Here is a 57,671-nt window from a genome sequence, read left to right as displayed (position 1 = left end):
GACCGAAGAGGCTCAGTTCCACTGAGCCGATCCGGCCCACAGACTCGGCGCGGATCGACGGTGTTTTCACGGGGTTTGCACCGCCGATCCGCGCCGGCACCTCCTACTTCCCCAGCCCCGCACCATCACCATCTCATCAGTCCCGCACAGCACTCACGACGAGTGAGGAGAAGTCCCATGTCACGCATCACGATCAACGCCCCTCTCGACTCCGGTTCCGACGCGATCCTCACCGCAGACGCGCTCGACTTCGTCGCCGACCTGCACGAGAAGTTCGGTGACCGCCTCGGCGCTCTGCTCGCCAAGCGCGACAACCGTGCGGCCGTGATGAACGACGGCACGCTGCCCCGGTTCACCCCCGACTACGCAGCCGTCCGCGCCGACCGCACCTGGCAGGTCGCCGGGTCGACGAGCGCCCCGGGACTCGAGGACCGCCGCGTCGAACTCGTCGGCCCGGTGACCGAACCCGAGGTCGTCGCAGCGCTCAACTCCCAGGCCAAGGTGTGGCTCGCGGACTTCGAGGACTCGACGTCCCCGACGTGGGCGAACATGATCGGCGGTCAGCACGCCCTGTACCTCGCGATCCGCGATCGGCTGCCCGGGGTGAGCAACCGCAACCAGCCGACGATCGGCATGCGCCCCCGCGGCTGGCACCTGCCGGAGAAGCACCTCATCGTCACCGCTGAGAGCGGCGAGCAGTCGCCGGCGATCGGGGCGCTCGTCGACTTCGGCCTCTACTTCTTCCACAATGCGAAGCAGCTCATCGACTCCGGATCGGGACCGTACTTCAACCTCCCGAAGCTCGAGTCCTCGCTCGAGGCCCGCCTGTGGAATCAGATCTTCGTCTTCGCCCAGGAGGCACTCGGCATCGACCAGGGCACGATCCGCGCGACCGTGCACATCGAGACGATCGACGCCGCGTTCCACATGGAGGAGATCCTCTGGGAGCTGCGCGACCACTGCGCCGGCCTCCAGGCCGCCGGCTGGGACTACCTCTTCTCCGTCGTCAAGAACCTCCGCCACTCCCCGGAGTTCGTCCTCCCCGACCGGGAGCGCCTGACGAACGCGCTGCCGCTGATGAAGGCGTTCACCGACCGCCTCGTGTGGACGTGCCACCGCCGCGGAGCCCACGCGATCGGCACGATGAGCAACCTCATGACCGACCACCCGGACGAGGCCTTCGTCGCCTCCGAGTTCGCGCGGATGCGCGAGGACAAGGCCCGGGAGGCCTGGCAGGGATTCGACGGCACGTGGGTGGCCGATCCCGGCCTCGTGCCCGCCGCGCTCGCCGTCTACGATGCCGCCCTCGGTGAGCGTCCGCACCAGTTGGACAACCTGCGACCCGACGTCCGCGCGTGCGCCGAGCATCTCCTCGACATCACCGGTCTCGAGCCGATCGTCACCGAGGAGGGGGTGCGGGTCAACATCCGCGTCGCCATCGGCTACCTCAACGAGTGGCTCGGCGGCAACGGCAACGTCGCGCTCGAGAACCTCCTCGAGGACGTCTCGACCGCGGAGATCTCCCGTTCGCAGATCTGGCAGTGGATCCACCACGAGGTGACCCTCGACAACGGACAGCAGGTGACCCGTGAGCTCGTCGAGCGCTACCTCGGTGAGGAGCTCGCCGTCCTCGAGCAGCAGCCCGCTGACCACCTCGCCGAGGCGGTCGAGATCTTCCGTGCCAGTGCCCTGACCGACGAGTTCCCCGAGTACCTCACGGTCCCGGCCTACACCGAGCACCTCGTCGACCGGGTGGCCAAGGGCGCCGTCCACGCCGCCTGAGCCCTTCGGCTCGACCGGCCCCGTTCAACCGGCCCGGTTCGACCGGCCCGCACAACTGAAGAGCTCAGCCCCGATCCGCATCGGCACCCTGAACCCGTCCGACTCGTCCTGCACAGCGAGTCGTCACGGGGCGCGGGTGCCGATGTGCGTCGGGGCTCAGCTCTCGTCTCCGCCCCAGCCCTCCGGCGGCCACGGCTGGCCCTCGGCCTGGGCGTTGAGCTGGTAGGAGATCGCACCGTCGAGGGATTCGCGGATGATGTCGGCATGACCGGCGTGCCGGGCGATCTCCGTCGTCAGGTGGTTGAGGATCCAGCGCAGACTCATGTCGAAGTCCGGCGGCATCCACGGATTGGCCACGGTCACCCGTGTGTCGAGGTCGATGCCGGAGTCCGCGACGTCGCGGCGGGCGGCGGCGATCTCGGTGACGGCGCGGTCGAAGGCGGCGAGCACCTCGGCGAGTGTCTGGTCCGGCAGGGTCCCGCCGTCGAATGAGCCGGAGAGCCCGAGCTCCGCATTGAACGCGGCGTAGTCGGCCTCGGTGGGGACGAAGTCCGGACGGCGGACCTGCTGCAGCCAGCTGTAGACGACCTGGGCGCTGTGGGCGAGCAGCCCCATGATCGACAGGGCGCTGACCGTGGGCGTGCTGCGCGCCTGCTCCTCGGTGAGGTCGAGGGCGGTGAGCCGCAGCTGCCCGCACTGCTGCTCGAGGAACGAGAAGAGGGCGTCGGCTTCGGTGGTCACGGACGGGGCGAAGAACGGCATGGCTGACTCCTTGGCGGTTGAGCGGTCGGACAGTTGGCACTGATCGAACACCACAAGCGTCTGCGGTTTTGCGGACATATGATGTCCGCATGCGAACCGAGGTCAGACTGCTGCGCATGCTCGCGCTGCTGAGCTCCGGGCGCGGTCTCACCGCGGCCGAGCTCGCCGCCGAATTCGGCGTCACCACACGCACGGTGCGCCGGGACATCACGGCGCTGCGTGATCTCGGGTATGCCATCGACGCGGCGCCCGGCGTCGCCGGCGGCTACCGTGCGCACAGCCGGACCCTGCTCCCGCCGCTGCAGCTGGCGGCCGGGGAGGCGATGGCCACCGGCCTCGGACTCGCCCTCCTGCGCGGGGCCGGACTGAGCACGGCGACCGCCGAGTCGGCCGGGCGGAAGCTGACAACGATGCTGCCGCCGACGATGGCCGCGACGGTCCGTGCCGTCGAGACCGCGGTCACCGTCGCCCCCGGCCACGCACCCGACGTCGACCACGAGACCGTCGTGACGATCGCCTCGGCGATCTCCTCCCGCCACCGCGTGACGTTCGCGTATGCGAAGCCGTGGACCGACGCCGAGGCGGAGCAACGTCGCGTCGAACCCGCCCAGCTCGTCGTGCTCGGGGCCCACTGGTACCTCTTCGGCTGGGACCTCGACCGCGAGGACTGGCGCGTCTTCCGCCTCGACCGGATGAGCGCGGTCCGGGCGACGACGTTTCCGATCCCGGCCCGCACGGTCCCCGACGCCGAGGCGGCCGTCCGGCGCGCCGTCACCGCCGCCGCGTACGAGCACACGGTCATCCTCGACGTCGATGCTGTCAAGAGCGAGGCCGAGTCCTGGTTCCCGACCCGGGCCGCGACGATCACCGAGGTGCCCGGCGGTGTGCGCATCGAGTTCGGGGTCACCGACCTGCGATGGGCGGCCGCGCTGACCGGGAGCATCCCCGCCGCCTGCCGGATCATCGCGCCCGGTGAGCTCATCGCCGAACTGCGCGCGCTGCGAACCCGGGTCGACGCGATGTGCAACGCCGAGGTGTCCGGGAAGTGACCGCGCGGTGAACCGCCCGTGCGGTCATCCATATACTTGAACCCATGACGATACTCATCGGCTATCTTCCTGCCCCGGAGGGCGAAGCGGCACTGCGTGCGGGATTCGCGGAGGCGGCACTGCGCTCCTCGAGCGCGGTCGTCGTCAACTCCCAGCGACGCGGAGCCAGCGGCGCTCCCACCGAGATCGACCAGGACGACATCGATCGCATCGTCGCCCTCGGCGAGGAGTCTGGTGTCGCCGTCAGCGTCCTCCAGCCCGACCACGAGGACGACGTGCCGGGCACCCTCAACGACCTCGCCGCCGAGCATGACGCCCAGCTCATCGTCATCGGGCTGCGGAAGCGCTCGGCGATCGGGAAGTTCATCCTCGGCTCACAGGCTCAGCGCATCCTCCTCGAAGCCGAAGTCCCCGTCCTCACCGCGAAGGCCTGAGTCTCACCGCAAAGGCCTGAGTCTCACCGCGAAGGCCTGAGCCCGACTGTCCCCGGAGGCACAGCTCACGGGCGGGGTGTGTCGAGGCCGTGACCCCACGCGAGGAGTTCGGCGAGTGAGACGCCCTGAGCGTCGCTGAGATCGGCGATCTGCGTGCGGCACGAATAGCCGTCGGCGAGGACGACGCCCAGCTCGCCGGAGGACCCGCGTCGGTCGCCTCCGCCTTCTGCTCCGCCGTCGCCTGCGTCGCGCAGCGCCGGGAGGAGGGCCACCTCGGCGACGGCGACCGAGGTCTCGTAATGGCCCTCCTCGACCCCGAAGTTCCCGGCCAGCCCGCAGCACCCGCCGAGGAACGTCGCGTCGGCTCCCGCGCGGGAGAGCAGCTCGCGATCGGCGGCGGTGCCGAGCACCGCGGACTGGTGGCAGTGCGGCTGCACGGTCGCACTCACCCCGCGCAGATCCGGCAGTTCGGCTCCGACGGAGAGGAGGAACTGCGCGAGCGTCTGCACGCGCGATCCGACCCGGGCGGCGGCCTCCCCGCCGAGGAGTTTCTGCGCATCGTCTTTCAGCGTGGCCAGACACGAGGGCTCGACCCCGACGATGGGAACGTCGCCCGTCGCATCGAGGGCCGCGATGGTCTCACCGAGGTTCGTCCGCGCGACATCGAGCTGACCGGTGGAGATGAGCGGCAGACCGCAGCACACCGTCTGCTCGACGACCCGGACCGTGACGCCGGCGTGCTCGAGGACCGCGACGGCCGCACCGAGGATCCGCGGGGAGAAGTGATTCGACCATGTGTCCGCGAAGAGGACGACCTCGCCGAGGCGGTCCGCACGGGCCGCGGCGCCCGCACGGGATCTGCCCGCCCCCGCCTCGGCGAGGGAGGACCACCACGACCGGAATGTCGTCGACGCGAACACGGGAATCGTCCGGCGGGCGTCGATCCCGGCCAGCCGCTTGCCCACCGTGCCGATCCCGGGCAGCCGCGCCACCCGGTTGACCAGGGACGCGAGCGGGGTCACGGCCCGCGCCAGCTGCGGGAGGAACCCGAGCGAGTAATGCGAGCGCGGCCGCAGCCGTCCCCGGTAGGACTGGTGGAGGACCTCGGCCTTGTACGTCGCCATGTCCGTGCCGGTCGGGCATTCGCTGCCGCACGCCTTGCACGACAGGCACAGGTCGAGCGCCTCGGCGACGGCGGGGGAGTCCCACGCGGTGGCGAGCAGATCGCCGGAGACCATCTCCTGGAGCACCCGTGCCCGGCCCCGCGTCGAATGCTTCTCATCCCGTGTGGCCTGGAACGACGGGCACATGGTCCCACCGGTCGCGGCGGAATCCGCGCGGCATTTGCCCACCCCGGTGCACCGGTGGACGGCTGAGGCGAAGCCGTCGGCGTCCCCGGGATAGGCGAACGCGAGCTCACCGGGGAGCCGCTCGCGCTCGGGCAGCCGGGTCAGCCGGATCGCTGCGTCGAGCGGATCGGGATCGACGATGACGCCGGGGCCGAGGAGATGCCGCGGGTCGAAGAGCTCCTTGACCGCGCGGAAGAGGTCGATGACCTCGGGCGGGTAGAGGAGCGGCAGCAGCTCCGACCGGGCCCGTCCGTCGCCGTGCTCGCCGGAGACCGACCCGCCGTAGCGGGCGACGAGCCGCGTCGCGGCGACGAGGAAGTCCCGCATCACCGTCGTCCCGCCGGCCGCCTCGAGCGGGAAGTCGACGCGCATGTGCAGGCACCCGTCCCCGAAGTGCCCGTAGGGGATGCCCCACAGACCGTGCTCGTCGAGCAGATCCATGAGATCCCGGAGATAGTCGCCGAGGTGCTCGACCGGGACCGCGGAATCCTCCCACCCCGCATGGGCGTCCCGTCCGTCGGGGGTGCGGGAGACGAGTCCGGCCCCGTCGGCGCGGATCGCCCACACCTCGGCAGCGGCCTCGGCATCGAGGACTGCGGCATCGCCGGCACGCGCCTCGGCGATGAGCCGCTGCGTCTGACCGGCGAGCACGGCCTCGTCGTCGCCGGTGAGTTCGACGACGAGCCAGCCCGCGCCGTCCGGCAGCGCGGGAACCGCCTCGGCGCCCTTGGCCGCGACGACGCGATCGAGCATCCGCGAATCGAGCCCTTCGCACGCGGTGACGGGGAAGTCGCTCAGCAGCGGCGCGTCATGGGCGGCGGCGACCATGTCCGGGTACCCGAGGACGACCGCTGCGGTGTGGGCCGGTTCCCTGACGAGCTGCATCTTCGCCGCGAGCACGATGCCCCACGTGCCCTCGGAGCCGGCGAAGGCGCGACGGACGTCGAAGCCGTTCTCCGGCAGCAGGGCCTCGAGTCCGTAGCCGGAGACCTGCCGGGAGAACGTGCCGAGATGGGTGCGGATGACGCCGAGGCGGTCGGCGACGAGCGCGTGGAGGCGCGGGAAGAGCGCTTCCGGGTTCGTCTCGTCGAGGTCGACGATCGTGCCGTCGACGAGCATGACGGTGAGCGCCAGGAGGTTCGCGCCGGTCCGGCCGTAGCCGAGCGCGCGCGGGCCACACGCGTTGTTGCCGATCATGCCGCCGATCGTGCAGCGCGTGTGCGTCGAGGGGTCGGGTCCGAAGCGCAGACCGTGGACCCGGGCTGCCGCCTGCAGGGTGGCGTGGACGCAGCCGGGCTCGACCCAGGCCGTCTGCGCGGCCGGATCGAGGTCGAGGACCGCGGTCATATAGCGGGAGAAGTCGAGGACGATCCCGGTGCCGATCGCATTGCCGGCGATCGACGTGCCCGCACCCCGACTCGTCACGGGCACGCCGAGGCGGCGGGACACCGCGAGGACCGCCGCGACGTCGTCGGCACCCCGCGGGAAGACGATGGCCGCCGGCACGAGACGGAAGAGCGAGGCGTCGGAGGAGTAGGCGGCCCGGTCGGCGGGATCCGCCGTGACCTCGAGACCGGCCCGGGCGAGTTCGGCGACGATGTCCGCGACGGCGGGAAGAGCGGCAGACTGCCCGGTGAGCGGGCGCTCCGAAGTCGTCATGGTGTGCATTCTGCCACCGTCAGCGCAGGCGATCGAGTGCACCGAATGGGCAAATAGCGTTGCCATAAGGTGCAATTGCACTCCGTTACCGTTTTGTAACTATTCGGTGGAGCATAAGCTCCCCCGCTTCCAGTATTCGGGAAAAATTGGCGTCGCATAGGCGTCGTGGTATTTAATGGAAGGACATTTTCCTGTGGCGGTGGGCCACATGTGCAGGCAAGGAAAGAACAATGTCACGTCGCGCTCGTGAATTAACAGTAGATCAGACAGCCCTGGTTGCGGCTGTGAGGAGAATTTCCCGACAGCGGACCAAGATCAACACGAATTACGTCATGTCGATCCTCCGCGCTCGCGAGGAGGGAGCGACCTTCGGCGCCATCGCCGAGGCCGCCGGCACCTCGTCTCAGGCGGTGCAGGAGATCGTGCGGCGTCATGGTCGCGTCAAACGCGCAGAGAACTCTGGTGAGAAGGCCGGATCGCAGGCCGGAGCGGCTGGCTCCGGTGCCTCGGTCCCGGCCGCTGAGACATCGGCCGTCGCTGCCGAGTGAGTCATGTGAACGCGTGAAGCGCGGGGCCGCCGTCGGCGACCCTGCGCTCGCGCGCGCTCTCCGGCGCCCGGTGCGGCGCGGAGGCGGCACCGCGGGATGCGGAAATCGACAGTTCCCATGTATTGTCCCGGAATAATCTCTCCGAGTTTTCCGAATTGATATTTACACGGTAAAGCAGGATTAATTCTCGGCGTTAAACTAACCCATTCCGCTGGACTTTGAGTGGACGGAAGCTGAGCGTTCGATCCATGTCAGGTGAACGATAGCGTCGCGGAGATTCCGCGCGTCCGAGAATTTCCGATTGTGATGATCGTGTGACATTCGGCGGGCTCGGGCGGCCCGGCATGCGCGTGCGACCGCGCGTTAAGGTGGCCGCATGACAGCATCCGGTTCGCTGCCGCGCAGCCTCTCCGATCACCCGCTCGTCCGCATCGCGGCAGATCTCTCCGTCATCGCCTGGGAGCAGATGTCCCAGTGGCGTGCCGTCCTCGGCGCCGACCTCGATGCCTCGGTCGTCGACACGAAATCGTCTCCGAACGATCTCGTCACGGCCGCGGATGCCCAGATCGAAGCGCTCGTGCGCGGATATCTGCGCGCCGTGCGCCCGGGTGACCTGATGATCGGCGAAGAGGGCGCCGAGGCGATCGGCCCTGTCGACTTCTTCGGCCGCGTCCTGCTCGGGCGGCTGAGCTTCTTCGACCCCGGAGCCGGCGCGCTCGTCGCGGCCGACCTCGATGGCGATCAGCAGCTCGAGTGGCACGTCGACCCCATTGACGGCACGGTCAACTTCGTGCGCGGCATCGAGCACTTCGCGTTCTCCGTCGGCGTGCGCCGCGGTGCCGACGCGAACTTTGAGGGCACTGACCCTGAGGCCGCTGTGCCCGGAAGCGAGGACGAGGGCTGGCTGATCGGGCTGGTGGCGTCCCCGGGACTCGGGGCGACCTGGCTGGCCGGCCGCGGACACGGTGCCTACCGCGTCGACGGCCGCCTCGTCGATCGGCTCCCGGAGCCCGGCGACTCCGCTGCCGTGATTCCGGCGACCCGTCTGACCGGTGAGCCTGCGGGCTTGAGCGGGAGACTGCTCGCGACGGGATTCGCCTACACGGAGGAGGGGCGGGCGGCCCAGCTGGCGAAGCTGCCCGAACTCCTCTCCGGCTACAACGACATCCGCCGGTGCGGATCTGCGGCGATCGACCTCTGCATGGTCGCCGAAGGCAAGGTGACGAGCTACGCCGAGCGCGGACTCGGGATCTACGACTACGCCGGGGGAGCGCTCATCGCCGAGGAGTCCGGCGCTGCTGTGCGCCGGGGAGGCAGTCGCGGCGCGACCGCTGCCGCGGATTCGCCCGCCGAGCTCGACCGCCTCCTCGCCGTGGTCTGAACCCTGCCGGAGTCTGAGGATCCCCGCGCGGGAAACTGTGACCTGAATAACGCAATATCGACGTCGTCTATTTCTTGAAGCTTAGGCTAAGCTAATGCGCAGATGGTTCACATCTGACCACGCACGCTGTCCCCTGAAGGAAGTAGAACACGATGATCTCGACCCGCCTCCGCCTCGGTGCCGCTGTCGGCGCCCTGGCCCTGGCCCTGTCCGGTTGCGCTGCCAGCGCCGAATCCAGCGAGCAGAGCACCTCGGGTGCCGGCACCGTCGAGGTCGAGGACAACAACGGCACGCAGACCGTGACGACCCCGCCGACCTCCGTCGTGGCCACGGACAACCGCACGTTCGAGACCCTCGACTCGTGGGGCGTCGAGCTCAGCGGCGCCGCCGTCAGCCTCATGCCCGAAGGCCTCTCGTACACGACGGACGAGACCATCAAGAACCTCGGCAACCACCGCGAACCCGACCTCGAGCAGGTCGCTGCCGCGAAGCCCGACCTCATCGTCAACGGGCAGCGCTTCGCCCAGTACCACGACGACCTGCAGAAGCTCGCTCCCGAGGCCGTCGTCCTCGAACTCGATCCGCGTGACGACCAGTCCTTCGACGAGGAGCTGCGCCGCCAGACGACGACCCTCGGCGAGGTCTTCGGCAAGCAGGACGAAGCAGCCAAGCTCGTCGAGGACTTCGACGCCTCGATCGAGCGCGCGAAGGCCGCGTACAACGGCAGCGACAAGGCCATGGGCCTCATCACCACCGCCGGCGAGATCGGCTACTCCGCACCCGGCGTGGGACGCACCGTCGGCCCGGTCTTCGACATCCTCGATCTCGAACCGGCCCTCGAGGTCGAAGACGGCAGCGATGTCGACAAGGGCGACGACGTCTCCGTCGAGGCGATCGCCCAGTCGCAGCCCGACCTCATGCTCGTCCTCGACCGCGACGCCTCCTTCGCTCCCGACGAGCGCGAGAAGGGCTCGGCCCCGGCGGCCGAGGTGCTCGAGAAGTCCGAGGCGCTCAAGGACGTGCCGGCGATCAAGGACGACAAGATCGTCTACTTCCCGCAGGACACCTACCTCAACGAGGGCATCCAGACCTACACCGAGTTCTTCAACTCCTTCGCCGACAAGCTCGAAGCGGCGAAGTAAACCGGCAGGCCGCCGCGGCACAACGGGAAACGGCAGGATGACGACACCAGAGAACACGTCCCGGTCACGGGTGACGGCGACCGCCTCGGCAAATGGGGATTCCCCCGCCGAGGCGGTCGCCGCCGTCGCCGGTCCACGCCCCATCCGATCAGCCGGGTCCACCGGCACCGCGGGCGGGAACCGGCTGCTGAGCTGGAAGCTCGTGCTCGCGACGATCGGGGTGCTCGGGCTCATCGCCGCCTCCCTGCTCACCGGGGTCTACGACATCTTCGGCGCCGCCGACGGTGCGGAGATGTTCCAGATCACCCGGGTGCCGCGCACGATCGCGCTCATCCTCGCGGGCGCGGCGATGGCGATGTGCGGACTCGTCATGCAGCTGCTCACGCAGAACCGCTTCGTCGAACCGACGACGACCGGCACGACCGAGTGGGCGGGCCTCGGCCTCATGCTCACCGTCATCATCTACCCCGACGCGACGATCGTGCAGCGGATGATCGGCGCGATCCTCGCCGCATTCATCGGCACGATCGTCTTCTTCCTCTTCCTCCGCCGCGTCTCGCTCAAGTCCTCCCTCATCGTCCCGATCGTCGGGATCATGCTCGGGGCGGTCGTCGGGGCGGTCTCGACGTTCATCGCGGTGCGCACCGACATGCTCCAGAGCCTCGGCATCTGGTTCGCCGGCAGCTTCACCTCGATCCTCCGCGGCCAGTACGAAGTCCTCTGGATCGTCGCCGTCGTCGTCGTCGCCGTCTTCATCACCGCCGACCGCTTCACCGTCGCGGGCCTCGGCAAGGACATCTCGACGAGCATCGGACTCAAGTACAACCAGGTCATCCTCATCGGCACGATCCTCGTCGCGATCGCCACCGGCGTCGTCACCGTCGTCGTCGGCTACCTGCCGTTCCTCGGCCTCATCGTCCCCAACGTCGTCTCGATGGTCCGCGGCGACGATCTGCGCTCGAACCTGCCGTGGGTGTGCCTGCTCGGCATCGCGATCGTCACCGTCTGCGACCTCATCGGCCGGGTCATCATCGCCCCGTTCGAGGTCCCGGTCTCACTCATCCTCGGCATCGTCGGCGCGGCCGTCTTCATCGCCCTCCTCCTGCGTCAGAGGAGGCGCGGCTGAAATGAGAGACACGAGCATGAACGCCCCCGACCCCCGTCCCCGGCTCAGCGCGGAAACGGTCCCGGGCCCCGCCTCGGCGCCCAGGACGACACCCCGGCACTCCGGTGCGCTGACGACCCCACGGGCCCGGCGCCGGTACTGGACGATCATCGCAGTCCTCGCCGTCGCCGCGATCGCGATCGCCTTCGGGCTCCTCGCGTGGGACAACCCGCTGCCGATCACCGACGAGGGATTCTGGCTCATCGCGGGCCTGCGGGGGCGCAGCCTCGTCGTCCTCATCATCGTCGCCCTCTGCCAGGCCTTCGCCACCGTCGCCTTCCAGACGGTGACGAACAACCGGATCATCACGCCCTCGATCATGGGATTCGAGTCGCTCTACGTCGCGATCCAGACCTCGGCGATGTACTTCTTCGGGGTCACCGCCATCGTCGAACTCCGCGGCCTCGTGCCCTTCACCGTCCAGCTCGTCGTCATGGTCGGGCTCTCGCTCGCCCTCTACGGCTGGCTGCTGTCGGGGAGGTACGCGAACGTCGAGGTCATGCTCCTCGTCGGCGTCGTCATCGGCGGCGGGCTGGGATCGGTGGCGACGTTCATGCAGCGGACCCTGACGCCGAGCGAATTCGACGTCCTCTCCGCCCGCCTCTTCGGGTCGATCGCGAACTCCGACGCCTCGTACCTGCCCGTCGCGATCCCGCTGTGCCTGGTCGCGTGCGCGGCGATCTACCTCCGCTCCTCGCGCCTCAACGTCCTCGCCCTCGGGAAGTCCGTGACCGGCAACCTCGGGCTCAGCCATTCCCGCGAGACCATCACGATCCTCTTCTTCGTCTCGATCCTCATGGCCGTGTCCGTGTCGATGATCGGGCCGATGATCTTCCTCGGGTTCCTCGTCGCGATGCTCGCCTACCAGCTCTCCGACACCTACGACCACCGGTACGTCCTGCCGATGGCCGCCCTTCTCGGGTTCGTCATCCTCGGCGGCGCGTACTTCATCCTCAAGAACATCTTCTACGCCGAGGGTGTCGTGTCCATCATCATCGAAGTCATCGGCGGAGGCGTGTTCCTCTTCGTCATCATGCGGAAGGGTCGACTGTGATCACACTGTCCGGCGTTGCCAAGAACTACAGCGAAGCCACGCAGATCGGCCCCGTCGACCTGCAGATCCCCGCCGGCGGGGTGACCGCCCTCGTCGGCCCGAACGGGGCGGGGAAGTCGACGCTGCTGACGATGATCGGGCGCCTCCTCGGCCTCGATGCCGGAGCCATCGAGGTCGCCGGGTTCGACGTCGCGGCGACGAAGTCGAAGGATCTTGCGAAGATCGTCTCGATCCTGCGCCAGGAGAACCACTTCATCACCCGGCTGACGATCCGCCAGCTCGTCGGCTTCGGCCGCTTCCCGTACTCGAAGGGCCGGCTCACCGTCGCCGACGAGGAGATCGTGTCCCGGGCGATCGACTTCCTCGAGCTCGGCGAGCTCGAGGACCGGTTCATCGACGAGCTCTCCGGCGGCCAGCGGCAGCGCGCTTACGTCGCGATGGTGCTCGCCCAGGACACCGACTACGTCCTCCTCGACGAACCGCTCAACAACCTCGACATGAAGCACTCGGTGCAGATGATGCAGCACCTGCGCCGGGCGGCCACGGAGATGGGGCGCACGATCGTCATCGTCATCCACGACATCAACTTCGCCGGCCACTATGCCGACCACATCTGCGCGGTGAAGAACGGCGCGGTCGTCGAGTTCGGAACGCCGGAGGAGATCATGACCACCGAGGTGCTCAGCCGCGTCTTCGACACTCCCGTCGAGGTCGTCGACGGTCCGCGGGGGCCGCTTGCCGTTTACTTCTGAGGGGGACTGCCCTTAGCGCCGCCCTCAGCGGGGCCGTTGTTCTCGGGCTTTCGCGCGTCTCCGTCAGCGGTTCGCGGTCGGAGCGGTCGCCTCGGCGGGGGCGGGGATCGAGGTCCGCACGGCGAGGATGACGAGGGCGATGAGCCCGACGATGAGGAGTCCGTCGGCCGCGATGTAGGCGAGATGGAGTCCCGACCCGCCGTCGTCGACACCGGCGAGGACGGCATCGGTGCGCTCGTTGAGCAGCGGTCTGATGGCCGCGACCTTGACGATGAGGACGCCGATGACGGTGCAGGTGAGCGCCCGGAACGCGGTGCCGACACCGTCTTTGAGGATCGCCCAGAGCAGGACCGCGGCGATGACGATCTCCACCCAGTTCATCGCCGTGAAGACGAGGCGGCCGATGCCGAGCCCGAGCGGGATCGTGATGCCCGGCGCCTGGAACTTCAGCGGCGCCTCGATGAGCGAGATGCCGATGATGAGGCCGAGCCACACGGCCGGCAGCACGACGCGCGCACCCGCGGACAGTCGCGAATCTTGGGGACCGAGAACATTGACCATGCCCAGGATTCTACTCCGCGTAGAAAACCGGTCGGCTTGTGTCTCACAGGTCGACGGCGGTCAGTTCGCAGCGGTCGGCGAACCGCCTCGGCGCCGCCAGAGGATGACGCCGAGGACCAACGCGCCGAGCGCGAAGAACGGGGTCGACGCGAGATCGGGGAACGAGAGGTTGTCGGGATCGGCGACGTCGCGGAGGCCGAGGCCGCGCTGGCCGACGGCGAAGAAGACGACGTTGTAGCCGCCGTGCACGCCGATCACACCCCACAGGTGTCCCTGGATGATGACGAGGAGGGCGGCGAAGAGCGCGAAGACGATGACGAAGAGCGCATAGAGCGGGGTCATCGTCGGATTGCCGAGGTGGAGGGCGACGAAGAGGAGCGCCTGGACGGCGACGGCGGGCCACAGTCCGATCCACCACGCCGTGCCGCGCAGGAGGAAGCCGCGGGAGACGATCTCCTCGCCGGCGCCCTGGAGGACGTAGGTGAGCAGGTAGAGCAGTGCGACGAGGACGAGTGCGGCGCCGCCGGGCATCTCCGCCGGCTGGGTGGGCCGGACGAGGTCGCTCGACCAGGCGATCGCGGTGCCGAGTCCGCTGATCGCCGCCCCGAGGAGGAGGCCGGTGGCGAAGGCGCCCCAGCGCGGTCGGCTCAGACCGATCGACGCGAGCCCGACCCCCAGACGCGCCCGCAGGTAGATCGCGATGACGGCGACGGTGCCGAGCACGCCGACGAGATAGCCGATGGCGCGGGCGGAGGCGTCGGTGAGCGACCACGGCAGCGGGTCGATGACCCCGGCGGCGAGGAACGGGATGAGGCCGATCGCGTTGAACGCGAAGCCGAAGACGGATAGCACGGCGGCGATGATGAGGATCTCGGTGACGCCGAGCACGCGGCGGGGGAGTCGAGCGTCGGAGGCGGCCGCGGGGATGGGGAGGGGAGGGGCGGTCATCGGCCCATCATAGACTGAGCGCATGCGTCTGTTCTCCCACGCCGTCGTGCGCACTCTCGACCCTCCCGCGCCGACTCCGACCGCACCGGCGGACGCGATCCTCGTCGACGGGGGAACGATCGTCGCGATCGGGACGCGGGACGAGCTGCTCGCCCTCGCGACCGCCGGAGCCGAGGCGGCGACAGGGGTGCTGACCTCGGACGATGGCGGGGCGACCGCCTCGGCGGGGGCCGCTGCGGGGGTCGAGGAGATCGACTGCGGGGGACGGGTCATCCTCCCCGGCCTCGTCGATGCGCACATGCACTCCGTCGCGTATGCGGCCTCGCTCGTCGACCTCGATCTGTCGGGGACGACATCGCTCACCGAGGCGGTCGCAGCCATCCGCGAGCGCGCGCAGACCCTGCCGGTGGGCACCTGGGTGGTCGGCTCCGGCTGGGACCTCAACCGCTGGGCGGACCCGCGGTATCCCGACCGCGCGCTGCTCGACGCCGAGGTGCCCGACCACCCGGTGGCGATGTGGTCGATCGACCTCCACACGGTGTGGGCGAACGGGCACGCGCTCGAGATCGCCGGCATCGACGAGGCGACCCCCGATCCGTCCGGAGGTGAGATCGTCCGTGACGCCGAGGGCATCGCCACGGGTCTCATCAGGGAGGACGCTGCGGATCTGCTCATTCGCTTCATCCCGGAGGTCTCCCGGGAGGAGCAGGTCGAGATGCTCGACCGGACGCAGCGGCTCTTCCTCTCCCTCGGGCTCACCGGGATCCACGACTTCGACGGCATCGCCTCGACGCTGGGGTGGAACGATCTGCGCGAGGCCGGCCGGCAGGACATCCGGGTGACGAAGTTCCTCCGCGGGCCCGAGGTGCCGTGGGCGATCGAGACCGGGTGGCAGACCGGCGGCGGGGACGACTGGCTGCAGCACGGCGGGCTCAAACTCTTCGCCGACGGGGCGCTCGGCTCGCACACGAGCCACATGTCCTCACCGTTTCCGGCACCGGAGCCGGCCGGGGTGGGCGTCCACGGCGCCGAGGCGCGGGAGGCGGCAGCCGATTCGGCCGTCGCGTCAACCGGTGCGGGGACGGCGGCGCCGGTGGCCGAGACCCACCTCAACTACGGCATCGCGCAGATGAGCGAGGACGAGCTCTTCGAGCAGGCGCGGATCGCGACGGAGGCGGGGATCTCCGTGGCGATCCATGCGATCGGCGATCAGGCGAACCATCATGTGCTCGGCGTTTTCGAGCGGCTGCGGCCGATCACGCTCTCAGTCGAGGCGCGTCTGGGCAGGCGCCTGCGGCACCGGGTCGAGCACGCGCAGTTCATCCAGCCGGCTGATGTCGCGCGGTTCGCCGCCCTCGACGTCACCGCGTCGATGCAGCCGCGCCACTGCATCTCCGACCTCCACCTCCTCCACCTCATCGACGAGTCCGCGCAGCTTGCCGCGTATGCGTGGCCGGATCTCGTGCGGGCCGATGCCGCGGTGATCTTCGGCTCCGACGGGCCGGTCGAGCATGCGAATCCGTTCGCGGCGATCTACGCGGCGATGACGCGGGCCGACATCGCCGGCGATCCGACGACGACGTTCCAGCCCGAGCGGCGGATGTCGGCCGTCGAAGCGCTGCGACTGCACACCCGGGCACCTGCGGTCGCCGCCGGCCTGGGCGAGCGGCGGGGACGGCTGGCACCGGGCATGGATGCCGACTTCATCGCCGTCGACACCGATCCGTATGTCGCCGACGGCCTCATCGACGCCGAGGCGCCGGCCGGTCCCGTCGGTCTGCTCGGCTATGTCTCGGAGGCCGCGCTCTTCGCCCACGCCGAGGCGATCCGCGACACCCGTGTCACCCTCACCGTCGTCGGCGGCGAGGTCAAGCACTCCGCGTGAGGCGCGCTGGCTCGGGAGGCGCGTCGCCACGCCGGCTCATGTCGGCCAAAAGTGAAATTGCCACTCGACTGGTCGAGCGCATTTGCACTTCTGGCCGACAGACACCGCGTGTCGCGCCGCGCCGCCGCTCATGGTTCGTCACCGACCGCCGCCGCTCACCCCGCCGCCCGCTCCACCAGCCGCTCGAGGGCGGCGGCGTAGCGGGCGGCCATCATCTTCTGGGAGGCCACCGACACGGGTTCGACCGCCTTGAGCAGCGGGTTGCCGGGCACCGACCGTGCGGTGATCGAGGCGATGAGGCGCTCGTCGTCATCGATCGAGACGAGGAACGTCTCCACGCCCGTCTCGAGATGACCGGGCAGCGTGCGGTAGACGAAACCCGCCTGCCGGTCGGTGTCGATGACGTCCTCGACGATGCACGAGCCGACCGGCACGATGAGGTCCTCACCGCGCAGCCGCCTCGGCGGGGCGGGCCAGAGCGGATTGAGCCAGAGGTCGACGATCATCCCCTGACGCACGGGCCGCTGCGGGCGGACGATGACGCCGGCACCGGCCTGCAGCTGCCACGAGAGGATCGCCTCGCGCGCGATCGGGAAGCCTGCGGCCGGGCCGATGTCGCGGATGTGCTCGAGAGCGTTCACGGCGCCACCCCGGCCGCGTCGCGGCAGATGTCGCCGTAGCGGGCGGCGACCCCCTCGGCGTCGAGTTCCCCGCCCGGGCGATACCACTGCGCGACACCCGTGCAGATCGTCGTGATCGCCCGCGCGGCATCCCGCGGGAACGGCGTCGTGAACACGCCCGCGGCCACGCAGGCGGCTACGGCATCGTCGAGGAGCTTCTGCTGGCGGTCGCGGGCGGCGATGTGGGACTCCCTGGCATCGGCGGGCAGGCTGCGGATCTCACTGAACGCGATGAACGCGATGTCGGCCTGGTGGGCGTGGAAGAGGAGGAGGTTCTCGACGAGGCGGTCGAACCGCGAGAGCGGATCCTGCGGGCCGTCCGCGAGCGCCGCAGTGCTCCGCGCCCACAGATCGGACATGGCCAGGCGGTCGATCTCCGTCAGGATCGCCTGCTTCGAGGCGAAGTGATGGTAGAGACCGGGCACCGAGAGGCCCGCGGCCTGCGCGACCTGGCGGATCGAGGTGCCGTGGAAGCCGCCGCGGACGAAGCAGTCGAGAGCAGCGGTGAGGAGGGGAGGGAAGAGGGGAGTGTCGTAGGTTCTCCAGGCGGCCACGTCGTCATCCTTGTCTTGAGCCGGCGGGTGGGGCGCCGGCGAGCGTGCGCGAAGCAGCCCGAATCCGGTGCTGCCTCCGACACCAATCTACGTCCCCGGTGCCCGGTCGGCGGAGTAGGGGAGCAGGAATGTCGCCGAGGCGGTCCGGCGGATCCGAGAACGACCCTTGTGCCGGACCGGAATGTGACCTAAGCTACATCAGTAACCGAGCGAGCGCTCGGTCGGGCAGGTGCCCGAGACTGCGAAGTGGAAGTTCGATGACGAGTCAGCAAAGCGGATCAGCCCTCAGCGCTCCCGTGTGGACGCAGCTCTACCCGGATCGCGTCGACGTCGACCTCGACGTCCCCTGGGAGTCGGTGGCCCACGCGTGGAACGCCCGGGTCGCCGCCGCCCCCGCCCAGACCGCCGTCCTCTACCGCGGACGGGCCATGACGACGACGGAGGTCGACACCGACGCCGAGGCGCTCGCCGCGGGCCTGTTCGACCTCGGCTGCCGGGCCGGGACGATCGTCGGCTTCTACCTGCAGAACGTCCCGCAGTTCGCCATCGCGCTGCTCGCGGCGTGGAAGATCGGCGCCGTCCCGCTCGTCCTCAACCCGATGTACCGCGGACGTGAGCTGTGCGCCCTCATCGACGACTCCGGGGCCGCCGGCCTCATCTGCGACGCCTCCGACGCCGAGGCGGTCACGACGACCCTGTCGGACAGCTCCGTCTCGTGGGTGCTCACGACGACCGACGTTGAGTATTCCCCGCCGGCTGTCGATGACAACGCGTCTGCGGCCGGGGTCGAAGTCACGCCAACAGACGAGCTGACCGCGACGGTGAACGAGGGTGCGATCACCGTGATCGCCTGGGCGGATCTCCTCGACCGCCACCGCCCGGCCTCGGCGAACAGCGCCGCCGACCCCGCCACCACCTCGGCGGACTCACCCGAGCACCGGGCCGATCTCCTTCCCGGACTCGACGATCCGGCGCTGCTCACCTACACCTCGGGGACGACGGGCCCCGCGAAGGGGTCGGTCGCCACCCACTGGAACGTGCTCTCCGTCGCCCTCGGGTACGGGCAGTGGCTCGGCCTTGCCGACGGTGACGTCATGCTCGCCGTCGCGCCCCTCTTCCACATCACCGGCGCCGTCGCGTGTGCGGCGACCTCTCTCGTCTTCCCCGTCGCCCTCGACTTCATCGGCCGCCCCGACGCCGAGTCGATCGTCTCCGCCGTCCGCGACGACGGCGTCACCGTGACGATCGGATCGATCACCGTCTTCAACGCGCTCCTCGAACACCCGAGCGCTGCCGCAGCCGACTTCGCCTCCATCCGGTACCTCTATTCCGGCGGGGCACCCGTCCCACCGGCCACGGTCGAGCGGTTCCGGGACCGGTTCGGGCACTACATCCACAACATCTACGGGATGACGGAGACCGCCTCGGCGGTCATCGGGGTCCCGCCCGACACCGCCGCGCCGGTCGACCCAGCCACGGACACGCTCGCGATCGGGGTGCCGTTCCCGGGCCTGAGCGCCCGCGTCGTCGACGTCGCCACCGGCGCCGTCATCACCGACGGGACCGCCGGCGAACTCGAACTCCGGGGACCCCAGGTCACCCCCGGCTACCTCCACAACCCCGAGGCGAACGCGCGGGCCTTCGACGACGGCTGGCTGCGCACCGGCGACGTCGCCGTCATCGACGCCGCCGGATGGATCTACCTCGTCGACCGGATCAAGGACCAGATCAACGTGTCCGGGTACAAGGTGTGGCCGCGCGAGGTCGAGGACGTCCTCTACGAACATCCTGCCGTGCTCGAAGCCGCCGTCGTCGGCCAGCCCGACGACTACCGCGGCGAGACCGTCGTCGCGTTCGTCTCCCTGCGGGCCGGGGAGACGACGACGCCGGCCGACCTCATCGCCTTCGCCAAGGAGCGCCTGGCAGCGTACAAGTATCCGCGCCGCATCCACATCATCGGCGACCTGCCGAAGACCCACACCGGCAAGATCCAGCGGCGCCTGCTCCGCGATTCCGGCACCGAGGCGGCCCCACCAACGGACACAACCGCAGACCCGGCCGGCTCAGCCAACCCGCCGACATCGACTGCAGTGCCATCGACCTCGACGACATCCACCCCGACGACAGAGGAGACATCATGACCGAACCCACGAGCGGCCGCCGATTCGACGGTGAGGTCGCACTCGTCACCGGAGCCAGCCGCGGCATCGGACTCGGCATCGCGCAGCGCCTGGCCGCCGAAGGCGCCACCGTCGTCCTCACCGCCCGCAAACCCGACCCCCTCGCCGAGGCGGTCGCAGCCTTCCCAGAGGGCACCGCGGTCGGCATCGCCGGGAAGTCCGACGACCCGGCCCACCGCGCAGAGGTGTACGACACGATCGCCGAGCGCTTCGGCCGCCTCGACGTCCTCGTCACCAACGTCGGCATCAACCCCGTCTACGGGCCGACGATCGACATCGACCTCGACGCGGCGCGGAAGATCCTCGACGTCAACGTCATCGGCACCCTGGCCTGGGTGCAGGGCGCCGTCCACCACCCCGGGCTGCGCTTCCGGGAGAACCGGGGGCGGATCGTGAGCATCTCATCGGTCGCCGGAATCGTCCCGAGCCCCGGCATCGGGTTCTACGGGGTCTCGAAAGCCGCGGTCTCCCACCTCACGCAGACCCTCGCCGTCGAACTCGGCCCCGACATCCGCGTCAACGCCGTGGCCCCGGCCGTCGTCAAGACCCAGTTCGCCGCCGCCCTCTACGAGGGCCGCGAAGCCGAGGTCGCACAGACCTATCCCGCCGGTCGCCTCGGCACGCCCGAGGACATCGGCGCGGCCGTCGCCTACCTCGCCTCCGCCGACGCCGACTGGATCACCGCCCAGGTGCTCACCGCCGACGGCGGACTCGTCACGGCAGGGGGAACGGCATGACCACGCTGCCCCCGGACGTCGAAGCGCTGCGGGTGCGGACGCGGAACTTCATCCGCGACATCGTCATCCCCGCCGAACCGAGACCCGGCGTCTACCTCGCCGAGGAGGTGCTCTCCGACCTGCAGGCACAGGCCAAGGCCGCCGGTGTCTTCGCCCCGCACGTGCCGACCGAATGGGGCGGCCAGGGGGTGCCGATCGAGCACTGGTCGCCGATCTTCCAGGAAGCCGGCTACTCGCCGATCGGTCCGGTCGTGCTCAACTGCATGGCCCCCGACGAGGGCAACATGCACATGCTCGCCCGCATCGGCACGCCCGCGCAGAAGGAGCGGTACCTGCGCCCGCTCGCGGCCGGGGACATCCGCTCGAGCTTCGCGATGACCGAACCCCATCCCGGTGCCGGGTCCGATCCCTCGGCCCTGGCGACCCGGGCGGTGAGAGACGGTGACGACTGGGTGATCACCGGCGACAAGCGGTTCATCTCCGGCGCCGAGGTGTCCGGCTTCTTCATCGTCATGGCCGCCACCGACCCGACTGGAGGCACCCCCGCCGAGGTGGCTGCCGGATCCGGGTCTGCGCAGGAGCGGCGCGGGCAGGCGGCGACGATGTTCCTCGTCGATCGCGACACCCCCGGCGTCGAGGTCGGACGGTCGATCCGCACCGTCGATCGCACGATCGCCGGCGGACACCCCTATGTCCGCTTCGAGGGTGTGCGGGTGCCGTCGTCTGCCGTCCTCGGCGAACCGGGCAGGGGGTTCGCGTACGCGCAGGTCCGCCTCGCCCCGGCGCGTCTGACCCATTGCATGCGCTGGCTGGGCCTGGCCCGGCGCGCCCTCGACATCGCCCTCGACCGGGCAGAGCATCGGGAGTTGTTCGGCGCGGTCCTCGCCCGTCAGGGGCTCGCCCAGGAGCTCATCGCGCAGTCGGTCATCGACATCGAGACCGCGGACGCGATGATCACGAAGACCGCCCTCGTCCTCGAGGGCGACCAGGCCGAAGCGAACTCGCTGTCGTCGATCGCAAAGGTGTACTGCTCCGAAGCCGTCTACCGCGTCATCGATCGGGCCGTGCAGCTGACCGGCGGGGACGGGGTCTCCGACGAGCTCCCGCTCATCCAGTACCTCAACGAGGTGCGGCCGTTCCGGATCTACGACGGGTCGACCGAGACGCACAAGTTCGCGATCTCCCGCCGTGCGTCCTCGCGGCGGCGCCGAGAGGTCGCCGCCGGCGCGCCGCGCCAGGACCTCGTCGCCGGGCCGGGTGCCGCTGGCGCTGACGACTATGGACCTGGCTCGGTCGGGTCGGAGGCCACTGATCCTGCCACGACGGAGGTCGCACGATGACCGCGCAGCTCGTCGACGTCGTCGAGACCTCGGCCCAGGCCGCCGAACTCGACGCCCCGCCGCTGCTCGTCCTCGACGCGGTCACCGATCACCTCGATGCGCGCGGCATCGGCACCGGGCCCGTGCGGTGGGAGCGGATCGGGGAGGGCCAGTCGAACGTCACGTTCCGGATCCGCCGCGACGACGTCGACATCGTGCTCCGGCGCGGGCCGCGTCCGCCGATCCCGCGCTCGACCCATGACATGGTCCGCGAGGCGAGGATCCAGACCGTGCTCGGCGGGCAGGGCATCGCGGTGCCGATGATCGTCGACGTCTGTGAGGACGAATCCGTCCTCGGCGTGCCGTTCTATCTCATGGACTTCGTGCCCGGGACGGTCGTCACCGACACTCTGCCGGCGGTGCTCGAGAGCCCGGACCGGCGCCGCCGGTTCGGCGAGGCGCTCGTCGACCAGCTGGCGGCCCTCCACGACGTCGACGTCACCGTGCCTGCGGTCGCCGCCCTCGGCCGACCCGAGGGCTACCTCGAGAGACAGGTCGCGCTCTTCTCCTCCCTGTGGGAGAAGAACACCCGGCGTTCGCTGCCCGCGGTCGGCCGCCTCGGCGCCTGGCTCGAGGCGAATCGCCCGGACACGCAGCGTCATTCCGTCGTCCACGGCGACTATCGGGCGGGCAACGCGATGATCGCGGCCCAGCCGCCGGTCGCCGTCGCGGCGATCCTCGACTGGGAGATGTCGACGCTCGGGGATCCGCTCGCCGATCTCGGGTACTTCCTCGCGACCTACTCCGACGGGCGGCATCCGCGCACGGTCATGGACCTCACCCCGGTGACCGGGCAGCCCGGCTTCCCCTCGCGGGCCGACCTCACGGCGCGCTACCGGGACCGGGCGGGCCTCGATCTGACGAGCCTGCCGTGGTACCAGGCGCTCGCCCTGTGGAAGGCGGCGATCTTCTCCGAGGCGATCTACACGCGCTGGCTCGCCGGTGAGGCCCCGGCGGCCGGTGACTTCACGGGCACGCTCGAACACGGGGTGCCCGCCCTCCTCGACGCGGCATCGGAGGTGGCGGCGACGCTGAGGTAACCCGCGCACGACCGGACACGCACCACCTCGACGCCGCTGCCGCACATCACCACCGCGGCGCACCAACATCGCCGGGCACCACCTCGGCGCGCACCACCTCGGCGCGCACCACACCAGCACGACGGCAGCTGCGTCGCGCCCACGCACATCGCATGCACCACCTCCGCGCCCCGAGCACCCCGTGCTCGGGCGGGGACGGTGGCCGACCGAACCGGAACACCCAGTGGAAGGACTGACATGACCGCACAGATGGCGGGGACGACGGTGTCCCTGCGCGAGAAGAGGAAATCGGTGGCGGCGAGCACCGTCGGCAACATCCTCGAATGGTACGAGTGGAGCGCCTACGCGGTCTTCACCCCGTTCATCGCCGCCGCGATGTTCAACAGCGAGGACAGCGTCTCGGCGGTGCTCGCGACCCTCGGCGTCTTCGCCGTCGGCTTCCTCATGCGACCCCTCGGCGGGATCGTCTTCGGACGCATCGCCGACCGGAAGGGGCGCAAATTCGTCCTCATCACGACGATGCTCATCATGGCAGCGGGATCGCTCATCATCGCGGTCATGCCCGGCTACGCGCAGATCGGCGCCGCAGCCTCCTTCGTCCTCCTCCTCGTGCGCGTCGCCCAGGGCTTCGCCCACGGCGGGGAGTCGGCGACGGCGAACTCCTACATCGCCGAGATCGCGCCGGCCCACCGCCGCGGCCTCTGGGGCAGCATCGTGTTCATCGCGATCTTCGGCGGCTCCGTCCTCGCCTACACCGTCGGCGGGGCCGTGACCAACCTCTTCTCCGCGGACGCCGTGTCCGAGTGGGCGTGGCGGATCCCCTTCGCCCTCGGCGCACTGCTCGCCCTCGTCGCCCTCTACATGCGGCGCGGAATGATCGAAAGCGACGTCTTCGCGGCCGCGGGCGTCGGCGGTCAGGACGGCGCCGCTGCCGCAGTCGGCAGTGCGGGTGCCGGTGACGCCGCTGCCGGTCGTTCCGTCACCGAGGCGGCTCCGCTCGATCGCGGGCGCGTGACCCGGTCGATCATCCTCATCGTCCTCATGACCTCCGGCATCACCGCCGCCCACTACACCTGGTCGTCCTACGCCTCGACGCTCGCGATCACCGAGCGCGGCATGGATCCGCAGGCGGCCTACTGGGCGACGGTCGGGGCGCAGGTCATCGCGCTCATCTCGCTGCCGTTCTGGGGTGCGCTGTCCGACCGGATCGGCAGGCGTCCCGTGCTCATCGGATTCGGGGTCCTCATGGCGGTCCTCCAGTACCCGCTCATGGGCATGATCACCTCGGCGGGATGGACGCTCTTCGCCGCCTCGGCGATCGCCCTGCTCGTCGTGTCGATGGCAGGCGCCCTGCTCTCGGCGGTGCTGTCCGAGGCGTTCCCGACGAAGGTGCGCACGCAGGGGATCGGCTTCGCCTACTCCGTGTCCGTCGCCGTCTTCGGCGGCACCGCGCCCTACCTCAACGGGCTCTTCAACTCCCTCGACCTCCGGTGGCTCTCGAGCGGCTGGGTCATCCTCCTGTGCCTGGCCACGATCATCGCGGTCGCGCTCCTGCCCGAGACGAAGGGCAAGGACCTCGGCGAGATCTGACCCGTCACCACGTGAAGGGTGCTCTGCGCGGCGGTTGCGGCAGAGCACCCTGCGGGGTGCCGGGAGACCCGCGCCGTCACGTGGATGGGTGGCCGTGCGGGACGGCTGCGGCAGGTGCTCGCGTCCGTGAGCGCGCACCCCGGTTGTCGCCGCGTGCTCCGGGTCATACAATGGGTGCGGACAATTTCATACGCCGTTACGACATGACGTGGGAGAGCTGCCGGAGCTCCGCAAGGAACTCGCCAGGGCAGCGCCGTAGGTGCAATTCCCTCCCCGGGAAACTCTCAGGCCCAGTACCACCGAATGCAGGCATATCTGGAGGACTGCCGCACGCCGCCGCGCAACCCGCGACCGCGTCGCTGCAGAGCAGATCCGACAGATCGGGGAGGACTCTGCACCGCTCAGTGCGTCCTCCCACCGGAGGGCGCCGGACCGAAGGACCAGAACGGCAATGACCAGTTCACTCGCCCACACCACGCAGGCCACGGGAGACACGGCGCGACCGTTCTCCGACCGTCACATCGGACCCCGCGCCGACGACACCGCGGAGATGCTCGCCGAACTCGGCTATGACTCCCTCGAAGCACTCTCCGAGGCGGCCGTCCCCGCCTCCATCCAGATCGACGGCCTTGATCTGCCCGGCGGTAAGACCGAGACCGAGGTGCTCGCCGACCTCCGCGACCTCGCCTCCCAGAACGTCATGCGCAAGCAGATGATCGGCCAGGGCTACTACGACACGGTCACCCCCGCCGTCATTCGCCGCAACCTCGTCGAGAACCCCGCCTGGTACACCGCGTACACCCCCTACCAGCCGGAGATCTCCCAGGGCCGCCTCGAAGCGCTGCTCAACTTCCAGCAGGTCGTCGAGGACCTCACCGGCCTCGACATCGCCAACGCCTCCCTCCTCGACGAGGCGACCGCCGTCGTCGAAGCGGTTCTCCTCATGCGCCGGTCCGTGAAGAAGGGCTCGACGGTCGTCCTCGACTCCGAGCTCCACCCGCAGGTCATCGCCAACGTCCACGTCCGCGCCCGCGCGCTCGACTTCAACGTCACGGTCGCCGACCTCTCCCAGGGACTCGTCGGCGAGGACGTCTTCGGCATCGTCTGCGCCCAGCCCGGCACCACCGGCGTCATCCGCGACTTCTCCGCCGCAGTGGCAGGCGCGCACGAGCGCGGCGCCCTCGTCACCTTCGACTCCGACCTCCTCGCCCTCACCCTGCTCAAGGACCCGGCCTCGCAGGGGGCCGACATCTCCGTGGGCTCGGCCCAGCGCTTCGGCGTCCCCCTCTTCTTCGGCGGACCGCACGCGGCGTTCATGGCCGTGAAGTCCTCCCTCCAGCGCCAGCTGCCCGGCCGTCTCGTCGGCGTCTCGAAGGACGCCCAGGGCAAGCCCGGGTACCGCCTGGCCCTGCAGACCCGTGAGCAGCACATCCGCCGTGAGAAGGCGACGAGCAACATCTGCACCGCCCAGGCCCTGCTCGCCAACGTCGCCTCGATGTACGCCGTCTACCACGGCCCCATCGGCCTGACCCGCATCGCCTCCCGCATCCACCGCCTCGCGCAGGCGTTCGCGACCGCCGCCGACACCGCCCCCGGCGCCGAGGTGGTCTCCCGGGAGTTCTTCGACACCGTGGCCCTGCGCGTCGCCGACGCCGAGGCGGCCCGCACCGTCGCCGAGGCCGCGGGCTTCAACATCCGCGTCATCGACCCGACGACGGTCGGCGTCTCCTTCGGCGAATCCCACACCGTCGCCGATGCCAACGGCCTGCTCGAGGCCCTCGGCATCATCGCCCGGATCGATGCCGATGACTACGAGGCCGCCTCGGCGGGAACCTTCGGAGCCAACCAGGTCCCGGCCCCGCAGTTCGCCGCCGACCTCCACCGGGACACCGAGTTCCTCACCCACCCGATCTTCAACACGCACGGCTCCGAGACGTCGATGATGCGCTACCTGCGCACCCTGGCCGACCGCGACCTCGCACTCGACCGGACGATGATCCCGCTCGGCTCGTGCACGATGAAGCTCAACTCGGCCATCGAGATGGAGCCGATCACGTGGCCGGAGTTCGCGACGATCCACCCGTTCGCCCCGATCGAGCAGACCCAGGGATGGCGCACGCTCATCGGCCGCCTCGAGGACTCCCTCGTCGAGGTCACCGGCTACGACCGGGTCTCCCTCCAGCCCAACGCCGGCTCCCAGGGCGAGTTCGCGGGCCTGCTGGCGATCCGCCTCTACCACCGTGAGAGCGGCAACCCGCAGCGCACCGTCTGCCTCATCCCGCAGTCGGCCCACGGGACGAACGCCGCCTCCGCGGTGCTCGCCGGACTCGAGGTCCAGGTCGTCGCGACCGCCGAGGACGGGTCGATCGACCTCGACGACCTCGACGCGAAGATCGAGAAGAACGGCGACCGCCTGGCCGCGATCATGATCACCTACCCGTCGACGCACGGCGTCTTCGAGTCCGAGGTTCGCGAGGTCTGCGACAAGGTCCACGCCGCCGGCGGTCAGGTCTACGTCGACGGGGCGAACCTCAACGCCCTCGTCGGACTGGCCAAGCCCGGCGAGTTCGGCGGCGACGTCTCCCACCTCAACCTCCACAAGACCTTCTGCATCCCGCACGGCGGCGGCGGTCCCGGCGTCGGTCCGGTCGCGGTCCGCGAGCACCTCGCCCCGCACCTGCCCGGCAACCCGGTCAACCCCGACCTCGTCTCCGGGGACATGTCGACGACCGACCTCCCGGTCTCCGGATCGCTCTACGGCTCGGCCGGAGTCCTGCCGATCAGCTTCGCGTACCTCGAGCTCATGGGCGGCGAGGGTCTGCGCGAGGCGACCCGGGCGGCCCTCCTCGGCGCGAACTACATCGCGAAGAAGCTCGGCGACGTCTTCCCGGTCCTCTACTCGGGTGAGAACGGGCTCGTCGGCCACGAGACGATCCTCGACCTCCGGGAGATCACCGCGAAGACCGGTGTGACCGCCGAGGATGTCGCCAAGCGCCTCATCGACTTCGGCTTCCACGCCCCGACGCTCGCGTTCCCCGTGCCCGGCACCCTCATGGTCGAACCGACCGAGTCCGAGGACAAGGTCGAACTCGACCGGTTCATCGAGGCGATGCGGACCATCCGCGCCGAGATCGACGCGATCGGCACCGACTACGAGTACGCGGAGTCGCCGCTCAAGGCGGCCCCGCACCCGGCGACCGTCGTCATGGACGACTGGGACGGCAAGTACTCGCGCGAGACCGCGGTCTTCCCCGTGCCCGGCCTGCGCCTGACGAAGTACTTCCCGCCGGTCAGCCGCATCGACGGCGCGTACGGCGACCGCAACCTCGTCTGCTCCTGCCCTCCGCCGGAGGCCTTCGAGACCACCGACACCGAGGAGAAGTGATGACAGAGACCGACACCCAGGCAGCCGGCCAGATCAAGGAGACGCCGCTGCATGATGCGCATGCGGCGCTCGGGGCGAGCTTCACCGACTTCGGCGGCTGGGACATGCCCCTGAAGTACGGTTCCGAACTCGCCGAACACCGCGCCGTGCGCGAAGCGGCGGGGATCTTCGACCTCTCCCACATGGGCGAGGTCCGGGTCACCGGCGCCGGTGCCGCGGCCTTCCTCGACTACGCGCTCGTCGCGAAGTACTCGACGATGAAGGTCGGCAAGGCGAAGTACGGGGTCATCGTCAACGCCGAGGGCTACCTCCTCGATGACCTCATCACCTACCGGATCGGTGAGGAGGAGTTCCTCATCGTCCCCAACGCCTCGAACACGCCGGTCGTCGTCGCCGCCCTCACCGAGCGTCTCGAGAATTTCCTCACCGAGGTCGAGCCTGGCGCGGACGTGCGCATGGTCGACGAATCCGGGGACACCTCCCTCATCGCCGTGCAGGGACCGAACTCGCAGGACATCATCCTCACCGCCCTCGACAAGGGTGCCGACGGAACCTTCGGACCGCGGACCACCTCGGCGGATGCGGCCGATGACGCCGAGACGCGCACGGTCGGCGAGGCCGTGGCCGAACTCGGCTACTACGCGTGGATGCCGGTGACGATCGCCGGCATCGACCTCGTGCTCGCCCGCACCGGCTACACCGGCGAGGACGGGTTCGAACTCTACGTCCCCAACATCGCCGCGACCCGCCTGTGGGACACGCTGATGACCGCCGGTGCCGGCCACGGGCTCGTGCCCGCGGGCCTCGCCGCCCGCGATTCGCTCCGCCTCGAAGCGGGCATGCCGCTCTACGGCAACGAGCTGACGCTCACGACGACGCCGTTCGACGTCGGCCTCGGCCGGATGATCGGCTTCAAGACCAAGGGCGATTTCGTCGCCCGCGAAGCACTCGCCGCGCTCGGGGAGACCGAGCCCAGCCGCGTCCTCGTCGGGCTCGTCTCCGAAGGCAGGCGCGCCGCGCGGTCGGGATCGGCGATCATCTCCGACGGTGCGGAGGTGGGTGTCGTGACCTCGGGGCAGCCCTCGCCGACGCTCGGCCATCCCATCGCGCTCGCATTCGTCGACCGTGAGCTCAGTGATCCCGGCACCGAGGTGGCCGTTGACATCCGCGGCAAGTCGCACGATTTCACCGTGGTCGAACTGCCGTTCTACAAGCGTTCGGGAAACTGATGCTTATCGACCAGTGAGACTTGTCCGGATGACTCGTACACTGGTCACACCTGCTCGCCACAACCGCTGTCCCACAGCAGAAAGGGAAGATCATGGCTGATCTGCCAGCACTTCCGAAGGACTTCTCCTACTCCGCCGAACACGAATGGGTCAACCAGGGTCCCGACACCATCGCCGGACAGACCGTGAAAATCGGCATCACCGCGGTGGCCGCCGACGCCCTCGGCGAGGTCGTCTACCTCAACCTGCCGAGCGTCGGCGACGGCGTCAAGGCCGGGGAGACCTGTGGTGAGGTCGAGTCGACGAAGTCGGTCTCCGACCTCTACTCGCCCGTCGGCGGCGAGGTCACCTCGATCAACGAGAAGGTCCTCGACTCCCCGGGTCTCGTCAACTCCGATCCCTACGGCGAGGGCTGGCTCTTCGAGGTCAACGTCGACGAGGTCGGCGTCGTCATGGACGCCGACAGCTACGCGAAGAACAACTCGCTGTAACGCGTTCTCGCCGCCTCGTCGTCGCTGGTGACGGCGTCGGTGGCTCAGCAGTGTGACATACCGACGGGGTCGGTCATATCCGAAGAAGTCCGGATGGGACCGACCCTGTCGTCTGTCCGAAACGCCCTCCCCTCACCCCGTCATCCCGCCCCGTCGTCTCGCCCCCTTCTTCCCTGTCACGAATGCTCCCTCCTCAAGAAACGGTGGACCCACCATGCCACTGAGCGTCTTCGATCTCTTCACCGTCGGCATCGGCCCCTCGAGTTCGCACACCGTCGGCCCGATGCGCGCGGCCGTGAGCTTCCTCGATCTCATCGGCGATGACCTCGACTCCGTCGCGAGTCTGCGCGTCGACGTCTTCGGCTCGCTCGCCGCGACCGGCGCCGGCCACGGCACCTTCGACGCGATCCTCCTCGGCCTCGAGGGCTGCCGCCCCGACGCCGTCGACGGCAACGAACTCACCGCCCGCCGCACCCGGATGGCCGAGACCGGTGAGATCATCCTCGGCGACTCGACCGGCAACGGCGTCGAACTCGAGTTCACCGAGGCTGACATGGTCAAACGCCCACTGACCGTGCTGCCGCGGCACACGAACGCCCTCACCCTGGCCGTCTTCGACGAGGCGGGTCAGACCCTGGCCGAGGAGACCTACTACTCCGTCGGCGGCGGCTTCGTCACCTCGGAGACCGAGTTCGTCGAGAAGGAGCAGGCCGCCGAGGCGCTCGTGTCCACCGAGACCGCGCTCGCCGAAGCGGCTGCCGACGAGGGCGTCGCGGCGCTCACCGACGATTCGCTCTACGTCGAGGACGCCGACGATGCCGATGAGGGGTTCGACGACGATCCCGATGACCCGTCGAATGCCGATGAGGATCAGGAGTTCGCCGTCGCCGAGGCGGTCGTCGACGCCGAACTCGAAGCCGCGAGCGAGGAGCTGCCCTTCCCGTTCCACTCCGGCGTCGAACTCCTCGAGCAGTGCCGGACCAATGAGCTGTCGATCGCCGAGCTGATGCTCGCCAACGAGCGGACGATGCGCGACGAGGACGAGATCCGCCACGGCCTCCTCCACATCTACTCCGTCATGGAGGAGTGCGCGTCGAACTCGCTCGACCGGTCGGGTCACCTGCCGGGCGGGCTCAAGGTGCGCCGACGCGCCCACGACTGGTACCTCAAGCTCAAGGCCGAGGATCCCGACCGCGATCCGAAGTTCTACCTCGAATGGGTCAACCTCGTCGCGATGGCCGTCAACGAGGAGAACGCCTCGGGCGGTCGGGTCGTCACCGCCCCGACGAACGGCGCGGCCGGCATCATCCCCGCCGTCCTCCACTACGCGCTCAACTACGTCGACGAGGTGACCGCCGGGGGAGAGGCCGCCAAGCACGACGCGATCATGACGTTCCTTCTCACGGCCGCCGCGATCGGCGTCCTCTACAAGGAGCGGGCCTCGATCTCCGGCGCCGAGGTGGGCTGCCAGGGCGAGGTCGGATCAGCCTCGTCGATGGCCGCCGGGGGATTGGCCGCGGTCATGGGAGGCACCCCGGAACAGGTCGAGAACGCCGCGGAGATCGCGATGGAGCACAACCTCGGGCTGACCTGCGACCCGATCGCCGGACTCGTCCAGGTCCCGTGCATCGAACGCAACGCGATCGCCGCGGGCAAGGCGATCAACGCCTCCCGGATGGCGCTGTGGGGCGACGGCCAGCACCGAGTCAGCCTCGACGAGGTCATCGAGACGATGCGCCAGACCGGTGCCGACATGTCCTCGAAGTACAAGGAGACCGCGCTCGGCGGGTTGGCCGTCAACGTCGTTGAATGCTGAGGACAGAGCGCTGAGAGCAGCGAGTTGAGGGCAGCGGACTTGCGGGCGGCGTGCTGAGGACGGCCGGTAGCGCGGGGGCGTCCGCCTGTCGTTTGTGGTCACAGAACCAAGGAGATGGAGCCGATTCGCACCGTCGGCCTCGGTTCTGTGAGCACAAACGGGGCGGCAGCCTCGACGCGAATACCGCACCCCTCGGGAGGATATTGACTTCTAAACTGGACGTACGTACAGTTGGAGAACTTTCTTCCACAGAAGGACTCAATGATGCATTCTTCTTACAAATGGGTCGTGCTCTTCGGCTCATTCATCGTCTACCTCTTCGATGCCCTCGAGATCTCGATCCTCTCGTTCGCCATTCCTGCCGTCTCTCAGGAGTTCGGCCTCGAACCGTTCCAGGCTGGACTGCTGGCGACTGCGACGCTGCTCGGCATGGGTGTGGGCGGCCCGCTCATGGGCTGGCTCGCCGATGCCAGGGGGCGCAAGACCGCGCTCATCGTGTGCCTGACGATCTTCGTCGTGCTCACCAGTGCTGTCGCCCTCGCACCGAGCTACGCAGTATTCCTCGTGCTGCGGTTCTTCGCCGGGATCGGCCTTGGCGGTGTGTGGAGCATCCTCTCCGCGTTCGTCCACGAGGCATGGCCGCCGGAACGCCGGGGAATCGCCGTCACCTTCGTCCTCTCCGCGTTTCCATTCGGCGCGCTCGTCGCCGCCCAGCTGAGCGGTCTGCTCCTCCCCGACTGGCGCCTCCTCTTCCTCATCGCCGGCCTCGGCGGAATCCTGCCCCTGCTCATCATCGTCTTCCTCTTCGTCGAATCCGCGGTCTGGCGCACCGATCGTCAGAAGGCTGCCGCGGAACCAGGCGGTCAGGAGACTGCGGCGATCGGTGAGATCTTCACTGGTCCGCAGTTGCGGATCACCATCATCGCCAGCTGCGTCGCGGCCCTGGCCTTCATCAGCTACTACGGGGTGACCACCTGGCTGCCGAGCTATCTCGAGCTCGAACGCGGACTCGACGCGAAGGCGGTCGGGCAGTACATGACCTGGCTCAACCTGGGAATGTTCGTCGGCTATCTCGTCTTCGGCTGGCTCGCCGACAAGGTGGGCAAGCGGTCCGCGCTGGTCGCCTCGCTGCTTGGCGCGGGAGTGCTCATGCCGGTCTACGGCCTCGTCACCGATCAGTCCGCGCTGCTGTGGCTCGGGCCGCTCTATGCATTCTTCATGACGTTCGCCGGCCTCTTCGGCCCCTACCTCGGCAGCCTCTATTCGACCCGGATGCGGGCCACCGGCGCCGGATTCTGCTTCAATGTCGGACGGGGAATCTCGGCCTTTGCCCCGATGATCTTCGGCGCCATCGCGGCCGTCGCCTCGTTGGCGGCAGGACTGGTCATCAGCGGCGGACTCTTCCTCATCGCCTCCGTCCTTGTGCTCTTCCTCCCCAAGATCCCCAACGACCACAACCGCGCACAGGATGCGCCCGCGACCGCACTGCAGAAAGGCTGACAATGCCCGAGATCATCGACCTCTCCGTCGCTCTCACCGCGGGAATCGCCTCCGACCCGCCCGGTTACGAGCCGAAGATCACCTACATCGACCACCAACAGTCGGCCGACGATGTAGTCGCTTTCTTCCCCGGCGCCTCGACAGAGGATTTGCCCGACGGTGAGGGTTGGGCGATCGAGAAGATCGAGGCGAGCACCCACACCGGCACGCACCTCGACGCTCCCTACCACTTCGCGACGACGATGGACGACGGTCAGCGTGCTATCACCATCGACGAGGTGCCGCTGGAGTGGTGCTTCCAGGACGGAGTCAAGCTCGACTTCCGGCACTTCGACGACGGCTACGTCGTCACCCCCGACGACATCGACGCCGAGTTGGAGAGGATCGGATATAAGATCAAACCGCTCGATATCGTCGTCATCAACACTTCGGCGGGCGTCCGCTACGGTGCGGAGGACTACGTGTCGAAGGGCTGCGGCATCGGACGAGAAGCGACCCTGCACCTGCTGCGCCAGGGTGTTCGCGTCACCGGGACCGACGCGTGGAGCTGGGATGCGCCGTTCGTCTTCACTGCCGCCCGCTTTGCCGAGGACGGCGATCCGAGTGTCATCTGGGAAGGTCACAAGGCCGGCCGGGAGATCGGCTACTGCCACATCGAGAAGCTGCACAACCTCGAATCGTTGCCGCCCTTCGGCTTCCGCATCTCGTGCTTCCCGGTGAAGATCGATGCGGCATCGGCGGGGTGGACCCGAGCAGTGGCGATCGTGGAAGGAGGCGGAGAATGAGGTTGGCATCGATGATCGTCGGTGGTCAGCGCCGGTTCGGCCGGTTTGACCCCAGCGGTGCCGGGACCAGTCAAGCCGAATCTGGTGGGGGCAACCTCGGCAGCTTTGCACCGCTTGAGCGTGGTCTCGACCCGCGCATGCTGCTCGACCCGGATGCGGAATCAGCCCTCGCGTTCGACCGTTCGGTTCAGGTCGACGCAGGCGAGCCGTTCGAGGTGCCGGTGCCAGTCGCTTCGGTAAGGGACTTCATCACATTCGAACAGCACACGGCGGGTTCGCTGCGGGCGGTCTCAGGCACGAGCGACATCCCGTCAGCCTGGTTCGAAGCACCGGTCTTCTACTTCACGAACCCGCACGCGCTCATCGGCTCGGGGCACCCGGTGCCGATGCCGCCGGGCAGTGAGCGTCTGGACTTCGAACTCGAGGTTGCCGCGGTGATCAGCCGCGACGGCTTTAACCTCAGTGTCGACGAGGCGTGGGACCACATCTTCGGATTCACCGTGTTCAACGACTGGTCGGCCCGTGATTTGCAAACGCGTGAGATGAAGGTCGGGCTGGGGCCAACGAAGGGCAAGGACACGGCGACCACGGTCGGTCCGGTGGTCGTCTCGCTCGGCGAACTCGCACCTCGGCGTCAAGGTGATCGCTTCGATCTGCGCATGGACGTCGCCGTCAACGGCACGCCGATCGCCGCCGATTCGCTGGCGAACATGGCGTGGTCGTTCGCCGAGCTCGTCGCCTACGCAAGCCGAGGGACCTGGGTGCGACAGGGGGATCTCATCGGCAGCGGCACCGCCGGTGGGGGCTGCCTCGCCGAATTCTGGGGATGGTACGGACAGGATGTGCTGCCGGCCATCGGTGTGGGCGACACCGTGACGATGACCGTTGAGGACATCGGCACGATCAGCAATCAAGTCGTCGCCGGACCCGAACTCCACCCGATTCCCGAAGCGCGGCGGATCCCGTGGAAGCAGCCGCCGCTGCCTGAACAGGGTTAGGGGGAGCGGGGTAGGGCGATTCAGCGACGCCGGCAATGCAGGGATGGGAGCCACTTAGGGAATCGCCTCGGCGACGGTTCAGTACCTGCGCATGGGTGTCTCCTCTCAGATGAGACACTGGGTCAATGGCTGCAGTGAATCGCAAGGACCTCGCTCTCCAAAGTGCTGAGAAGATCTTCGCCGACTTCGGCTACGACCGTGCGACAATGCGGATGATTGCCGACGACGCGGACCTCAAGCTTGCGCTGCTCACCTACCACTTCACGACAAAGCTCAATCTCTACCGGGCGGTCTTCGAGGAACATCAACACCTCAATGAGCTGCGCCGGGAGCGGCTGCGGGAGGTCGATCTTGCAGCGCCCCAAGCACTGGAGGAGATCGTCGATGCCTTTCTCGTTATCGGCGATGCCGCCGAGGAAGGAGTCCGGAAGGAGCGGTATCTCAAGCTTGTCCTGCGTGAGGCCGCGGATCCGCGCGCTTACGAGCGCGGCATCATCGCGGACCTCTTCGATCCGATGGCCGCAGAGTTCATCGAGGCGCTGGGAGCGGTTCTGCCCGGGAAACCAAAGTCGTTCGTTCGGTGGGACTATCTCTTCTCGGTCGGGGCACTGATCATGTCCAATTCCGATGACCGGGCGCGCGCGCTCGGTGGCGGCGAAAGCGACGCCGTTCATCGCTTAGAGCACCTCAGGGAGTTCATCGTTGCGGGCCTGCGAGCCGGTACAGCCGGAAGCTGAATTCGTGCGGAAGAGGGTAACGCCGGACGCAGGGCTCGCGCTCGGAAGGACAGTCGTCGCTCAGCTGGCCCTATCGCGGGTGAGCAGTCTATGAGCTGGCGGGTCGCGGCTTCGACCCGAACCGGATTCTGGCTATCGAGTGCACCGGAGTGCACCACCTGAGCGACGTTGTCTTCTCGACCGTCGCCGTAAACGACGGAGCGGTCGAAGTTGGCGGCCCCGCCGTGTTCTCGCGGAGAGAATCGAGCTCGGACTTCTTCAATGCGACGAAGTCCTCGAGTCCGGGGAGTCGACGTCAATGCCGTTGTTGCCAAGCACGTGGGCTTCGTGGCCACCGGCATTCTCGCGACGATTCCGGAACGCCTCTCTACGCGACCAGGTGAAGTTGACCGCGCAATTCACGGAATCCGGACACCCGAAAGGCGGCCACAGGGGTACAGCCTCGACGAGGTCATCGAGACGATGCGCCAGACAGGTGCCGACATGTCCTCGAAGTACAAGGAGACCGCGCTCGGCGGGCTCGCCGTCAACGTCGTCGAGTGCTGAGGACAGAGCGCTGAGGGCAGCGCGCCGAGGGCATCGGGCTGCGGGCGGCGTGCTGAGGACGGCCGGTGGCGCGGGGGCAACAACCTCGGTGGGGTGACCGTGGACGGGACTGCAACGTCTCGGTCGGCGGATCGCCGTTCCTCATTCGGCTGGAACTCGTGTTCCACGTCTTGTGAAATGTAACGAACGGATAACGAAGGGTGCTTCGCCACGCAGCCGTAGTGGTGAGCACGACGATCCCCAGAGATGCCACGGGGAAACCCCGGGACCGCCTCGGCGAGGTTCTTATCCCCACCCCCGCGCTGCGGGTGCGGAATCGGGGTGAAATCGCCGAAGTGAGATTGACGCTCATGCTCATCTCGTTAGGTTTGTGGGCGTGAGAAACGCACTCGCTCAACCGAAGACGGAAACCGACGTCCGCCCTCCCTCGCTCGAGGACGGACAGCATCTGTGGCGGCTGGCGAAGGACTCGGCCGTGCTCGATCTCAACTCCTCCTACTCGTACCTGCTGTGGTGTCGTGACTTCGCGGACACCTCGGCGATCGCCTGGATCGACGGCGAACCCGCAGGGTTCGTCACGGGCTACACCCGTCCGGACAACCCGGACACCCTGATGATCTGGCAGGTCGCCGTCTCCGAGGCGTTCCGCGGACGCGGTCTGGCCTCGACGATGCTGCACGCGCTCGCCGACCGGACCGGAGCGCTGCGGCTGGAGACGACGATCACCGACGACAACGCGGCCTCGAACCGCCTGTTCCAGGCGTTCGCCGAGCAGCGCGGAGCCGGGCTCGACCGGCGCCCGCTGTTCACCCCGGACCTCTACCCGGACGGCCACGACACCGAATACCTCTACGAGATCGCCCCGCTCTGAGCGCGAGTCGGGACCGGCCCCTCCTCTGATGGAGTACGGGGCGTTCCTTTGTCTGCTCGACTCCAGCTCTCAACGGACGATCTCCCGCGGAACCCGTACGGGCGGGTCCGCACCCGCAGGCTGACCAGCTCAGCTCTGCACCTCGCAGGCGCGCCCTGCATCCGCAGTCGAATCTGCACCATGTCGAAAGGAATCATGCGATGACTGACACCACGACGACCACCCCTGACATCTTCGAGACCCGCGAATCCGCGGTGCGCGGCTACTCGCGTTCGTGGCCGGCGACCTTCGCCAAGGCCCAGGGCCCGCGGCAGTGGGACGAGGACGGCAACGAGTACCTCGATTTCTTCTCCGGGGCCGGTGCCCTCAACTACGGGCACAACAACCCGGCGCTGATGAACCCGCTTGTCGAATACCTCCAGTCCGGTGCCGTGCTCCATTCGCTCGACATGAAGACCCCGGCCAAGCGGGAGTTCCTCGAGACGTTCGAGAAGCTCATCCTCGAGCCGCGGGGACTCGACTACACGGTGATGTTCCCCGGACCGACGGGGACGAACACCGTCGAGGTGGCGCTCAAGCTCGCCCGCAAGGTCACCGGTCGCCAGCACCTGCTCTCGTTCACGAACGCGTTCCACGGCATGACCCTCGGGTCGCTGTCGGTGACCGGCAATTCGATGAAGCGCGAGGGTGCGGGCATCCCGCTGACGAACAGCTCGAAGATCCCCTACGACGACTACTTCGACGGGGAGACCCCCGACTTCCTCTGGCTCGAGAAGGTCCTCGAGGACTCGGGCTCCGGAGTCGACAAGCCGGCGGCGATCATCGTCGAGACGGTCCAGGGCGAAGGCGGCGTGCGGGCGGCTCGGGCCGAATGGCTGCGGGAGCTCTCGGCGCTGTGCAAGAAGCACGACATCCTCCTCATCGTCGACGACGTCCAGGCTGGCTGCGGTCGCACCGGCACGTTCTTCAGCTTCGAAGACGCCGGCATCGAACCCGACATCGTCTGCCTGTCGAAGTCGATCTCCGGGTCGGGACTGCCGATGGCGCTCACCCTCTTCCGCCCCGAACTCGACGCGTGGGAGCCTGGCGAGCACAACGGCACCTTCCGCGGCAACAACCCCGCGTTCGTCACCGCGACCGCTGCGCTGAAGACCTTCTGGGCCGACAACGCGTTCCAGAACGAACTCGCCGACACGATCGCCCACCTCCATCAGCGCCTCGACGCCATCGCCGCGAAGGCCGAGGGAGCGACGGTGCGGGGACGCGGTCTGCTCGCCGGGCTGCTCTTCGACGACTCGGAGGCTGCCGGGAAGATCGCCGCCGAGGCCTTCGCCACCGGCCTCCTCATCGAGACCTCGGGCCCGCGCGACGAGGTCGTGAAGATCATGCCGCCGCTGACGATCACCGAACACGATCTCACCGCCGGACTCGACATTCTCGAAGCCGCCGTGCTCAAGGTCGCCCCGGCCGCGACGCCGGCGATGGCCTGAGCCTCGCCGGCGCCTCGCTCGACGCGGGGGGAGGGGGCCGTCTGCCGAGGGACCGCCTCGGCGAGAACGGGGTGGGCAGCCTCGGCGAGGAGTTCAGGGAGACCACCCCACTGACGATACGAAGGGACACGATATGTACGTAGTCAATCGCGATGACCTCAACGGAACCGACCGGGACGTCCAGTCGGAGACGTGGCGGAGTCGGCGGATGGTGCTCGGCCGGGAGGGAGTCGGATTCTCCTTCCACGACACGGTCATCTACGCGGGCACGCGCTCGACGTTCCACTACCAGAACCACATCGAAGCCGTGTACTGCGTGCAGGGCGACGGCACGCTCACCGACGAGGAGACGGGCAAGACGTACCCGCTCACCGACGGGACGATGTACCTGCTCGACGGGCACGAGAAGCACACCGTCGTCGCGAACACCGAGCTGCGCATGGCCTGCGTGTTCAACCCGCCGGTCACCGGCCGCGAAGTCCACGACGAGAACGGCGTCTACCCGCTCATCATCGAGGAGACCGCCGCGGTCTGAGCGGCGGGCGGGCGGCCTGCTGGCGTCCGGGGGCGCGGTCGGACGGCCAGTTGGCTTCCCCGCCGGTGGCATCAGGCCGACCTGCTGGCGTCTCGACCGACTGCGGCTCCCTTCAGTTTGAGGGGCTCACGTTTTGGCGTGAGCCCCTCAAACTGAAGTGAGCCCAACCCTGCGAACCGGCGGCTCGAACTCTCTGCTCGGCCTCACGGCCGGGCCCTACCCACGAAAATGGCCAGTCTGATCTGAGATGGACACATATTTACCTGTCCATCTCAGATCAGACTGGCCAATTCGATGCCGAGGTTGAACCGAGAGGCGCGGGGGAGGCTGGTTGAGCCCGCCCCCCCGCGGCCCCTCGCCTCACTGGGTCTTCGCTGCCTTCTTGGCGTCCTTCTTCGCGTCCCAATAGGCGCGGGTGGTGACCTCGTCGGAGCCGTCCCACGCATCGATGCCGTCGACGCCGGGCAGGTCGTCGCGGTTGAAGACCGGCTCGAGACCCTGCTTGCGCTGATTCGTGTAGTTCTTCAGCACCTTGAGCGCGATCCCGCCGAGGAGGAAGACGGCGACGAGGTTCGTCAGCGCCATGACCGACATGAACACATCGGCCGCGGACCACGCGAGCGGCAGGGCGATGACCGAGCCGGTGAACACGGCGGCCATGACGATGATCCGGTAGATGATGATCGCCGGGCGCGCGTTCTTCTTGAACAGGTAGGAGATGTTCGCCTCGCCGTAGTAGTAGTTGCCGAGGATCGAGGAGAACGCGAAGAGGAAGATCGCCACGGTGAGGAAGTGCACCGCCCACGAACCCAGCTGGGAGGCCAGCGCGGTCTGCGTCAGCGACGCACCCTGCGCCTCGTCGTAGACGGGGTTGGAGAGCAGGACGATGAACGCGGTGATCGAGCAGACGAGGATCGTGTCGAAGTAGACGCCGAGGCTCTGCACGAGGCCCTGCTTGGCCGGGTGGGAGACCGACGAGGTGGCGGCGGCGTTGGGCACCGAACCCATGCCGGCCTCGTTGGAGAAGAGGCCGCGGCGGATGCCCTGGAGGATGACGATGCCGATGCCGCCGCCGACGACGGATTCGATGCCGAACGCGTTCCTGATGATGAGCATGATCATGTCGGGCACCTCGGTGATGTTCATCGCGACGACGAGAACGCCGAGGAAGAGGTACGCGACGGCCATGACCGGGACGATGACCGAGGACCAGGCCGAGATCCGCTGCACGCCCCCGAGGAAGACCGCGCCGGTGACGAGCGCGAGGAAGATGCCGAGGCCGACGGGCAGCCAGAAGCTCTGCGTGGTGTCGATGTTGAGGCTCGTGGCCGTGGCGTCGACGATCGAGTTCGCCTGCAGCGAGTTGAAGACGAGGCCGTAGGTGACCGTGATGATGACGGCGAAGAAGGCTCCCATCAGCGGTTTCTTCAGTCCCACGCTCATGTAGTAGGCGGGGCCGCCGCGGTAGGAGTCCTTGTCCTTGACCTTGTAGAGCTGGCCGAGCGTCGACTCGACGAAGGCGGTGGCGGCACCGAAGATCGCCATGAGCCACATCCAGAAGACGGCTCCCGGGCCGCCGATGGAGATCGCCAGGGCGATGCCGGCGATGTTGCCGGTGCCCACTCGGGAGGCGGCGGAGATCCAGAACGCCTTGAACGACGAGATCGACTTCGTGCCGTCCTTGTTGCTGCCGGGGCTCTCGCCGATGACGCGGAACATCTCCGGCAGCAGCCGCAGTTGGACCATGCCGGTGCGGATGCTCAGGTAGAGGGCGACGCCGATGAGGACGACGATGAGCACCCACCCGAGTCGGTCATTGACGAATGCGATGAGGTCTTCGAGGGACATGCCGATCGTTCCAATGCTTGTGCGGTGTTGTGCGTTTTCACAACTCATTGTGCCATCACTCACATCATCGGGTGCGCGGCAGGGGCATGTGCAGTGCGGCAAGAGGGATTGCATCGCCGAGGCGGTTCGCCGCGACCGCGTCCACCCCACTTCAGACGTGGTACTATTCCTGTGATCTGCCGCACTTCGAAAGACCTGTACCGTGCCGATGACGCTGACTGGGATTCCTGCTCCCTGGGCCGCAATCGCCCGTTCCCCTGTGGAGGAGTCTCGTTGAGGACCGTTCGTCGCGCGCCCGCCGCTGAGCTTGATGCTCGCGGATTCGCTGGTTCAGGATTCGTGCGCCCACGCACCCCGTCGCGCTCGCCCTCCTCTCCCGCACCGAGGCGGGTCTCCGTCACCCCTCACCGAGGCACTCAGCGCGGGGTTCCCGGAGGCAGATCCGTGCACAGCGAACTCCCGACGGAAATCAGCCGACTCCGATCCCGGATTCACCGGCACGCAACCCTGACAACACCCGGGCATTGCCCGCAGCGCCTAGGATAATCCGCAATCGCCCTTGAGGTAACACGTTGACGGCTCCACCGGCACCGCCTCGGCGAACATCCCCATAAGGAGTACCCACCATGCCGATCACCGTTCTCACCCATCCTCCCGCAGGCGGCGTCAGGACCCCGGTCCCGCCGCTCGTCATCGCGCACCGCGGCGCGTCGCTGGGGTGGCCGGAGAACACGATCCCGGCGTTCGTCGCCGGCATCGACCAGGGCGCGGACATGATCGAGGTCGACGTCCACATGAGCGCCGACGGTGAGCTCGTCGTCGTCCACGACATCACGTTCGATCGCACGACCGATGTGCGCACGGTCTTCCCCGACCGCGCCGACACCCACGTCTCCCAGATGACCGCCGCCGAGATCGCCCGGCTCGACGCGGGCAGCTGGAAGCATGAGGCCTTCGTCGGTCTGCAGGTGCCGACCCTCGCCGAGGTGCTCGCCCTCGTCCATACGACGCGAACCGGGCTGCTCCTCGAGGTCAAACATCCCGAGCTCTACCCCGGGATCGCCGAGGCGATCCTGGCCGCGTGCGACAACGTGCCCGACTACCTCGACCGGTCGCTGGCCGCGGGGCTGCTCGTCGTCCAGTCCGCCGACTGGGGCTTCGTCCGGGAGTTCCACGAGCTCGCTCCCGAGGTGCCGGTCGGGCTCCTCGGCCGCCCGACTCCCGAGCAGCTGCGGGACTTCGCCGCGTGGGTCGATCAGATCAACCCCGAGTACGCCGACGCCGACGCCGAGTACCTCACGCTCATCCACGAACTCGGGATGTCGAGCCTCGTGTGGACGATCGACGCCGTGCCCGACATGGAGACGGCGATCGAGAACGGTGCCGACGGCATCATCACGAATGTGCCCGACGTCCTCGTCGAGGTCGTCGAGGAGCTGTAGCCGGGCGCACAGACTTATGCACAAGCGCCAGGAGCCCGTGTGACGCAGCGGCTCAGGGAATGAATCGGTCGGGCGATGCGGTCGCGAGTCTGCTGCGCAGCTGGGGTCCGACGATGCCGAGGTACGTCGCGCCGATGACGTAGCCGGCGAGCGCGCAGAGCAGAAGCAGGATGTCGCCGATGCCGGTGCCGATCGTGTCGAATCGCGTCGCCGTGGCGAGGATGCACAGATGCATGCCGCAGACGAGTGCGACGAACCCGGCGATGCGGTAGATCGTCGTCGCGGTGCCTCCCGGCGGGAACTTCTCGTAGGCCCTGAGAGCGACGATGGCGGCGAGAAGTCCGAGGAACGCGACCGCAGACACCAGCGCCGAGAGTGCGATTCCAGACGAGTCCCAGTCGAAGGCCGTTGCCATCATCGAAGAGAGAAGCGGACTGAAGACGAGCACGAGCACGGTGGCGATGAGGGTGAACCCGCTCGCCCGGTTCGCTGGCACGGGCTGATTCGGCACCGCGAGTCGGTCGGCCGTTGCTGACTCGTGAGCTCGGCGGAGGACGGCGGCTGCGATGAGGAAGGGAACGATGATCGTCGCTGCGTACGGGAACGGCTGCCCGATCGTCCACACCCAACTGTCCTGAGATGATGGAACCAGGCTGTAGGCCGCCTCGGCGATTCCGGAGATCCCGTACGCGGCGACGATGACGACGATGACGATGATTCGCGGCAGCGGCGGTTCGCGGCGAACGATGAGGACGGCGGCGACCAGGGCGATCAGCGCGAAGGCGCAGAGCGCATACCCCGACCACGCCCCGAGGTCGGAGCCGAGCGTTGCCGTCTTGAGCGAGCAGAACGCCGTCCACGCGATGAGGTGGATGGCGAAGGCAGCGAGGAGAGGTGCGATCCGACTCGACGGCAGCCGCGTTCGGGTCGGGGAAGTCTCAGCCATGCGGCTATCGTCTCACGGCGCTTGTCGCCGAGGAGGCGTCTCGGCAACGTCACGGGTGCATGCGTGCGCCCTTGACCGTGCGGTCGACGGCGTTCTTCGGTCCGTGCAGGGCAACGCCGACGAGATTGAGGTCGGCAGGGGCGGCTCGCGGACGGGAGGCCCGACGAGCGCGGAACGACTCAGACGAGAGCCTCACGGCGACGCCGAATCGGCGACTTCCGCGGCGGTGCGAGGCTGGTGACAGTGAGGACGCTCGACGCAACTAGGTAGCCGATGACGACAATGGGGATTGCGGCCCCATCGCCGACCAACGATTCTTCAGCACCGATCTGAAGCAGGACTCCGATGATCACCGCGTCCATTGCGAAGAACAGAGTGAAGAAGCCTGAAGCACCGAGAAGCCAGTCCCCGAGCGACTTGCGGGAGACATCGAATGCGAGTCGAATTGCAAAGATGCCTGCGACTGCACCGACGGCTGCCAGCAACGACAGGATCCACGTCCACGTACCTGTCGAGAACTCGACGATCGTGCCGGCCGGCGAGGTGAGAAGACCCGCTGCAACTATGAGTGCCGCCGAGCCGAACAGGGTGATGGCTGCACCGTGCGGCTTTCGCCGACCGCGATCCGCCGAGTTCTCAGCCGAGGCCATCGTGCGAAGAGTGCGAATCGTCACCGGTATCAGGAGGACGGGCGCGCCGAGAATGGTGAGAAACGGCACGGCTCCCGCAAACTCCGAGAGGGGTCCAGCGAGGACCGCCGAAGGCACCAGCCGAAGAACGAGTGCCACGACTCCGGAGAGACACCAAACGATGACGAGTGCTGCGGCGATGACGCTGGCAGTGGTGCTCGGTTGACTCCGCGCGATGGCCCCCACCGCTGCCGCTGAGACGAGAGCCAGCACGAGCAGAGGGATTCCAACCCAGAGCGGTTGACCGGTTCCATAGTCCGGGGCGGTGAAGAAAAGTGCTGAGAAGCCCACCCATGCGGCGAGGTGGACGACGAAGCCGACGACGAGGACAGAGAGACGTATCGACATCGACGGTGGCTGTAGTGCGCTGTCCATGAACCCATCGTGCCATATCGACAATCATCGTTGCCGTGGTCGGCGCCTCACTCCCGCGGGGCGCGCTGGGTGCCGGTCAGCGGAGAATCCCAGGTCCCGGGCTCGGTCACGGGGAAGCGGCGGCCGGTGACCTCCTCGGCGAGGATGCGCACGAAGCGATTCTTCTTCCCCGCCTGCCACGGGGTGACGTCGAGTGAGATCGTGTCGAGCAGCTCATCGGTGCGGTTGATCGGCTTCGCCGTGCCCTTGACGACGACGCTCCACGCCTCCCCGGCCTCAGGGTCGAAGCCGTCGACCTCGAAGGCCACCTGCGGGTGGTCGTGGATCGCGTCGATCTTCGTGCCCTCCCCGGAGCGGAAGACGATCGACGAATGCTCGAGAGCGTAGTTGACGGGGAAGATCTCCGGGTGGAGGTCCTCGCCCTCGCCGACGATGACGGCGAGGCAGCCGATCGTCGTGCTGCGCAGGCTCTCCCAGGCTTCGTCCGCGTCGAGGACCATATTCGGATCAGCGTTCATCGCGTTGCCTTCCCTTCGGCGCGGGCGGCGGGACGTCGGAATCGCTCGCCATCGCCGCGCTTTTCTACAGAGTGTAGAAGAGTTGGCGGCGGAGCGACAGTGAATGCCGCGATGCGACCTCAAGAGTCTCGAAGTCGCCCCCTCGCGGTCTCCGGCGCGAAGTGAGAGGGTGGAGACATGGCCAACGAACTTGCCGCATCGACGAGCCCGTACCTCCGTGCCCACGCCGACAATCCCGTCGACTGGCGGATGTGGACGAAGGAGTCCCTCGCCGAGGCGGCCCGCCGCGACATCCCCCTCCTCATCTCAATCGGCTACTCCACCTGCCACTGGTGTCACGTCATGGCCCACGAGTCCTTCGAGGATCCCGCCGTCGCCGAGATCATCAACGCCGGATTCCTCCCCATCAAGATCGACCGCGAAGAGCTGCCCGACGTCGACTCCCACTACATGAACGCCCTCCAGGCGATGCGCGGGCAGGGCGGCTGGCCGATGACGATCTTCGCGACCCCGACCGGCAGCCCGTTCTACGCCGGCACGTACTTCCCGCCGTCCCCGCGCGGCAACGTCCCCTCGTTCACGCAGGTCCTCGACGCGGTGTCCCAGACGTGGACGGACCGCCGCGCCGAGGTGACCGGGATGTCCCAGCGCATGGACCGCGGCCTGGCCGACATGGCCACCGCCGTCACCGATGCGATCCCCGCCGAGGCGGCTGCCGAGGCCCTGACGCCCGAGGAGCTCGACGTCGCCGCCTCGGCGCTGCTCGACTCCTATGATCCGGCGTGGGGCGGGTTCGGCACTGCGCCGAAGTTCCCGCCGTCGATGAACCTCATGCACCTGCTCGCGACGTTCGTCCGCCACGGCGGAACCACCTCGGCGAAGGAGACGGAGGGGCTCGCCGTCCTCGGCGCCGACGGCCATCTCACCGGCGACCTCGCTCTCGACTGCCTCATCGCCGCCCGCAGCACCTTCGCCCACATCGCCTCCGGCGGCATGCGCGACCAGGTGCGCGGCGGCATCGCCCGCTACAGCGTCGACCGGCAGTGGTTCGTCCCGCACTTCGAGAAGATGCTCTACGACAACGCTCTCTACCTGCGGGCAGTCGTGCGCTGGGCCGAGGTCGAACGCGCCCTCAACCCGGCATCGAAGTGGCTCGCGCTTGCCGAGCGGGAGCTCGCTGACACCGCCGATTTCATGATCGCCGACCTCTCTGCTGGGGACCGGTTCATCGCCGCCCTCGACGCCGATTCGCCCGGCGCCGACGGGCGGCTCGAAGAGGGGGCTGCCTACGTCGTCACGCACGACGAATTCGCCGAGGTGGGTGGGGCGGGAGTGCTCCAGCTCGTCGATTCCCCGGCGGGCGCAGACCTGCCCGGCCTCGTCGTCGCGGCACCGCGGATCGTCGACTGGCTCGGCATGGACGACGTGCCCTTCGACGCCGACCATCCCGCACCGTGGGCGACCGAGGCGACGCAGGCGCAGGTCACAGCGCTGCGGACGCTCCTCGACGCGCGGCCCCAGCCGGCCAGGGATGAGAAGACGATCACCGAATGGAATGCGCTCGCCGTCACCGCACTCGCCGAGGCGGCCCTCTACTCCCATCCGAGTGCGGCGTCGACGGCGTGGGGGAGCGTCGCGACGATCTTCTGGGAGTCGATGGTCAACCGCTTCATCACCGGGTCCGGCGATATCGAGTCCGAACCCGCCGAGATCGTGATCCCCGGCGTTGGCGACCTGCCGGTGCGGCGCAGCTTCACGGGTGCCGATCCGGGCCCGGGGGCGGCGGGGCTGACGGACTGGGCGCAGATGATCGTCGCCGGTGCCACCGTGCTGCAGCTGCGCAGCGCGGGCCTCGCCGAGGGTGCCGGCAATCGCGCCGACACCGGTGTCGGACTCGACGACACCCTTCTCACTCCGGCCGGGCTCGCCGAGCTCGGCACCGAAATGCTGCGGAGGTTCACGAACTGGGACACCGAGGCGGAGGCCGGGCGCGCGGCACCGGAGGTCGATGCAGGTGCTTCGGGCGGCCGGGGAGAGGCGGTCGAGACGCTCGAGGTCTTCGATGCTGAAGCCGACGACATCCTCGGCGTGCGCGGATCCGATCCCGTCGACAACGCCACGCCCTCGGGGCGCGCGGCCGCTGCGGAGGCGATGCTGCTGATCGGCGAGCTGGGAGTTGACGGCGGCACCCCTGCTCGGGGCCGCCTCGGCGAGGAAGAACCGAGCGTCGGTCAGGCCGAGGGAACGCTCACGAGCAGTCAGGCGATCGATGTGCGCGATCGTCTGCTCGGGGTCTACCGGGCGCTGGCCGGTCGGGCGCCGCGCGGAGCCGGGCATGCGCTGTGGCAGGCCGAACGCGCCCTCGCTCCGGTCCGGGTCGCCAGTCGCGACGACGCTCTGCTCACGTTCGCCGCGAAGCACCCCGCGGTCACCCTCCTCACCGACTCGACCGGTGTGCCCGGGCCCGACGGGGACGAGATCCCCGTGCCCGAGGGGGCGGCGATCGTGTGTCGTGGCACGGTCTGCTCGCTGCCGGTGACGACGACGGCGGAACTCGCCGCGCTGCTCAATGGGTGAGGGCGAGGCGGCCGCGGCCCCTCACTCGGGGATGAGGCTGAGCCCCCGGTAGCGGTTGAGCGCGGCGGCCATCTCCTGTGCGCGCGGCCGGGCGACGTGACCGGGATGCCTCCGGTGCCCGGTGAGGCCGTCGATGCCCTGCGCGTCGAGCATCGCCTCGATCTCCGCGAGCGCCTCGACGACGGAGACCTTCCCGTCGAAGATCCTCGCCATGTACTCGAGCGACTCGGCGATGCCGTTCGTCTGTTCGGGGTCGACGAGCTGGGAGACGGCGGCGAGGTCGATGAAGCTCTTCCCGAACTGGATGAGGTCGAGCCCCTTCGCCTTCGCCGTCTTCGTCTTCCCCGCGGGATGGAGGGCATCGGCCGTGGGGATCCGCGGCGGCGGATCGCCGAAGACATCGGGCCCGGCATCCGAGCTCTCGATGGCCAGCTGATCAGGCGTGACGCCGACGAGTTCGTGGGCCTGCTGCGTGACGTCGGCGGGCACGTAGGCATTCATCGCGATGACGAGGTCGGCGACCTCGAAGAACGCACTCGACCCGCCGGCGACGAGCACCGTGGAGACCCCGCGCTCCCCGAACAGGGGTCGGACCCGGTCGACGAACGGGGTGATCGGCTCCCGGTCGGCGGGGATGAGCGCGCGCATCCGCTCATCGCGGATCATGAAGTTCGTCGCCGAGGTGTCCTCGTCGATGAGGAGGGAATGCGCGCTCGCCTCGACGGCTTCGACGAGGTTGGCCGCCTGTGAGGTCGATCCGCTGGCGTTCGTCGTCGAGAAGAATCTCGTGTCCGTGCCGGATGGCAGATTGTTGATGAACGGTGAGATGTCGTCACCGGTCACTGCGCGTCCGTCCTCGGCCCGGATCGCGGTGGCCGTCGGCTCGGTGATGACCCATTCCCGCCCGTCACCGGCGACGTGCGGATAGACGCCGCGCTCGAGCGCGCGCAGAATCGTCGATTTGCCGTGGTACCCGCCGCCGACGATGACGGTGACACCACGGGGGATCGCCATGCCCGTGACTTGGCGTCCGCTCGTCAGGTCGAACGTGCGCTCGAGACTTGCCGGGCTGCGGAAGGGCACGGCCGCCGCAGCGTCCATGGGCCGATCCGAATCACCCGAGCGGCGGGGCAGGAGCGCGCCGTTGCCGACGAACCCGACCAGGTCATCCTCGCCGAGGCGGTCCCGCAGCTCCGTCTGATCGCGCAGGAGCTGCACGTGGTCGGCCAGCGCCTGGCCGTCGATGTTGTCGTAGAGGAACATCGCCCGGGCGAGATCGATGACGTCGCGGGTGACGGTGTCGGCGGCCTGATGACCGAGGATGCGGCGTCCGCGGGCCGGCAGATTGACGAGCAGGCGGGCCTCGAAGCCGTCATCGTCGATGATGACGTTCGTCCGTTCGAGCACTTCCTGGCCCGGACGGCCGAGGTTGATCGACCGCCCGTGGTCGCGCCGGATGACACCATTGCCCACCCGCAGGAGGTAGTCGGAGGCGGCGATCCGATCGAGGCGGCCGGTCGTGAGATCGGCGGGGAACCCGGCATCGGCGCGGCTGACGCGCACACGCACCTTCGACGGAGAGGCGAAGGGATCGACCTGGACGCGATCGACGATGAGGGTGACCGGGCCGAACGTGTACTGCCCGGTGATCTGCTTGTAGTTGCCGTAGCTCTTGCCGTCGAGACGATGGAGGGTATCTGCCAGCTGCGATCGTTGGGGACTCATCTTCGCCATGCTACGCGACAACTGTCGTTGCGCACCGAGAAATTTCTGGTGTCATCGGTCTTGCATGTGACACCATAATGGTGTCATCATGGACTCATGAACATCACGCGCCATGTCGAGCAGCTCCAGAACCAGCTCACCGCCGCAGCCGCAGCCGGCGATGACACCACTCGCGATGTCGCCGAGCGACTCGTCACCGCCCTCGAACCTGCGGCGCGCGTGACGATTCTCGATGCGCTCACCGATGCCAGTGCGGAACTCACCTCGGCGATCGCCCCGGCCGTCATCGATGTCCGCCTCCGCGGGCGCGACATCGACTTCGTCGTCGACGGGCTGCCCGCACCTCGGGGCGACGGGGGCGATGCGACGATCGCGCAGCCGGCGGCTGAACAGGCCGCCGCCGACGTTCCCGTCGACCTCGACGACGCCAGCACCTCGCGGACGACGCTGCGGCTGCCCGACTCGATCAAGGCGCGCGCCGAGCAGGCGGCGAAGGCCGAAGGCATCTCGCTCAACGCATGGCTTGTCCGTGCCGTGGCCGCAGGTCTCGACACTCGCGGCACCGAGCGAACCCGAACCAGCAGAATCTCAGGATGGATGCGATGACTCAGTACACGACCATGACACGACCGGCGATCACCGTCGACATCCCGGCCGGCGCTCTCCTCGTCACCGCCGGTGAACGCGACGGCGTCGACGTCACAATCGAACCGACGAACCCCGACCGCGCCGTCGACTGCGAGGCCGCCGAGCGGATCTCCGTGACCGAGGGCGATGGCACTCTCGGCATCGTCGGGGAGAAGCGGCTCCTCCTCGGCGGCAAGGGCTCGGCCGATGTCCGGCTCGAGGTCCCCACCGGGACCGACCTCGACGTGGCGATCGGCGCGGGATCCATCCGGCTGCGCAACCACGTTGGTGCCGTGAGAGTGAAGGCCTCCGCCGGCGACGTCACTGGTGACACCATGGTGTCACTGACGGCGAAAGTCAGCGCGGGAAGCCTCGCGGTCGACGAGGTGACCGACGGCGTCGATGTCCGACTCTCCTCCGGAGATGCCCAGCTCGGACGGATCGGCGGGGAGGCGCACATCAGGTCGGCTCACGGGTCGATCCGCGTCGGCGAGTTCGCCGGCACGGGAGAGCTCGCCACTGCGACCGGCACCATCAGCCTCGACGGCGTCGACGGCGATGTCAGGGCCGCCTCGGGGCACGGCTCCGTGCGGGTGCGCCGGGCCGGCAGCGGCCGCCTCGATCTCGAATCGTCGTTCGGCACCATCGAGGTCGGCGTCGCGGCCGGCGCGCCGGTGTGGATCGACGCGGACTCGAAGAACGGAGTCGTGCGCACCGACCTCGAAACCGACTCCGGACCGCTCGGCGACGAGCTGCCCGTCGAAGTCCACGCCCACACGAAGTTCGGCGACATCATCATCGACCGCGCCCAGTAACCCACCGACCTCCCCGAGGTCGAGCCCATCAGCCGCTGTCGCGGCACATCATCACAGCGCACCAGGTCAAGCGACCGGGCGTGGCGTCGTGCACCCGAAAACAGGTCGGCGCACCGCCGCCGGCCCACAGAAGACCATGAGAACAAGGAGGATCCCATGTCGGATCTCGCCACCGAACCCGGAACCACACCAACCACCAGACCTGCCATCAGCGTCCGAGACCTGCGGAAGGCCTACGGCGACAAGACCGTCCTGGCAGGCATCGACCTCGAGGTCGCCCGCGGCGAAGTCCTCGCCCTGCTCGGTCCCAACGGGGCCGGGAAGACGACGACGGTGAACATCCTCTCCACACTGCAGCGCCCCGACAGCGGACGCGCCGAGGTGTTCGGTCGTGACGTCGTGTCCGCGGGGGCCGATGTGCGCCCGCTCATCGGTCTGACCGGGCAGTTCTCCGCCGTCGACGGTCTGCTCACCGGCCGGGAGAACCTCGCCCTCGTCGCTGCCCTCGCCCACCTTCCGGCAGCGGAGCAGACGGCGCGGGTCGACGAGATGCTCGAGCGCTTCGACCTCGGTCCCGCGAGTCGAAAGCAGGCATCGACGTACTCCGGCGGCATGCGCCGCAGGCTCGACCTCGCGATGACCCTCATCGCCCGGCCGAGCCTCGTCTTCCTCGACGAGCCGACGACCGGCCTCGACCCGCGCAGCCGCCGCACGATGTGGGACATCGTCGGCGAGCTCGTCGCCACCGGGGTGACGATCTTCCTCACGACGCAGTACCTCGACGAAGCCGACGAGCTCGCGGATCGCATCGCCGTCCTCGACGATGGGAAGATCGTCGCGAACGACACCCCGTCCGGGCTCAAACGACTCATCCCCGGTAGTCGCATCGACCTCGCCTTCGCCTCGGCGGCCGATCTCGATCGAGCGCAGAGCCTCTGGCCGCAGGCCGTCGGCCGGGCCGAGGCGCTCGCGCTCTCCGTCCCCGGTGATGGGGGAGCAGCACACCTGCGGCAGGTCCTCGGCGGATTGGAGTCCGCCGGCATCGAACCGTTCGGACTCACCGTGGAGACGCCCAGCCTCGACGACGTCTTCTTCGCTCTCACTGGGCACGGGGCACGCGCGACCGATGCCGATGCCGGCCCGAACGACACCGGAGACGACGAGGTCGATGCGGCCGCGGATCCGGTGGACAACCTCGGCGAGAGAAGTGATGGCACCCACCCGACCGGCACCTCGACACGGCACGGAAGGACCGAACGATGACTCAGACCCCCACGACACCGCTGACCGCGGCAGCTCCTGAGCCGGCGCGCCACCCGATCCGCTGGGCATGGGCGGACACGGCGACGATGGTCAAGCGGCAGTTCGTCCACGCGGTGCGCTACCCGGTGTTCATGTTCCTCGTCGGAGCCCCGATCGTCATCCTCCTGCTCTTCGTCTACGTCTTCGGGGGAACCCTGGGGCGAGGGCTCGGCGGTGATTCCGGTGACTACCTCGCCTACGTCATGCCGGGCATCATCGTGCTCACCTTCGTCGGCGGCATGCAGCTGACGGCGCTGTCGATGTCGCAGGACATGAGCGAGGGGATCGTCACCCGGTTCCGGTCGATGTCGATCTCGCGCGGCGCGGTCATGGCCGGTCACGTCATCAGCAATGGCCTGCAGCAGGTCGCTGCCGTCCTCCTCGTCCTCGGTCTGGCGCTCATCCTCGGCTTCCGGCCGGCGGCGGACGGACTCGACTGGCTGGGCCTCGTCGGCTTCTGCCTCCTCCTCATCGTCTCCCTCGGCTGGCTGTCGGTCGCACTCGGCGTCATGGCGAAGTCGGTCGAAACGGCGAGCAATGTGCCGATGCTCTTCATGCTCCTGCCGATGGTCGGCTCCGGGTTCGTGCCCACGGACACGATGCCGCGCTGGATGCAGATCTTCGCCGACGCCCAACCGTTCACGCCGATCATCGAGACGATCCGCGGACTGCTCATGGGCACGCCGCTCGGCAGCAGCTGGTGGATCTCGCTGCTCTGGATCGTCGGCCTCGGCGTGCTCGGCTATGTGCTCGCCCGGGCGGCGTATGAGAGGAGAGCCGCCAGGTAGGACGGGCCGGCGACGGGAGCGTCCCCGGCGATTCTCAGGCCGTTCCGGACGGGCGCCGGCTCAACTCGTGCGGGCTCGTCGCCCGAGGTAGAAGTCGGCGGCGTTGGACCAGAAGACGGCGTCGACTTCTGCGGGCGTGAGCACCTCGCGGACGAGGTCGAAGTCGGAGTCGGCGAACGGGCGACGAGCCCGCGTCGACGGCAGATCGGTGCCGACCATGAGCGCGGACGGGTCGGTGTCGACGATGCGCCGGATCACCTCGGCGGGGTCGAGGTCGACCCGACCGAACCCGGTCGCCTTGACCTTGACGCTCTGTGCGACGAGGCGGAGGAGAGTGTCGACGCCGTCCCGGTGCATCCCGAGGTGGTCGATGCTCACGGCCGGCAGAGCCGCGATCCGGGCGGCAAGATCGTCATCGATCGTGCGCGCGTCGATGTAGAGCTCGGTGTGCCACCCGGCTAGGTCATGGACGCGGCGGGCGAAGCGATCGAGGTCGCCCAAATCCGCGGAGCCGCCGCGGGCGACATTGAAGCGCAGGGCGCGCACGCCGGCGGCATCGAGGTCGAGGATGCGCTCGTCGCTCGTGTCGGCCGGCAGCTGTGTGACTCCGGCGAACGTCGGGCCGAGCTGCCGCAGCGCCTCGACGAGGTAGCCCTGGTCGAAGGCCTGGAACGACCCCGAGACGATCGCGCCGCCGGCGACGGTGAAGGTGGAATCGCTGAGGCCTGAGGCGGCGTTGCCGGGGTCGGCGTCGTTGGGATCTGGTGTGCCAGGGTCACGGGTTCCGGCGTCGGGGGTGCCGGGGACGAAGCCGTCGGGGTCACTGGTGCCGGCGTCGGGGGTGCCGGGTTGATCGTCGCTGACTCCGCCGCCGCGTCCACTGTCGCTGAGTCCACCGACGCGCGCGACGTAGTCGGCGACCGTGAACGGGTCGGGCAGATACCCGTTGTTCTCGACGAGCGGGTGCGCCGGGTCGATGATGTGGAAGTGCGCGTCGAAGACCCGCTGAGTTTCGGCCATGGTCCCAACCTACACAGGGGCTGGGCGACATCTGCGCCGCTCGTTCAACATTTGGCGTGAACATCGACGGGTTGCGTGCAGCAGTGGCCGCTCGTTCAACAGTTGGCGGGAAAAAGTGGTCCCCGAAGACGACTTTTTCGCGGCAAGTGTTGAACGACGCCCGGTGCCGGCATCGGCGCGCAGTTCACGCGTGCCCGGCGCCCCGGCACCCGCCAGTCCCGAATAGCGGCACCCTGCGTAACGATCACGCTAAATCCCGCCCGGATCGTCCCGATCTGCCGGAACCGGCAGGTCCTCTCGGTATATTGTGAGTCAACTCACATTCTCAAGTGCGGTGACCAGCGCCGGTCGACTCCACGAGGAGGTGAGCCGACCCGTGCCGACCGACCACCACACGCCAGACACCAGACACCACACACCACCTGCACACCACCATCGCCCCACACCACCGCCCCACCCCGACCGCCGACCCAGAGAGACCGAAGGGACACCGATGTCCGAGCGTCTGTCCGCGACTGCCACCAGTCCGCTTCCCCAAGCGAACGTCGACGACCTCATCGCCCAGTACGACGAGGAACTCCCGCAGCGCAGGCTCACGCGCCGACTCGACCTGGGTGTGAGCATCGTCTGCTTCCTCATCTCCCTCTACGTCCTCAACCAGGTGTTCTTCCCGCTCCGGCAGGGCAACCAGTACTACCTCATGTGGTTCCTCGCCTTCGTCCTGCCCCTCGTCTTCATCTGCTACCGCCCCGGGTTCGGCCGGCGGAAGGAAGCGGGCGCGCACGCAGCGGAGGCCGCTGCGGAGGCGACCACCTCGGCGCCGGGGACAGCACGGAAAGCCAAGCCTGCCCGCTCGACGGACAACCCCTCGGTCATCGACTGGATTCTCGTCGTCCTCACCTTCCTCACCTGCGCCTACCCGGTGCTGCCGTTCTTCTCCGGCGGGTTCAACGAGTTCCTCAACCGGCAGGGCTCGCTCGACCCGCTCGACGTGACGATGGGCGGCATCCTCATGCTCCTCATCCTCGAAGCGACGCGGCGGACGACCGGCCTCATCCTCCCGATCTTCTGCGTCGTCTTCTTCCTCTACAGCTACTACGGGGCCTACATCCCCGTCGGCTGGCCCGGTTCGCACGCCGGCCAGAACTTCGACCAGATCATCAATGCCCTCTACAACGACGCCTCGGGCTTCTACGGGATCCCGCTCGACGTCGCCGCGACCTACATCGTCCTCTTCACGATCTACGGCGCCGTCCTCGACAAGACGGGAGCGGCGAGCTTCTTCATCGACCTCTCCTTCTCCCTGTTCAAGAAGTCGAAGGCCGCCCCTGGGCGCACCGTCGCCCTCTCCGGCTTCCTGCTCGGCACGGTCTCGGGATCGGGCACTGCGACGGCCGTCTCCCTCGGCGCGGTCACCTGGCCGGTGCTCAAGAAGGCCGGCTACCCGAAGGAGAACGCCGGCGGCATGCTCGCCGCCTCCGGCATCGGCGCGATCCTCTCCCCGCCGACCCTCGGCGCGGCCGCCTTCATCATCGCCGAACTCCTCAACGTCTCCTACGGCCTCGTCCTCCTCTGGGCGGTCGTGCCCACCCTGCTCTACTACCTCGGGATCTTCCTCGCCATCGAGATCGACTCCCGCAAGATCGACGTCGACTACCGCCCGCCCACCGGCCTGCGCTCGTGGCCGATCCTCAAACGCGGCTTCTACCACTTCATCTCACTCGGCATCATCGTCGTCTTCCTCGCCCTCGGCATGGCCCCGTTCAAAGCGGTCGTCTACGCGACCCTGGTGGGCATCGGCTTCGGCATCATCGAGATCGTCCTCGCCCACCGCGGGCAGCCGAAGACGATCCTCCGCGCGATCTGGGACGTCATCTTCGGCGCCCTGTCGACGGGCATCCGCTCGGTCCTGCCGGTGACCAGCGTGTGCGCAGCCGCCGGCATCATCGTCTCGACGATCACGAAGACCGGGCTCGGCCAGGTCATCTCCGACATCCTCGTCAAGGGCGCGCAGGCGATCTCGACGAACCCCACCGCGGTCATCGTCTTCACCTGCATCTTCGCCGCGATCGCCGTGACGATCCTCGGCCTCGCCGTGCCCGTGACCGCATCGTTCATCATCAGCTGGGTGATCGTCGGACCCGCCCTCATCTCGCTCGGCGTCCCCGAGGCGGCGGCCGCGATGTTCATCTTCTACTACGCCGTCCTCTCCGAGGTGTCTCCGCCGACCGCGCTCGCCGCCGTCGCCTCGGCCGCGATCACCGGAGGCCGTGTCATCGCGACGATGTGGCAGGCGTGCAAGTACGCGATCCCCGCCTTCCTCGTGCCCCTGGCCTTCACGTTCACCCCCGAGGGCGCATCGCTCGTCGCCCAGGGCGGATTCCTCGGCGCGCTGTGGACGGGCGTGGTCTCTGCGTTCGCCGTCGCCGCTCTCGCCGCCGGCGCCGGCGGGTGGATCATCCGCCGCGCGGGTTGGCCCGAGCGCATCCTCTGCTTCATCGCCGCCGGCGCCCTCCTCTACCTCCAGCCGCTGTCGATGATCGTCGGCTTCACCGCCCTGATCCTCGCCGTCATCGTCCACCTCATCCTCCGCCGCCGTCCCCGGCAGACGGACCAGACCCCCGCCGAGGCGGCTCTGCCGTGAGCGATGCCCGTGACCTCGATCCCGCCATCGTCCAGCACCGCACCGACCACCCCCGCACCGACCAGCACCGCACCGACCACCACTGAGAAAGGGAAGAGCCCATGAAGAGAACGAAGATGTTCACCGTCACCGCGGCCGCCGTCGCCGCGGTCCTCGCGCTGAGTTCGTGCGGCGGCAAACGCGAGAACACGCCCGCGGCCTCGGGCGGAGACGGCTGCACGGCCGCGTCCGGGCAGATCACGATCGCGACCGGCAACTCGACCGGCGTGTACTACGTGCTCGGCGGCGGTCTCGCCCAGCTCATCTCCGACAACACGGACCTCAAGGCGACCGCCGCCGAGACCGGAGCCTCGGTGCAGAACCTCCAGCAGCTGGCGGCCGGCGACTACGACATCGCCTTCTCACTCGCCGACACCGCCGCCGACGCGGTGTCGGGCAACGCGGACTTCCAAGAGCCCGAGGAGATCTCCGCGCTCTCGCGCATCTACGACAACTACACCCAGGTCATCGTCCGCAAGGATGCGAACATCAAGACGATCGAGGACTTCAAGGGTAAGACGATCTCGACGGGCTCCCCGAAGTCCGGCACCGAGGTCATCGCCAACCGCCTCATCGAATCCGCGGGCCTCGCCGACGCCGATGTCACGAAGCAGCGGCTCGACCTCGCGAAGACCGTCGACGGGATGAAGGACGGCACGCTCGACGGCATGGTGTGGTCCGGGGGACTGCCGACGGCAGGCGTCACCGACCTCTTCACCTCCAACGGCGGCGACGTCGAGTTCCTCGACATCTCCCCCCTCGAGGGACAGATGAAGGAGATCAACCCCGTCTATGAGGTCGCCGAGATCCCCGCCGACACGTACACCGGCGTCGGGGCGGTCAACACGATCATCACGCCCAACGTCCTCATGGTCCGCAACGACATGGACGAGGGCACCCAGTGCGCCCTGACGAAGCTGATCTTCGACAAGAAGGCCGACCTCGAGAAGGTCCACGCGGCGGCGAAGGACATCAAGCTCGACACGGCGATGCCGCCGGAGCCGATCCCGCTCGCCCCGGGTTCGCAGACCGCGCTCGACGAACTCAACAAGTAGGCGCGCCACGCGGACGACCCCGGCGCCAAGTCAGCGAGCCCGGCGCAGAGGGGGCGGCGCTGAGTTGGCGGGCAGAGGGGCGAGTGCTGAGGGGCCAGTGCTGAGGGGGCGGGCAGCTCCCGATCACGGCGGAGTGCGGATAGCGGGTGGTGCACCACCCGCTAAACACCAACCCCCCACACCAACCCGAAAAGAAAGGGCAAAGGGGCAAAAAAAAAGGCGTGGCGGGGGGAGGGGGCACCCACGC

48 protein-coding genes, 1 pseudogene and 1 riboswitch (1 of these 50 only partly in view) are annotated in these 57,671 nt (G+C 68.4%); of the genes and pseudogenes, 36 read left to right on the top strand and 13 right to left on the bottom strand.

The genetic code is table 11. The features are described 5' to 3' along the window. Both aceA and ACFQ91_RS14030 read left to right on the top strand, forming a co-directional pair. Window positions 1–25, top strand: the 3' portion of a protein-coding gene (gene aceA / locus ACFQ91_RS14035) for an isocitrate lyase (protein WP_211978305.1). The gene continues 1,259 nt to the left of window position 1, outside the view; 25 of the gene's 1,284 nt are visible here — the last part of the coding sequence; the start codon falls outside the window, past its left edge; its stop codon occupies window positions 23–25. Between the two features lie 152 nt (window positions 26–177). Next, complete coding sequence (locus tag ACFQ91_RS14030; protein ID WP_211978304.1) at window positions 178–1,782, top strand: malate synthase; 1,605 nt, start codon at window positions 178–180, stop codon at window positions 1,780–1,782. Between the two features lie 156 nt (window positions 1,783–1,938). Here the strand turns inward: ACFQ91_RS14030 and ACFQ91_RS14025 are convergent, their stop codons facing one another. Beyond that, the gene (locus ACFQ91_RS14025) at window positions 1,939–2,544 is read right to left on the bottom strand and encodes a DinB family protein (RefSeq protein WP_211978303.1); all 606 of its coding nucleotides are present in this window, start codon (window positions 2,542–2,544) and stop codon (window positions 1,939–1,941) included. An 89-nt stretch (window positions 2,545–2,633) separates the two neighbouring features. On the opposite strand from ACFQ91_RS14025, the gene ACFQ91_RS14020 reads away from it, so the two are divergent. After that, entirely contained in the window at window positions 2,634–3,593 is a 960-nt protein-coding gene (locus ACFQ91_RS14020; protein ID WP_211978302.1) for a YafY family protein, read from the top strand. Window positions 3,594–3,637: 44 nt separating this feature from the next. Next, a complete protein-coding gene (locus ACFQ91_RS14015; protein ID WP_140955366.1) occupies window positions 3,638–4,027 on the top strand; it encodes a universal stress protein in 390 nt (129 codons plus the stop codon). Between the two features lie 65 nt (window positions 4,028–4,092). On the opposite strand, the gene ACFQ91_RS14010 is transcribed toward ACFQ91_RS14015, so the two are convergent. Further along, window positions 4,093–7,035, bottom strand: coding sequence for an FAD-binding and (Fe-S)-binding domain-containing protein (locus ACFQ91_RS14010; protein WP_376871161.1), 2,943 nt, complete (start codon window positions 7,033–7,035; stop codon window positions 4,093–4,095). 332 nt (window positions 7,036–7,367) lie between these two features. On the opposite strand from ACFQ91_RS14010, the gene ACFQ91_RS14005 reads away from it, so the two are divergent. The 6 genes from ACFQ91_RS14005 (at window position 7,368) to ACFQ91_RS13980 (ending at window position 13,077) form a co-directional block, all read left to right on the top strand. Next, window positions 7,368–7,583 (top strand): hypothetical protein, encoded by a 216-nt coding sequence (locus ACFQ91_RS14005; protein WP_140955364.1) that lies wholly within the window; start codon window positions 7,368–7,370, stop codon window positions 7,581–7,583. 376 nt (window positions 7,584–7,959) lie between these two features. Continuing rightward, window positions 7,960–8,964 carry an inositol monophosphatase family protein gene (locus tag ACFQ91_RS14000; RefSeq protein ID WP_211978300.1) on the top strand — a complete coding sequence of 335 codons (1,005 nt, stop codon included), beginning with the start codon at window positions 7,960–7,962 and terminating at the stop codon, window positions 8,962–8,964. A 152-nt stretch (window positions 8,965–9,116) separates the two neighbouring features. Further along, window positions 9,117–10,106 (top strand): siderophore ABC transporter substrate-binding protein, encoded by a 990-nt coding sequence (locus ACFQ91_RS13995; protein WP_211978299.1) that lies wholly within the window; start codon window positions 9,117–9,119, stop codon window positions 10,104–10,106. A 37-nt stretch (window positions 10,107–10,143) separates the two neighbouring features. Then, a complete protein-coding gene (locus ACFQ91_RS13990) occupies window positions 10,144–11,232 on the top strand; it encodes an ABC transporter permease (RefSeq protein WP_249120935.1) in 1,089 nt (362 codons plus the stop codon). 1 nt (window position 11,233) lies between these two features. Continuing rightward, the gene (locus tag ACFQ91_RS13985) at window positions 11,234–12,325 is read left to right on the top strand and encodes an iron chelate uptake ABC transporter family permease subunit (RefSeq protein ID WP_211978298.1); all 1,092 of its coding nucleotides are present in this window, start codon (window positions 11,234–11,236) and stop codon (window positions 12,323–12,325) included. Next, window positions 12,322–13,077, top strand: coding sequence for an ABC transporter ATP-binding protein (locus ACFQ91_RS13980; protein WP_211978297.1), 756 nt, complete (start codon window positions 12,322–12,324; stop codon window positions 13,075–13,077). The genes ACFQ91_RS13985 and ACFQ91_RS13980 overlap by 4 nt, the downstream gene beginning before the upstream one ends. Window positions 13,078–13,140: 63 nt before the next feature. Here the strand turns inward: ACFQ91_RS13980 and ACFQ91_RS13975 are convergent, their stop codons facing one another. Next, window positions 13,141–13,638 (bottom strand): hypothetical protein, encoded by a 498-nt coding sequence (locus ACFQ91_RS13975; RefSeq protein ID WP_211978296.1) that lies wholly within the window; start codon window positions 13,636–13,638, stop codon window positions 13,141–13,143. 60 nt (window positions 13,639–13,698) lie between these two features. After that, a complete protein-coding gene (locus ACFQ91_RS13970; RefSeq protein WP_211978295.1) occupies window positions 13,699–14,586 on the bottom strand; it encodes a CPBP family intramembrane glutamic endopeptidase in 888 nt (295 codons plus the stop codon). 22 nt (window positions 14,587–14,608) lie between these two features. On the opposite strand from ACFQ91_RS13970, the gene ACFQ91_RS13965 reads away from it, so the two are divergent. Continuing rightward, window positions 14,609–16,471, top strand: a complete 1,863-nt coding sequence (locus tag ACFQ91_RS13965; protein ID WP_198500373.1) for an amidohydrolase — start codon at window positions 14,609–14,611, stop codon at window positions 16,469–16,471. A gap of 155 nt (window positions 16,472–16,626) precedes the next feature. Here ACFQ91_RS13965 and ACFQ91_RS13960 read toward each other — a convergent pair whose 3' ends face one another. Next, complete coding sequence (locus ACFQ91_RS13960; protein WP_211978294.1) at window positions 16,627–17,112, bottom strand: DUF1990 family protein; 486 nt, start codon at window positions 17,110–17,112, stop codon at window positions 16,627–16,629. Beyond that, window positions 17,109–17,705, bottom strand: coding sequence for a TetR/AcrR family transcriptional regulator (locus ACFQ91_RS13955; protein WP_211978293.1), 597 nt, complete (start codon window positions 17,703–17,705; stop codon window positions 17,109–17,111). The genes ACFQ91_RS13960 and ACFQ91_RS13955 overlap by 4 nt, the downstream gene beginning before the upstream one ends. A 257-nt stretch (window positions 17,706–17,962) precedes the next feature. On the opposite strand from ACFQ91_RS13955, the gene ACFQ91_RS13950 reads away from it, so the two are divergent. The 17 genes and pseudogenes from ACFQ91_RS13950 to ACFQ91_RS13870 all read left to right on the top strand — a co-directional run bounded on the left by ACFQ91_RS13950 (window position 17,963) and on the right by ACFQ91_RS13870 (window position 39,014). Beyond that, window positions 17,963–19,846, top strand: a complete 1,884-nt coding sequence (locus ACFQ91_RS13950; RefSeq protein WP_376904152.1) for a class I adenylate-forming enzyme family protein — start codon at window positions 17,963–17,965, stop codon at window positions 19,844–19,846. Continuing rightward, window positions 19,843–20,622, top strand: coding sequence for an SDR family oxidoreductase (locus tag ACFQ91_RS13945; RefSeq protein WP_376871147.1), 780 nt, complete (start codon window positions 19,843–19,845; stop codon window positions 20,620–20,622). The genes ACFQ91_RS13950 and ACFQ91_RS13945 overlap by 4 nt, the downstream gene beginning before the upstream one ends. Further along, a complete protein-coding gene (locus tag ACFQ91_RS13940) occupies window positions 20,619–21,962 on the top strand; it encodes an acyl-CoA dehydrogenase family protein (RefSeq protein WP_376871144.1) in 1,344 nt (447 codons plus the stop codon). The genes ACFQ91_RS13945 and ACFQ91_RS13940 overlap by 4 nt, the downstream gene beginning before the upstream one ends. After that, window positions 21,959–23,041 carry a phosphotransferase family protein gene (locus ACFQ91_RS13935; protein WP_376871141.1) on the top strand — a complete coding sequence of 361 codons (1,083 nt, stop codon included), beginning with the start codon at window positions 21,959–21,961 and terminating at the stop codon, window positions 23,039–23,041. The genes ACFQ91_RS13940 and ACFQ91_RS13935 overlap by 4 nt, the downstream gene beginning before the upstream one ends. Before the next feature lie 237 nt (window positions 23,042–23,278). Further along, on the top strand, window positions 23,279–24,631 hold the full coding sequence (locus ACFQ91_RS13930) for an MFS transporter (protein ID WP_344250859.1): 1,353 nt from the start codon (window positions 23,279–23,281) through the stop codon (window positions 24,629–24,631). A 199-nt stretch (window positions 24,632–24,830) separates the two neighbouring features. Beyond that, window positions 24,831–24,940, top strand: a riboswitch (glycine riboswitch). 142 nt (window positions 24,941–25,082) lie between these two features. Further along, on the top strand, window positions 25,083–28,016 hold the full coding sequence (gcvP, locus tag ACFQ91_RS13925) for an aminomethyl-transferring glycine dehydrogenase (RefSeq protein WP_344259185.1): 2,934 nt from the start codon (window positions 25,083–25,085) through the stop codon (window positions 28,014–28,016). After that, on the top strand, window positions 28,016–29,245 hold the full coding sequence (gcvT, locus tag ACFQ91_RS13920) for a glycine cleavage system aminomethyltransferase GcvT (RefSeq protein WP_211978287.1): 1,230 nt from the start codon (window positions 28,016–28,018) through the stop codon (window positions 29,243–29,245). Before gcvP ends, gcvT begins: the two co-directional genes overlap by 1 nt. 101 nt (window positions 29,246–29,346) lie before the next feature. Continuing rightward, window positions 29,347–29,736: a glycine cleavage system protein GcvH gene (gene gcvH / locus ACFQ91_RS13915; RefSeq protein ID WP_137826247.1), complete on the top strand. Its 390-nt coding sequence runs from the start codon at window positions 29,347–29,349 to the stop codon at window positions 29,734–29,736. A 214-nt stretch (window positions 29,737–29,950) separates the two neighbouring features. Continuing rightward, a complete protein-coding gene (locus tag ACFQ91_RS13910; RefSeq protein WP_198500383.1) occupies window positions 29,951–31,552 on the top strand; it encodes an L-serine ammonia-lyase in 1,602 nt (533 codons plus the stop codon). A gap of 261 nt (window positions 31,553–31,813) precedes the next feature. After that, window positions 31,814–33,052: an MFS transporter gene (locus ACFQ91_RS13905; RefSeq protein ID WP_211978286.1), complete on the top strand. Its 1,239-nt coding sequence runs from the start codon at window positions 31,814–31,816 to the stop codon at window positions 33,050–33,052. Between the two features lie 2 nt (window positions 33,053–33,054). Continuing rightward, window positions 33,055–33,837 (top strand): cyclase family protein, encoded by a 783-nt coding sequence (locus tag ACFQ91_RS13900; protein ID WP_198500384.1) that lies wholly within the window; start codon window positions 33,055–33,057, stop codon window positions 33,835–33,837. Continuing rightward, window positions 33,834–34,835, top strand: a complete 1,002-nt coding sequence (locus ACFQ91_RS13895) for a fumarylacetoacetate hydrolase family protein (protein WP_344250868.1) — start codon at window positions 33,834–33,836, stop codon at window positions 34,833–34,835. The genes ACFQ91_RS13900 and ACFQ91_RS13895 overlap by 4 nt, the downstream gene beginning before the upstream one ends. A 125-nt stretch (window positions 34,836–34,960) precedes the next feature. Continuing rightward, entirely contained in the window at window positions 34,961–35,572 is a 612-nt protein-coding gene (locus tag ACFQ91_RS13890) for a TetR/AcrR family transcriptional regulator (RefSeq protein WP_198500385.1), read from the top strand. A 438-nt stretch (window positions 35,573–36,010) separates the two neighbouring features. Beyond that, window positions 36,011–36,118 (top strand): annotated as a pseudogene (locus tag ACFQ91_RS13885) (L-serine ammonia-lyase, iron-sulfur-dependent, subunit alpha); the annotation flags it as partial. 376 nt (window positions 36,119–36,494) lie between these two features. Beyond that, complete coding sequence (gene ectA, locus ACFQ91_RS13880; protein ID WP_282959862.1) at window positions 36,495–36,989, top strand: diaminobutyrate acetyltransferase; 495 nt, start codon at window positions 36,495–36,497, stop codon at window positions 36,987–36,989. Between the two features lie 200 nt (window positions 36,990–37,189). Beyond that, complete coding sequence (ectB, locus tag ACFQ91_RS13875) at window positions 37,190–38,479, top strand: diaminobutyrate--2-oxoglutarate transaminase (protein WP_198500387.1); 1,290 nt, start codon at window positions 37,190–37,192, stop codon at window positions 38,477–38,479. A gap of 133 nt (window positions 38,480–38,612) precedes the next feature. After that, window positions 38,613–39,014, top strand: a complete 402-nt coding sequence (locus tag ACFQ91_RS13870) for an ectoine synthase (RefSeq protein WP_198500388.1) — start codon at window positions 38,613–38,615, stop codon at window positions 39,012–39,014. 360 nt (window positions 39,015–39,374) lie between these two features. Here the strand turns inward: ACFQ91_RS13870 and ACFQ91_RS13865 are convergent, their stop codons facing one another. Then, window positions 39,375–40,862: a sodium:alanine symporter family protein gene (locus ACFQ91_RS13865; RefSeq protein ID WP_198500389.1), complete on the bottom strand. Its 1,488-nt coding sequence runs from the start codon at window positions 40,860–40,862 to the stop codon at window positions 39,375–39,377. A 626-nt stretch (window positions 40,863–41,488) separates the two neighbouring features. Here ACFQ91_RS13865 and ACFQ91_RS13860 point away from each other — a divergent pair. Further along, a complete protein-coding gene (locus ACFQ91_RS13860; RefSeq protein ID WP_376871130.1) occupies window positions 41,489–42,304 on the top strand; it encodes a glycerophosphodiester phosphodiesterase in 816 nt (271 codons plus the stop codon). A gap of 52 nt (window positions 42,305–42,356) precedes the next feature. Here ACFQ91_RS13860 and ACFQ91_RS13855 read toward each other — a convergent pair whose 3' ends face one another. Genes ACFQ91_RS13855 through ACFQ91_RS13840 form a run of 4 tightly spaced genes read right to left on the bottom strand, consistent with a single transcriptional unit; the run spans window position 42,357 to window position 44,832 of the window. Next, a complete protein-coding gene (locus ACFQ91_RS13855; protein ID WP_376871127.1) occupies window positions 42,357–43,250 on the bottom strand; it encodes a hypothetical protein in 894 nt (297 codons plus the stop codon). 49 nt (window positions 43,251–43,299) lie between these two features. Next, the gene (locus ACFQ91_RS13850; protein WP_232623819.1) at window positions 43,300–43,446 is read right to left on the bottom strand and encodes a DUF2000 family protein; all 147 of its coding nucleotides are present in this window, start codon (window positions 43,444–43,446) and stop codon (window positions 43,300–43,302) included. Next, the gene (locus tag ACFQ91_RS13845) at window positions 43,430–44,314 is read right to left on the bottom strand and encodes a hypothetical protein (RefSeq protein WP_198500392.1); all 885 of its coding nucleotides are present in this window, start codon (window positions 44,312–44,314) and stop codon (window positions 43,430–43,432) included. The genes ACFQ91_RS13850 and ACFQ91_RS13845 overlap by 17 nt, the downstream gene beginning before the upstream one ends. A gap of 47 nt (window positions 44,315–44,361) precedes the next feature. Further along, on the bottom strand, window positions 44,362–44,832 hold the full coding sequence (locus ACFQ91_RS13840) for a pyridoxamine 5'-phosphate oxidase family protein (protein ID WP_198500393.1): 471 nt from the start codon (window positions 44,830–44,832) through the stop codon (window positions 44,362–44,364). Window positions 44,833–45,009: 177 nt separating this feature from the next. Here ACFQ91_RS13840 and ACFQ91_RS13835 point away from each other — a divergent pair, with 177 nt between their 5' ends. Further along, entirely contained in the window at window positions 45,010–47,409 is a 2,400-nt protein-coding gene (locus ACFQ91_RS13835; protein WP_198500394.1) for a thioredoxin domain-containing protein, read from the top strand. A gap of 21 nt (window positions 47,410–47,430) precedes the next feature. On the opposite strand, the gene ACFQ91_RS13830 is transcribed toward ACFQ91_RS13835, so the two are convergent. Further along, the gene (locus ACFQ91_RS13830) at window positions 47,431–49,134 is read right to left on the bottom strand and encodes an ABC-ATPase domain-containing protein (protein WP_198500395.1); all 1,704 of its coding nucleotides are present in this window, start codon (window positions 49,132–49,134) and stop codon (window positions 47,431–47,433) included. A 96-nt stretch (window positions 49,135–49,230) separates the two neighbouring features. On the opposite strand from ACFQ91_RS13830, the gene ACFQ91_RS13825 reads away from it, so the two are divergent. From ACFQ91_RS13825 to ACFQ91_RS13810, 4 genes are all read left to right on the top strand, one after another. Next, a complete protein-coding gene (locus ACFQ91_RS13825; RefSeq protein WP_198500396.1) occupies window positions 49,231–49,740 on the top strand; it encodes a toxin-antitoxin system HicB family antitoxin in 510 nt (169 codons plus the stop codon). Further along, complete coding sequence (locus ACFQ91_RS13820; protein WP_198500397.1) at window positions 49,728–50,576, top strand: DUF4097 family beta strand repeat-containing protein; 849 nt, start codon at window positions 49,728–49,730, stop codon at window positions 50,574–50,576. The genes ACFQ91_RS13825 and ACFQ91_RS13820 overlap by 13 nt, the downstream gene beginning before the upstream one ends. A gap of 156 nt (window positions 50,577–50,732) precedes the next feature. Next, window positions 50,733–51,839 carry an ABC transporter ATP-binding protein gene (locus tag ACFQ91_RS13815; RefSeq protein ID WP_198500398.1) on the top strand — a complete coding sequence of 369 codons (1,107 nt, stop codon included), beginning with the start codon at window positions 50,733–50,735 and terminating at the stop codon, window positions 51,837–51,839. Continuing rightward, complete coding sequence (locus tag ACFQ91_RS13810) at window positions 51,836–52,666, top strand: ABC transporter permease (protein WP_198500399.1); 831 nt, start codon at window positions 51,836–51,838, stop codon at window positions 52,664–52,666. The genes ACFQ91_RS13815 and ACFQ91_RS13810 overlap by 4 nt, the downstream gene beginning before the upstream one ends. A 60-nt stretch (window positions 52,667–52,726) precedes the next feature. On the opposite strand, the gene ACFQ91_RS13805 is transcribed toward ACFQ91_RS13810, so the two are convergent. After that, window positions 52,727–53,686 (bottom strand): amidohydrolase, encoded by a 960-nt coding sequence (locus ACFQ91_RS13805; RefSeq protein WP_198500400.1) that lies wholly within the window; start codon window positions 53,684–53,686, stop codon window positions 52,727–52,729. Between the two features lie 493 nt (window positions 53,687–54,179). On the opposite strand from ACFQ91_RS13805, the gene ACFQ91_RS13800 reads away from it, so the two are divergent. After that, window positions 54,180–56,330 carry a TRAP transporter fused permease subunit gene (locus ACFQ91_RS13800; protein WP_198500401.1) on the top strand — a complete coding sequence of 717 codons (2,151 nt, stop codon included), beginning with the start codon at window positions 54,180–54,182 and terminating at the stop codon, window positions 56,328–56,330. Between the two features lie 101 nt (window positions 56,331–56,431). Beyond that, window positions 56,432–57,424, top strand: coding sequence for a TAXI family TRAP transporter solute-binding subunit (locus tag ACFQ91_RS13795; protein ID WP_198500402.1), 993 nt, complete (start codon window positions 56,432–56,434; stop codon window positions 57,422–57,424). Window positions 57,425–57,671 lie beyond the last annotated feature (247 nt).

The organism is Brevibacterium sp. NPDC056726 (genome assembly GCF_042790515.1).
GTDB classification, from domain to species: Bacteria; Actinomycetota; Actinomycetes; order Actinomycetales; family Brevibacteriaceae; genus Brevibacterium; species Brevibacterium sanguinis.
Note: the sequence above shows the minus strand (reverse complement) of the source record. Positions and strands in the feature narration are given on the sequence as shown.

Excerpts from the sequence above, each read along its gene's own strand:
- ACFQ91_RS13830 (WP_198500395.1), bottom strand. The coding sequence starts at position 49,134 with ATGAGTCCCCAACGATCGCAGCTGGCAGATACCCTCCATCGTCTCGAC.
- ACFQ91_RS13805 (WP_198500400.1), bottom strand. The coding sequence starts at position 53,686 with ATGGCCGAAACTCAGCGGGTCTTCGACGCGCACTTCCACATCATCGAC.
- ACFQ91_RS13900 (WP_198500384.1), top strand. The coding sequence starts at position 33,055 with ATGCCCGAGATCATCGACCTCTCCGTCGCTCTCACCGCGGGAATCGCC.
- ACFQ91_RS14000 (WP_211978300.1), top strand. The coding sequence starts at position 7,960 with ATGACAGCATCCGGTTCGCTGCCGCGCAGCCTCTCCGATCACCCGCTC.
- ACFQ91_RS13910 (WP_198500383.1), top strand. The coding sequence starts at position 29,951 with ATGCCACTGAGCGTCTTCGATCTCTTCACCGTCGGCATCGGCCCCTCG.
- ACFQ91_RS13950 (WP_376904152.1), top strand. The coding sequence starts at position 17,963 with ATGACGAGTCAGCAAAGCGGATCAGCCCTCAGCGCTCCCGTGTGGACG.
- ACFQ91_RS14020 (WP_211978302.1), top strand. The coding sequence starts at position 2,634 with ATGCGAACCGAGGTCAGACTGCTGCGCATGCTCGCGCTGCTGAGCTCC.
- ACFQ91_RS13845 (WP_198500392.1), bottom strand. The coding sequence starts at position 44,314 with ATGGACAGCGCACTACAGCCACCGTCGATGTCGATACGTCTCTCTGTC.
- ACFQ91_RS13820 (WP_198500397.1), top strand. The coding sequence starts at position 49,728 with ATGGATGCGATGACTCAGTACACGACCATGACACGACCGGCGATCACC.
- ACFQ91_RS13995 (WP_211978299.1), top strand. The coding sequence starts at position 9,117 with ATGATCTCGACCCGCCTCCGCCTCGGTGCCGCTGTCGGCGCCCTGGCC.
- ACFQ91_RS13940 (WP_376871144.1), top strand. The coding sequence starts at position 20,619 with ATGACCACGCTGCCCCCGGACGTCGAAGCGCTGCGGGTGCGGACGCGG.
- ACFQ91_RS13905 (WP_211978286.1), top strand. The coding sequence starts at position 31,814 with ATGATGCATTCTTCTTACAAATGGGTCGTGCTCTTCGGCTCATTCATC.
- ACFQ91_RS13840 (WP_198500393.1), bottom strand. The coding sequence starts at position 44,832 with ATGAACGCTGATCCGAATATGGTCCTCGACGCGGACGAAGCCTGGGAG.
- gcvT (WP_211978287.1), top strand. The coding sequence starts at position 28,016 with ATGACAGAGACCGACACCCAGGCAGCCGGCCAGATCAAGGAGACGCCG.
- ACFQ91_RS14010 (WP_376871161.1), bottom strand. The coding sequence starts at position 7,035 with ATGACGACTTCGGAGCGCCCGCTCACCGGGCAGTCTGCCGCTCTTCCC.
- ACFQ91_RS13895 (WP_344250868.1), top strand. The coding sequence starts at position 33,834 with ATGAGGTTGGCATCGATGATCGTCGGTGGTCAGCGCCGGTTCGGCCGG.
- ACFQ91_RS14030 (WP_211978304.1), top strand. The coding sequence starts at position 178 with ATGTCACGCATCACGATCAACGCCCCTCTCGACTCCGGTTCCGACGCG.
- ACFQ91_RS13860 (WP_376871130.1), top strand. The coding sequence starts at position 41,489 with ATGCCGATCACCGTTCTCACCCATCCTCCCGCAGGCGGCGTCAGGACC.
- ACFQ91_RS13835 (WP_198500394.1), top strand. The coding sequence starts at position 45,010 with ATGGCCAACGAACTTGCCGCATCGACGAGCCCGTACCTCCGTGCCCAC.
- ACFQ91_RS13935 (WP_376871141.1), top strand. The coding sequence starts at position 21,959 with ATGACCGCGCAGCTCGTCGACGTCGTCGAGACCTCGGCCCAGGCCGCC.
- ACFQ91_RS13865 (WP_198500389.1), bottom strand. The coding sequence starts at position 40,862 with ATGTCCCTCGAAGACCTCATCGCATTCGTCAATGACCGACTCGGGTGG.
- ACFQ91_RS13975 (WP_211978296.1), bottom strand. The coding sequence starts at position 13,638 with ATGGTCAATGTTCTCGGTCCCCAAGATTCGCGACTGTCCGCGGGTGCG.
- ACFQ91_RS13800 (WP_198500401.1), top strand. The coding sequence starts at position 54,180 with ATGTCCGAGCGTCTGTCCGCGACTGCCACCAGTCCGCTTCCCCAAGCG.
- ACFQ91_RS13815 (WP_198500398.1), top strand. The coding sequence starts at position 50,733 with ATGTCGGATCTCGCCACCGAACCCGGAACCACACCAACCACCAGACCT.
- ACFQ91_RS14005 (WP_140955364.1), top strand. The coding sequence starts at position 7,368 with ATGTCGATCCTCCGCGCTCGCGAGGAGGGAGCGACCTTCGGCGCCATC.
- ACFQ91_RS13855 (WP_376871127.1), bottom strand. The coding sequence starts at position 43,250 with ATGGCTGAGACTTCCCCGACCCGAACGCGGCTGCCGTCGAGTCGGATC.
- ACFQ91_RS13870 (WP_198500388.1), top strand. The coding sequence starts at position 38,613 with ATGTACGTAGTCAATCGCGATGACCTCAACGGAACCGACCGGGACGTC.
- ACFQ91_RS13970 (WP_211978295.1), bottom strand. The coding sequence starts at position 14,586 with ATGACCGCCCCTCCCCTCCCCATCCCCGCGGCCGCCTCCGACGCTCGA.
- ACFQ91_RS13810 (WP_198500399.1), top strand. The coding sequence starts at position 51,836 with ATGACTCAGACCCCCACGACACCGCTGACCGCGGCAGCTCCTGAGCCG.
- ACFQ91_RS13825 (WP_198500396.1), top strand. The coding sequence starts at position 49,231 with ATGAACATCACGCGCCATGTCGAGCAGCTCCAGAACCAGCTCACCGCC.
- ACFQ91_RS13965 (WP_198500373.1), top strand. The coding sequence starts at position 14,609 with ATGCGTCTGTTCTCCCACGCCGTCGTGCGCACTCTCGACCCTCCCGCG.
- ACFQ91_RS13945 (WP_376871147.1), top strand. The coding sequence starts at position 19,843 with ATGACCGAACCCACGAGCGGCCGCCGATTCGACGGTGAGGTCGCACTC.
- ACFQ91_RS13795 (WP_198500402.1), top strand. The coding sequence starts at position 56,432 with ATGAAGAGAACGAAGATGTTCACCGTCACCGCGGCCGCCGTCGCCGCG.
- ACFQ91_RS13985 (WP_211978298.1), top strand. The coding sequence starts at position 11,234 with ATGAGAGACACGAGCATGAACGCCCCCGACCCCCGTCCCCGGCTCAGC.
- ACFQ91_RS13990 (WP_249120935.1), top strand. The coding sequence starts at position 10,144 with ATGACGACACCAGAGAACACGTCCCGGTCACGGGTGACGGCGACCGCC.
- ACFQ91_RS14025 (WP_211978303.1), bottom strand. The coding sequence starts at position 2,544 with ATGCCGTTCTTCGCCCCGTCCGTGACCACCGAAGCCGACGCCCTCTTC.
- ectB (WP_198500387.1), top strand. The coding sequence starts at position 37,190 with ATGACTGACACCACGACGACCACCCCTGACATCTTCGAGACCCGCGAA.
- gcvP (WP_344259185.1), top strand. The coding sequence starts at position 25,083 with ATGACCAGTTCACTCGCCCACACCACGCAGGCCACGGGAGACACGGCG.
- ACFQ91_RS13890 (WP_198500385.1), top strand. The coding sequence starts at position 34,961 with ATGGCTGCAGTGAATCGCAAGGACCTCGCTCTCCAAAGTGCTGAGAAG.
- ACFQ91_RS13930 (WP_344250859.1), top strand. The coding sequence starts at position 23,279 with ATGACCGCACAGATGGCGGGGACGACGGTGTCCCTGCGCGAGAAGAGG.
- ACFQ91_RS14015 (WP_140955366.1), top strand. The coding sequence starts at position 3,638 with ATGACGATACTCATCGGCTATCTTCCTGCCCCGGAGGGCGAAGCGGCA.